Below are 56,507 nucleotides of genomic sequence, written 5' to 3'. Positions count from 1 at the left end.
GCGATGGCGGTCGGGCTGGCCTACGTCGAGTCGCAGCAGTTCGGGCAGACCACCTCACCCGAGCTGCAGGCGCAGTTCGAACAGGTCGACGCCGCGGTCCTGTCGACCATGCGCGCACTGCTCGGTCTCGACAGGGTCGAGTGGGCGGCCAGCGCGGCCGCGCCGATGCCGATCGAGGTGGCGAAGTTCTTCGCCGGCCTGGGGCTGAAGATCTACGACGTCTACGGCATGACCGAGACGACCGGGGCGGCCACCGGCAACGGACCGGAGGCCTTCCGGCTCGGCACCGTCGGCCGCGCCCAGCCCGGCATCGAGCTGCGCATCGCCGATGACGGCGAGATCCTGTTCCGGGGTCCGATCACGACCCCGGGCTACGTGGGTCGACCCGACGCCACCGCCGCACTCTTCGACTCCGAGGGCTGGCTGCACACCGGCGACATCGGCTCGCTCGACGAGGACGGCTTCCTCACCGTGGTCGACCGCAAGAAGGAGATGATCATCAACTCCGCGGGCAAGAACATCGCCCCCTCCAACATCGAGAATCTCCTCAAGGAGAGCCCGCTCGTCGGCCACGCGATGGTGGTCGGCGACGGCCGTTCGTACGTCGTCGCCGTCCTCACCCTCGACGGCGAGATCGCTCCCGTGGTCGCTCAGAAGCTCGGCGTCGAGGCCGGCTCGCTCGCCGAGCTGGCCCAGCACCCGGTCATCCGGGGCGCCGTCGCCCAGGCCGTCGACGCGGCCAACGCCCGCCTCTCCCGCCCCGAGCAGGTCAAGGCCTTCGAGCTGCTCGGCGAGGAGTGGACCGCCGAGTCCGAAGAGCTCACCCCGACCCTGAAGCTCAAGCGGCGGGTGGTGAGCAAGAAGTACGCCGACGTCATCGACGGCCTCTACACCCAGGACTGAGCCGGGCGGCCTACGCGGCGACGGCGTCCAAGCGGCTCACCTCCTCGTCGGTGAGCCGCAGGGCGCCGGCGGCGATGTTCTCCTCGAGGTGGGCGAGGTCGGCGGTGCCGGGGATGGCGAGCACGTGCGGACCCTGGTGGAGCGTCCAGGCGAGGCGTACCTGGGAGGGGGTGGCGGAGTGCGCCGCGGCGATGGCCTCGACGACCTCGCGACCGGTCTCGTCGGGAGCGGTTCCGGGGACCGCGCCGGCGACAGCGGCGCCGATGGAGTTGAAGGGCACGAACGCGACCCCGTGCTCGCCGCACAGCCGCAGCAGGGCGTCGTCCTCACGGCGGGTGGTGAGTCCGTACTGGTTCTGTACGCAGGCCACCGGCCCGATCGCGAGCGCCTCGGTGAGCTGCTCGGGGCCGATGTTGGAGAGGCCGACGTGCTCGACCAGGCCGGCCTCACGCAGGTCGAGCAGGGCGCCGAAGTGGTCGGCGACCGATCCGGTGCCGCGCTCGCGCCCGACTCCCCAGCGCAGGTTCACCAGGTCGAGGTGGTCGAGGCCGAGCTGGCGGATGTTCTCCTCGACCTGGTCGCGCAGCCGCTCGGGTCGCGGCTCGGACTGCCAGGCGCCGTCCCGGCCGCGCGGGGTGGGGCCGACCTTGGTCGCGATCAGCAGGTCGTCGGCGTACGGCTGGAGGGCGGTGGCGATCAGCTCGTTGGCCAAGCGCGTCGGGGTGAAGTAGATCGCCGCGGTGTCGATGTGGTTCACGCCGAGCTGGACGGCGCGGCGGAGCACGGCGATCGCGTTCTCGCGGTCGGGGACGATCGGGGTGGAGAGGTTGCCGATCAGGCGCATCGCGCCGAAGCCGATCCGGTTGATCCGCTTGTCGCCGAGCTGCCAGGTGCCGGCGGCACCGGCGGTGATGTGGTTCGTGGTCATGCCCTCCAGCGTCACGACCCGGGGCCGCGTACTCACGCCGTTGGCAGGTTGTTGCCGATCGCTCCTCGCGTCTTGGCGGGCGGGGGAGAATCGATGCCGTGACGAACACGGTGGGGACGATCCGGACGGGCGGGACCGTCGCCGTCGTACGCGGCGAGGAGGAGCTCGTGCGGCGCACCTCGCACCTGTTCGCGGCCGCCACCGACATCGCCTGTGCGGCGATCGACCTGCGCACCTGGTCGGCCGCGCGCACCGAGTCCGGCATCAGAGCGGCGCTGTGCGGTCGCGACGGGGCCGAGGTGCGGCTGCGGAAGGTCTACCGGCCCAACGTGCTGCTCGACCCGGTCTCCGCCGCCCACCTGCGCGAGATCCGCGACGTTCGCGGCGCCCAGATCCGGATCACCCCCGACGTGATCAACGAGACGATCCTGATCGACCGCCGGGTCGCGATCCTCGCCGGCGACCCGCGTCTGGGCGAGCGCAGCTTCAGCATCGTCACCCAGCCCGAGGTGGTCCAGGGCGTCACCTCGCTCTTCGACGCGGCCTGGCGCTCGGCGACGACCGTCGACGCCTACGACGCCCGGATCGCCGAGCTGCGCGACATCGCGCCGCAGGTGCTCGACCTGCTCGGCCGGGGCGTGAAGGACGAGGCCGCTGCGCGCACCCTCGGGCTCGGCGTACGCACCTACCGGCGCCGGGTCGCCGAGCTCATGGAGGCGCTCGGCGCCGCGTCCCGGTTCCAGGCGGGCGTACGCGCTCGAGAGCTCGGGCTCGTCTGACCGATCCGGTCAGCGGTGTCCGGATCCTGACGGCGGAGTCACGTTCTCAGGGGCCGCCCGGTAACGTCGAGGACGACTTGTTCGGGCGGGTCAGGAGGTCAGCAGTGCGTTGCTTCATCGTCGTCAAAGAGCGCAGCGATGCCGAGAGATGGGACTGGGTCCTGGCCGGTCCGGGGCTGCAGGCGGCGGGATCGCTGGGCGCCCGCGGGACCGAGGACGCGATCATCGCGGCGGTCGGGGCGGCGTACGACTCGCTGGAGTCGCTCGCGCCGGTCCAGGTCGTGGTGGCGCTGCCGTCCAACGCGCGGTTCTGGATACTGACCGACGAGATCGCCGACGCCTATCCCGGGGTCACCGTGGTGCCGTTCGCCGACGAGGACGCGGACATCCGGGCGGAGGCGGTGGAGGCGCTGGCGATCCATCGGGCCGGCCCGATGCCGCCGCTGGTGGTGGCGACCGACGGCTCGGCGCACCGCGGGTTCATCGGCTGGGGATGGCTCGCCGGCGACGGCCAGCACGGCTTCGGCCGGCAGGTGCCCAACGCCCGGATCCGCGACCCGCAGTCGCTGGTGGTCCTGGCCGAGCTGCAGGCGATCGCGGAGGCGGTGCGGGCGCTGCCCCGCCGCACGCTGACCATCCGGACCGACTCCCGGGTCGCGCTCGCGATGATCGAGGACTGGCTCCGGGGTGAGCTGTCGATGCCGAAGGGCTATGAGAGCGAGCACCGCGCCGAGCTCGCCGGCCTGACCCGGATGCACGACGACCTGTGCCGCGAGTCCGACCGGCTCTCCTTCGAGTGGGTGCGCGGCCACGTCGGCGAGGCGCTCAACGAGGGTGCCGACTCCCTCGCGAAGCTCGCCCGGCGCTTCGCCGAGGGGACCTGGGGGCTGACCGCCGACGAGGTGCCCGGGAGGGCCCGCGCGATCGCGGAGACCTTTGCTGCGCCCGTGGCCGCTGGGTCCGCCACCGCCGGGTAGGTTCGGCCCTCGTGAACGCTCCTACGGTCACCATCGCCCCCGACGAGCCCGCGCAGCTCCGCGCGCGGCTCGATGCGCTGGGCCTGGACGGCATCTTCGACGTACACACCCACTTCCTGCCCGCGCGGATGCTCGACAAGGTGTGGGCCTACTTCGATGCGGTCGGGCCGTTGACCGGTCAGCCGTGGCCGATCGCCTATCGGCACTCCGAGGAGGAGCGGCTCCGGGTGCTGCGGGATCTCGGCGTACGTCACTTCTCGGCGCTCACCTATCCGCACAAGCCCGGGATGGCGGCGTGGCTGAACCAGTGGGGTGCGGAGTTCGCGGCGGACAAGCCGGACTGCCTGCAGTCGGCGACGTTCTACCCGGAGCCGGGTGCGGGTGACTACGTGCGCGAGGCCGTCGAGGCGGGTGCGCGGATCTTCAAGGCGCACGTCCAGGTCGGCGACTACGACCCCAACTCGCCGCTGCTCGACCCGGTCTGGGAGGTGCTCTCGCAGTCGGGTACGCCGCTGGTGATCCACTCGGGACACGGCCCCGCCCCGGGCCGGTTCACCGGACCCGGCGGCATGGAGGCGCTGCTCGGACGCTATCCGGACCTGGTGCTGATCGTCGCTCACATGGGGCTGCCGGACTACTCGCGCTTCCTCGACCTGGTGGAGAAGTACGACGGCGTGCACCTGGACACCACCATGGCCTTCACCGCCTTCACCGAGGCGTCGACGCCCTTCCCGGCCGAGGAGCTGCCGCGCTTGAAGGCGCTGGGCGAGCGGGTGCTGTTCGGGAGCGACTTCCCGAACATCCCCTATCCCTATCTCGAGGCGGTCGACGGGGTCGTGGGGCTCGGGCTCGGTGAGGCGTGGACGCGCGGGGTGCTCTACGAGAACGCCGCGCGGCTCTTCGGGCTGCCGCCGGCCGGCTAGGCCACGGCGGTCTCGTCGTAGCTGTCGGTGAGGATCTGGACGATGTCGGGGACGCCGAGCGCGAGCCGGTTGAACCGTGGCGACTCGGCGGCCACTTCCAGGTGCTTGGCGAGTTCGACCTCGTCGCGGGCCCACGGGATCAGCCCGGCACGGTCCAGGTTGGCCGAGTTGGCGGCGCCGTGGCCGGAGATCGAGCGGTAGGTGATCACCGGCGTGCCCGAGGCCAGGGCCTCGAGCGAGGTGAAGCCGCCGGCGTTCTGGACGACGCAGTCGCTGGTCGCCATCAGGGCGCGTACGTCGGTGCGCCAGCCGAGCGCCACGACACCGGGGATCCGCTCCAGGCGGCGCTTGAGACAGGGATCGGTCGCGCAGAGGACCACCGGGGTCATGTCGCTGTGCTCGAGGATGTCGCGGGCGGTCTGCTCGAGCGCACCGGCGCCCAGCGAGCCGCCGGTGACCAGCGCCCGAGGACCCTCCAGGTCGAGGTCGGCGAGCGGATCGGGGAAGACCTGCCCCGGGACGTACGCCGCCCCCGGCGGGACCAGCGGCTGGACCACCGCCGCGTTGCCGCCGAGCATGCGCGCCTCGCGTGCGGCGACCTCGTGGATGGCGAGGTTGAGGTCCATGCCGGGGTTGATCCACAGCGCCGGGACGGCGGCGTCGGTGAGATAGGTGACCGCCGGCACGGTCAGCTGTCCGCTGGTGCGCAGGTGGCCGATGACCTGGGAGCAGAACGGGTGGGTCGAGATGACCAGATCGGCGCCGCGCATGGCCTCGGTGAGGTTGCGCGTGGAGAGGCGAAGGAACCGGGTGAACGGCTTGTGGAGCGGGCGTCCCGGCATGACCAGACTCATCGTGGTGCCCCACGAGTCGGGGCTGACCTGGAGCTGCATCTTGTAGCCGACCTTCAGTCCGTGCCCGAGCCGCCAGGGCATCAGGTCGACGAAGTCGAAGATCTCGACGTCGCATCCAGCCTCCCCGAGCGCTCGTGAGATCTCCCGGGAGGCCGAGTTGTGGCCGGCGCCGTAGCTCGCGGAGATGATCGCCACGCGGGGAGCCGTGCCGGGCCGGAGGTGAAGGAGGGGCCCGAGCCGCTCCGAGTCGATTGACATGCGCCGGATTCTGTACGCACGGTGTGACGTTGTGGTGAACGGGGGCACCCCGGCGCGTCACTCTTCACCATCGGTTCGTCTCCGCGAACCTGCGGGCGTTCTATGGTTCATCCTGTGATCACGCCCCGGGCACTGCGCACTCGAGCGCGGTCGGCGGTTGCCGAGCTGGGCGGCGGCCCCTCGGCGGTGGCGGCGGTGATGCGCAGTGTCGTGGCGGGGTTCGCGCGGGCACGGGGGATGGTGCTCACCGATGCTGCCCTGGACGCTGCCGGCTTGCTGGCGTGCGCGGACGGTCCGCAGCCGGATCATCTGCTGTCGAACTATCTGTTCCTGGATGGGGCCGTCGATGATCTCGTTCTGGAGGAGATCGGTTACGTCTACGAGGCGCTGCTCGAGGTCTCCTCGCGACGCGACAACGGCGCCCACTACACCCCGCCCGAGCTCGCCGACGAGGTCGTCGCCCACGCGCTGGCGCCGGTCGCCTCCGCCGACGCGGCCGTGGTCGACATCGCCGCCGGGACCGGGGTCTTCCTCCTCGCCTCCGCCCGTCATCTGGCGTCCGTGTGCGAGCGGCCCGTGGCCGAGATCGTCACGCGCTGCCTCTACGGTGCCGACATCGACCCGGTCGCGGTCGACATCGCCAAGCTCTCCCTCTGGCTGCTCTGCGAGGACCCCTCGCTCCCGCTGACCTTCCTCGACGACCGGATCCTGTGCGGCAACTCGCTGGTCGGGCTCGTCGACGCGGACGAGCTGCCGGCCTGCGTCGATGACCCCGAGGCGTACGCCGATGCCATGGTCGCGGTCGCGCTGCCGCTGGGCGGTCGGCCGGGGAGGCGGCTGGAGGAGGCCTACGCGGCACTGGGTCGGTGCCGGCGCCTGCCCGTTCCCGCCGTCCGGCCGATCCACTGGGCGCTGGTCGCACCCGAGGTGATGGCGCGCGGCGGCTTCGACGCGGTGGTCGGCAACCCGCCCTACCTGGGGGTGAAGCGGGTGCGGGACGCGATCGGCCAGGAGCTGCGCGACTACCTCGCGCACACCCTCGCCGGAGGCACGACGAGGCGGGCCGACTACGTCATCTACTTCCTGCTCAGGGCGGCTGCTCTGAGCCGCGGCGAGATCGGGCTGATCACGACCGACTCGATCAGCGAGGGTGACACCGCGCGCTTCGGCCTGGGTGCGCTGCTGGACCGCGGCTGGCAGGTCGCCCGGGCGGAGCGTTCGGCCCCGTGGCCGACGGCGGGCGTGCGGTTCGCGAAGATCTGGCTCACCACGCGGCCGCTCGACAGCGCGTGGCTCGACGGGCGCTCGGTCCCGGCGATCACCGGGACGCTCGAGGACGGCTTCTCCCTCCCGGAGCCGGCGCGGCTGGACCTCGACGTACCGCTGCCTCACGGCTATCAGGGCACGATCGTGCTCGGCCGCACGCTCGTCCTGGCGCCGGCCGATGCGGAGGCTCTGGGACGCGGTCCGCTCGGGCACACCGTGCGCCCCTATCTGAGCGGTGAGGACCTGGTGACGCCCTGCGGTTCGACCGCCTCTCGCTTCGTGCTCGACGTCGGCAAGCTGGGCCTCGAGGAGCTAGCCGAGGACCGCGCGCTCGCGCGGCTGGTGCGGTCGAAGGTGCGTGCCGAGCGCCGCCGCCAGTTCGTGAAGTACCCCCAGCTCAAGGAGCGCTGGTGGGGCTTCCTCAGCCCGGTCGACGAGCTCTACCGCGACGCCGCCGGGCTCTCGCACGTCATCGCGTTCAGCAAGCACAGCAAGCATCTGTGGCCCGTGCTGGTCGGTGCCGACCACGTCTTCTCCAACGGGCTGGTCGTCTACCCCACCCAGGACCCGGCTGCGTACGCCTTCCTCGCCTCCGACCTCCACCGGGTCTGGGCGATGCGCGCCGGCGGCACCATGCTCAACACCGCCTACCGCTACAACCCCTCGCGCCTGCGTGCCACCTACCCGTTCCCCGCTGACCTCGAGCCGCTCCGCCCGGCCGGCATTACGCTCTTGGCGGCCCTCGACCGGGTCGGCGAGGAGCGCCGGATCGGCATCACCGGCGTACTCAACCTCGTCGGCGACCCCGACACCCACGACCCCGCGACCACCGACCTCCGCCAGGCCATCGCCGACGTCAACCACGCGACCGCCCGCCTCCACGGCATCGACGAGTCCCTGGCCACCCCCGACCTCACCCCCTCCGGCTTCGGCCTCACCCCGACCCGTCAGCGAGCCCTCATGGCCGCCCTCGTCGACCAGAACCTCGCCCTAGCCGAGAAGGCACAAGCGCCCGCCGAGACGTCAGGTACGCCGGCCGAGACGTCAGGTACGTCGGCCGAGACGTCACCACGGTGACGCTTCGGCCGACGCAGGCGACGCTTCGGCCGACGGGGGTGACGCCTCGGCTAGACCGGGGTGGCGGGGCCGCCCTCGAGAGGGGCAGTGAAATCGACGGTGCGCTTGGCGTTGGCCAGGGCGGTGACGGTGGCGGTGCCGATGGTGCCCTCGCGGTCGAAGACCTCGGCGGTCCCGACGGAGATGCCCTCGTGGGCGACGTGGTCGATGGTGGCGAGGCCGACCTCCATCCCGGCCGGGCGCCGGGCGAGGGCGAGCGAGATGTCGGTGTTGATCCACTCGACGCCGTTGCTGCCCCAGTTGGTGACCATCGAGGTGGCGTCGGCGATGGAGGCCACCGTCTGGAACGGGGTCATCGGCTCGCCGGCGACGGTCGGTACGGCAACCTGCCAGGTGACGTGGCGCCCGGCGTTCTGGTGCTTGCCGAAGTCGTCGGACCAGGGGTTGTCGGAGACGAAGAAGGGTACGTGCGGGTCGGACGTCGGCGGGGCCACCGAGAGCGGCGGGGGAGTGGCGCGGTCGGTCGACGACCAGACGTCGCCGGCCGGGTTCTCGCCCGCGAGCAGGTAGGTGCACGTCGCCCGCGCCACGACCTGCTCCGAGCCATCGGCCGAGGACTGGACCATCTCGGCGTCGAGCAGTGCGATGCGTGGGCCGTTGCGTACGACCCTCGTACGGATCCGCGTCGGCACCATCCGCGGCGGCCGGAACAGGTCCACGTGATAGCGCGACGGCACCAGTTCCGAGGCACGTCCGAGCTCCTCGATCTGGTCCTCGAGACCGCGAGCGATCAGGCCGCTGGCGGCCACTCCGTGCATGTGGTCCTCGGCCCACATGCTGCGAGCCATCGGCGTAGGCTCGAAACCGTCATCGGTGCGCCGGAAGAATGCGAGATCCATGCGGACATTCTAGAACGTGTCCTAACTTCGGATTCAGTTGCCAAAACCGGTAAAGAGTAACGGTTCCGTCATCAAAAGCGGTCCCAAACCACGTACCATCGCACCAAAGCAGCCCCGATCGAAGAGGATGACGATGAGCACCACGCCTCCGTACCAGGTGACCGACCCCGCAACCGGCGAGGTGATCGAGACCTTCCCGTTCGCCACCGATGCCGAGGTGGAGGAGGCGCTGGAGCGGTCCAAGAAGGCGTACGAAACCTGGCGCTCGACCCCGATCGAGGAGCGTTCCGCGATCGTGAAGCGCGCCGCGGACCTCTTCACCGAGCGGGCCGCGGAGCTCGGGAAGATCATCCGCACCGAGATGGGCAAGAAGGCCTCCTCCGGGGCCGGCGAGGCCGAGTTCTCCGGTGAGATCACCGCCTACTACGCCGACCACGGCCCCGAGCTGCTCGCGGAGACCGACCTGCCCGGCCACGAGGGCAAGGCGGTCATCCAGCGTCTCCCGCTCGGCCCGGTGCTCGGTGTCATGCCGTGGAACTACCCCTACTACCAGGTCGCCCGTTTCGCAGCGCCCAACCTGGTCGCCGGCAACACCGTCATCCTCAAGCACGCCGAGAACTGCCCGCGCTCCTCGGCCGCGATCGCGAAGATCTTCGCGGACGCCGGCCTCCCCGAGGGCGTCTACCAGAACCTCTACGCCACCCATGAGCAGATCGCCACGATGATCGCCGACCCGCGGGTCCGCGCGGTCTCCCTCACCGGCTCCGAGCGCGCCGGCACGGCGGTCGCCGAGGCCGCCGGCCGCCACCTGAAGAAGGTCGTCCTCGAGCTCGGCGGCTCCGACCCGTACATCATCCTCGACTCCGACGACATCGACGAGGCTGCCGAGACCGCCTGGGCGACCCGGATGGAGAACGTCGGCCAGGTCTGCAACGGCAACAAGCGGATGATCGTGAACGAGGGCGTCTACGACGACTTCGTCGCGGCCCTCACCAAGCGCGCCGCCGCGATGAAGCCGCTCGAGGGCGAGGACGGCGACGACACCGTCTACTCCCCGCTGGTGGCCCGCAAGGCCGCCGAGGCACTGCGCGACCAGATCCAGGATGCCGTCGACAAGGGCGCCACGCTCCACGCAGGCGGCGAGATCTCCGACGGCCCCGACGCCTTCTTCGCCCCCGCCGTCCTCACCGGTGTCACGCCGGAGATGCGCGCCTACACCGAGGAGCTCTTCGGCCCGGTCGCCGTCGTCTACAAGGTGAGCACCGACGAGGAGGCCGTCGAGCTGGCCAACGCGGTCGAGTACGGCCTCGGTGGTGCCGTCTTCTCGACCGACGAGGCACGCGCGATCGCCGTCGCCCAGCAGCTCGAGGTCGGCATGGCCAACGTCAACACGCCGGCCGGCGAGGGCGCCGACGTCCCCTTCGGCGGCACCAAGCGCTCCGGCTTCGGGCGCGAGCTCGGCCCGCTCGGGATCGACGAGTTCCTCAACAAGCGCCTCTTCTACGTCGAGCGCTGAGCAGACCCGAGCAGTCGCGCCGGATTCTGAGAGAATCCTGGGCGTGGCTGAGAAGGTGACCTTCAAGAGTACGTCCGGACCCATGCTGGCCGGTCTCATCGACCTGCCCGAGGGTGAGGTGCGTGGCTGGGGCGTGTTCAGTCACGGTTTCACCCTCGGGAAGGACTCTCCGGCAGCCGCACGGATCTGCAAGCAGCTCGCCGCCGAGGGCATCGGGATGCTGCGCTTCGACAATCTCGGGCTCGGCGACTCCGAGGGCGACTGGGGCGACGGCTCCTTCACCCACAAGGTCGCCGACACCGTCGAGGCCACCCGTTTCATGGCTGAGCGTGGCACCCCGGCCGAGCTGCTCGTCGGCCACTCCTTCGGCGGTGCGGCGGTCCTCGCTGCAGCCGCTGACGGGGTCGGCGTCGATGCCGTCGCCACCGTCGCGGCTCCGTTCCAGCCCGCGCACGTCGAGCACAACTACGACGCCGTGCTCTCCCGTGTGCTGGAGGACGGCGAGGCGCCGTGGATGGCGGGTGGCAAGTCGCTGACCCTGCGCAAGGCCTTCGTCCATGACGTACGCCGCGCCGACCTGCGCCACAAGATCATGCAGCTCAAGAAGCCGCTCCTGGTCATGCACAGCCCGACCGACACCACGGTCGGCATCGAGAACGCCTCCGACATCTTCAACACCGCCCGCCATCCGCGGTCCTTCGTGTCGCTGGAGGGCTCCGACCACCTCCTCACCAAGCGCGGCCAGGCCCAGCGCGCCGCCCGGATCATCTCGGCCTGGGCGGATCAGTACCTGATCGACTGAGTCGCAGCGCTGTCGCCGCGTCGACCTCGGATAGGTTCGGGCCATTCAGACGGTGGCACGGTCGCCGAGCGACGCGGAGGGTAGATGATCAAGAAGCCGAAGTTTCCGGTCAAGGAGCTGATCACGGCAGGGTCTGCGGCACCCCAGGTGCTGGTCGGCCACCTGGTCGCGACCCAGGGTCCGGAGATCGCCAGGAAGGTGGCCGCGGACCGGTCCGAGCCCGGCTTCGACACCGAGGCGTACGTCGACGAGCTGATCAGGAAGCACCGCTGGTTCGCTCGTCTGCAGGGTGCCAGCGGCGGCGCGATGATCGCCGTCGCCGAGGTGCCGGCCGTGATCGGCGGTCCGGCTGCGGTCGTGGCCGCGGCCGGGACGGCGATCCTCGGCGACCTGATCGCCCTGGCGTGGATCGAGCAGCGCCTGGTGATGCACATCGCCGCCGCGTACGGACACGATCTGGAGGATCCGGTGCGGGTCAACGAGTTCCTCAAGCTGGCCGGCGTGAACCTGCTCTTCGACGGCGGCGGCAGCGTGGCGGGCGCCGCGGGCAGCCGCTTCGGCGTCCGGGCCGTCTCCCGCTGGGCGGTGAACAAGACCGTCGAGGCCACCAGTTCGATGGCGCACCTCGTCGGTGTCCGGGTCGCCCGGCGTGTCGTCCTGCGCGGCATCCCGGTGCTCAACATCCCGCTCGGTGTGGTGCTCTCGGATGTCGCCACCAACCGTCTCGGAAGGCGCGCACGCGAGTTCTACCGGGCTCATCCGAGGCCTGCCTGAGCCTCGCGTTTGATCAATTGACAGAAAACGCCGAACGAGACTTCCGCTAACCGGTGTGGGTGGGGTTACACTCGCTCCAAGCGCCCGGCTCGTGGACGTTCGTCGTGGGGACCGAACGAGTCACTGGCCCGGTCGATGAGGCGCCGATCGCGCGTATCCGCTGTTTGGCCGCGGTCGTCAGTCGTCTGCCATCGATCTGCGTGAGCCCTGGGAGGGCGACCGGCCGATGAGGGTCGGCATTTGGACATGCCACTCACCCGTGCGTGGCCCCAAGGAGGATTCAGTTGGCTCAGGGAGCCGCTACCCGGCGCAACAACCGGTCCGGCCGTTCACGTAGCAACGGCAACGCCGGCAAGTCCGGGCAGAACGGTCGCCGCAAGGGCGTCCACAAGGACAACGAGGGCATCATTCCGGTGCTCGCGCAGGTCGTCCGCGAGGTGGAGTCGGCCGTTCAGCGCCGCTCGGCCATGCCCGACGTACGGACCAAGTTCCAGGTCGTCGCGCTCCTCGCCCGAGACGAGCGCCACCGCGTGCTCGAGGACGAGACCCTCAACGAGGGTCGCCGCGCCGAGCAGCTCAAGCGTCTGGACGGGATCGCCACGATCCTCGCCAAGACCGCGACCATGGACTCGCGCCTGTTCGAGCTCCTCGCCGAGGACGCCGAGATCTCCGAGGCCGCCGTCGACCTCAAGCACGAGCTGATGGCCCGTGGTGGCGTCGACGTGCCGGAGGACGAGGAGGAGGACGAGGACGAGACGCCTGCCGTCGTGGTCCCCGACAAGCGCGTGGTCCCGACCAGCGTCATCCAGCGCCAGCTCTCCAACCCGTTCCTGGTGCCCGACTTCACCAACGCCCGCCCGCCGGTGCACGCCCGCCGTCTGTCCGGCTGGGAGCTCCTCGGGCCGCTGTTCCGAAGCTTCGAGTACGCCGACTCCGGCCCCTCCTGCATGCCGCTGCCCGAGCCGCCCGCCTACGGCCCCGGTCACATCGACGCGCCGGGCACCCGCGAGCTCATGCACCACCAGGCGCAGCTGGTCGCCTCGGCGGCCGAGGGCCACCGCTCCTACCTGCTGGCCGACGAGCCCGGCCTCGGCAAGACCGCCCAGGCCCTGCTCGCCGCCGAGGCGGCCGACGCCTACCCGCTGCTCGTGGTCGTGCCCAACGTCGTCAAGGCCAACTGGGCCCGCGAGGTCGACCTCTGGACGCCGTCCAAGAAGGCGACCGTCGTCCACGGCAACGGCGAGGACATCGATGGCTTCGCCGACATCATCGTGGTCAACTACGAGATCCTCGACCGCCACGTCGGCTGGCTCGGCGAGTTCGGCTTCAAGGGCATGGTCGTCGACGAGGCCCACTTCATCAAGAACAAGTCCTCCCAGCGCTCCCAGCACGTGCTGGCTCTCTCGGAGAAGATCCGGCAGCGTACGGCCAACCCCTTGCTGATGGCGCTGACCGGCACCCCGCTGATCAACGACATCGAGGACTTCCGGGCGATCTGGCAGTTCCTCGGCTGGATCGACGACGTCAAGCCGCTCAACGGCCTGCTCGAGGGGCTCGAGGAGACCGGCCTGACCCCGCAGGACAACAGCTTCTACGGCGCGGCCCGCCGCGTCGTCGTCAACCAGGGCATCGTGCGCCGCCGCAAGATCGACGTCGCCAGCGACATCCCGGCGCGCCGCGTGGCCGACCTGCCGGTCGAGCTCGACGACGCCGAGGGCCGCTCGATCCGGGCCGCAGAGGCCGAGCTGGCCAAGCGGATGATGCAGCGCTACGACACCGCGATCGAGACCCGGGTGACCGGCGCCAAGCCGGCCGCCGGCGAGCTCGACCTCGAGCTGATCCGCCGCGTCGCCACCTGGGAGCGCGAGGACCAGGACGCCTCCACCGGCGAGAACGTCTTCGGGATGATGCGCCGCATCGGTCGCGCGAAGGCCTCGCTGGCCGCCGACTACGCCGCTCAGCTGGCGCGCAACGTCGGCAAGGTCGTCTTCTTCGCCAAGCACATCGAGGTGATGGACACCGCGCAGAAGCTCTTCGAGGAGCGCGGCATCCGCTACTCCACGATCCGCGGCGACCAGACCTCGAAGGCACGTGAGAAGGCCATCGACGAGTTCATGAACGACCCCGAGGTCAAGATCATCGTCTGCTCGCTCACCGCTGCCGGTGTCGGCGTCAACTTGCAGGCCGCCTCCAACCTGATCCTGGCCGAGCTCTCCTGGACCGACGCCGAGCAGACGCAGGCGATCGACCGTGTCCACCGCATCGGCCAGACCGAGCCGGTCACCGCCTGGCGCATCATCGCCTCGCAGACCATCGACACCCGGATCGCCGAGCTGATCGACTCCAAGGCCGGCCTCGCGGCCCGCGCCCTGGACGGCTCCGACGAAGAGGTCACCGACTCCGCCGACGTACAGCTCGAGGCCTTGGTCTCGCTGCTGACCGACGCTCTGCGCAAGCGCGAGTCCGGCCGCCGCGGCCGGCGCGCCGCCTGACACCGACCCAGGACTCATCCGGGCCCCACCTCAGGGAGAATCCTGAGGTGGGGCCTGGGTGGTCCGGCGTACGCTGGATCACATGTTCTGGATTATCTTGCTGGTCATCGCAGCGGCTGTCGGTGGATACGTGTTCCGGGTTCCGATCGTCGCCAAGCTGACCGGGCAGCCACGCAGCCGCATCGAGCGGCAGATCGGGCCGAAGAGCAAGCGCCTTCCCTGATCCCACGAGGAATCCGCACGGGGAATCCTCAGTGACGCACGTGCGTTGAGACGTACGTGCCCGCCGATCCGGCGCGCACCCACCCCAGACCGGAAGCGAGAGCCCCATGCCCACCGTCGAGCTCGGCGCAGAGAACTTCGAGAGCACCGTCACCGACAACGAGATCGTCCTCGTCGACTTCTGGGCGTCCTGGTGCGGCCCGTGCCGCCAGTTCGGCCCGATCTACGACGCCGCCTCCCAGGAGCACCCCGAGATCGTCTTCGGGAAGGTCGACACCGAGGCGGAGCAGGCGCTCGCCGGTGCCGCCAACATCACCTCGATCCCGACGCTGATGGCCTTCAAGAAGGGCAACCTCGTCTTCTCGCAGCCCGGTGCGCTCCCCGCGCCCGCGCTCAAGCAGGTCATCGACGCCGTCGTCGAGCTCGACATCGACAAGGCGCTCGCAGAGCAGTCCTCGAAGGAGTCCGGCGAGTAAGACTCGTCGGTGCTCCGGGGCTCGCATCAGGTTTGATAGCGCTGTGACCGAAGACGCCCACGACGAGCTCCTGCGCCTGCGCGGCAGCATCGACAACCTCGACGCCGCCCTTGTCCACCTTCTCGCCGAGCGCTTCAAGTGCACCGAGCAGGTTGGCCGGCTGAAGGCGCGCGCGGGCTTCCCGCCGGCCGATCCGAGCCGCGAGGCGGTCCAGATCGAGCGGCTCCGTCGGCTCTCCGACGACGCCGGCCTCGACCCCGAGTTCGCCGAGAAGATCCTCAACGTGATCATCGCCGAGGTGATCCGCAACCACCGCCAGTTCGTCGAGGACTGAGCGTCGGGGTAGTCCGGGAGCGAACTGCCCATTTACTCGCCAGTAATAGGCAGTTCGCTCCCGGACTACCCCAGCCGCGTCAGCCGAGCACCCGCTCCAGCCACCCGTTCCAGAACCGCCGGTCCGGGTCGAAGCGGCGTACGAGGTCCCTGAAGTCGTCCCAGCGCGGGAACGCAGCACCGGGGTCCTTGGTGGCGAACAGCTTGCCCCAGTGCGGCCGGGTGCCCGCCGGAAGCCGCTGCTCCAGGTCGGGCAGGAGCTCGCGTACGCCGACGGGGTCGGCCTTCCAGGTGAAGTGCAGCGCCAGCGTGTCGGTGCCGTAGGCGGGGGAGAGCCACAGCTCGTCGGCGGCGACGGCGCGGATCTCGCTCACCTGCAGGAGCGGCCGGACCCGGTCGGCGAGTGAGCGGACCGCCTCGACCGCCTCCTGCGCGCGATCGAGCGGCACCAGATACTCGCTCTGCAGCTCCGCGCCGACGCTCGGCTGGAAGTCGAGCCGGAAGTGGGGCAGCCGCTCGTGCCACGGTCCGGGGACGCCGAGCTGCTCGGTGCACGGGGCCGGGTCGAGGCCGGGGACGACGTGCCGTGGCCCGGTGGCGAGCACCGTCCCGGGGAGCTCCGGCGTCCCCGAGCGCGACTTCACCCAGACCCGCGCGACCGACCCGTCGGGCTCGTCGGACCAGCGCGTGAAGATCGACACCGAGTAGGCCGCACCGAGGATCTCGGTGAGGTGTTCTCGCAGGTCAGCGTAGGTGAGCCCTTCGTGGACCCTCTGGGCGACCTGGTACGTCGGCGAGGTCAGCAGCTCGAGATGGGTCACGATCCCCAGCGCACCGATGCCGACCACGGCCCCCGCGAAGTCGGGCGAGCCGGCCTCCAGACGCACCAGGTCGCCGCGGCCTTCGACGATCTCCAGGGCGGTCACGGAGGTGGCCAGCGAGCCGTTGCCGACGCCGGAGCCATGAGTGCCGGTCGCGACCGCGCCGGCGACCGAGATATGGGGGAGCGAGGCCAGGTTGGGCAGCGCCCGGCCGTGCTCCTGCAACCAGGCGGCGAGCTCGCCGTAGCGCATCCCGCCAGGCACCCGGACCACGTCCCCGGCCAGGCTCGGCGAAGACTCCAAGCCGTCGAGCGAGACCAGCACCCCCGGTGTGTCCGCGAGATCGGTGAAGGAGTGCCGGGATCCCAGTGCGCGCAGCCGCGGCTCGCGCCGCAAGAGGTCGCGTACGTCATCCACGGAACGTGGTCGCACCAGCTCGCGCGCGGTGTAGTCGTAGCTGCGGGCCCACGTCGATCCGGGAGCTTCGCGGGCAGGGGTCTCGGTGGGCATGGACCGGATCGTAGCCGGGATCCAGCTTCGGCGGCATCTTCGGAAAACGTTATCGACAACGATTGACAAAACTCGCGGCCCTCGCCATCCTGATCCCCGTCTGTGATGCCGATCACACTTAGTGCACCTGGAGGCACCGTGAAACTTCGTCACATCGTCGTGACCGTGGCCGCGGCGGCGACCGTCACCGCGACCGCGTCATCCATGGCCCAGGCCGAGCCACGTGGCTTCCGGCCCCCGTCCGACTCGCTCCGCTCCTACGCGTCCCAGATCGGCCTGCACCTCGGTGTCGCCGCGAACCCCGAGGTGCTCGCGGACGAGGAGCTCGCCGGCATCGCCGCGGACGAGTTCTCCAGCATCACGCCCGAGAACGAGATGAAGTGGGAGACCGTCGAGCCGACTCGCGGCACCTACGACTGGTCTGGCGCCGACGAGGTCGTCGAGTTCGCCCGCGCCCACGGTCAGAAGGTGCGCGGCCACACCCTGCTCTGGCACAACCAGAATCCCGCCTGGCTGACGGAGGGCGTCAACAACGGCACGATCAGCAACGACGAGCTCCGCGGGATCCTCAAGAAGCACATCACAGACGAGGTCGCCCACTTCCGCGGCAAGGTCTACCAGTGGGACGTCGCCAACGAGTTCTTCACCGACACCAACCCGTCGCGGCTCAACCCGAACAACTTCTGGGTCTCCCGGCTCGGACCCGGGGTGGTCGCCGACGCCTTCCGCTGGGCCCATCAGGCCGACCCGAAGGCGCGGCTGTTCTACAACGACTACAACATCGCCGGCGAGGACGGCCACAACGCCAAGGCCGACGCGGTCTACGCCTTCGTCAAGAGCCTGGTCGCCCAGGGCGTACCCATCCACGGTGTCGGCAACCAGGGCCACCTCGACACCCAGTACGGCTTCTCCGGCGAGCGCTTCCGCGCCGACCTGCAGCGCTATGCCGACCTCGGTCTCGAGGTCGCCGTCACCGAGGCCGACGTACGCACCTTCGTCGACTCCGCAGAGACCCAGGTGCCCACGGACAACCTGGCGCTCTTCGCCCACCCCTACGAGTTCTCCCAGATGCTCCAGGCCTGCCTCGCCGTACGCGCCTGCACATCGTTCACGGTCTGGGGCATCGACGACACCCACTCCTGGGTACCTGGCTGGTTCGAAGGGGAGGGCTACGCGCTGCTCTGGGATGTGAATCGGCAGCCCAAGGAGGCATATACGACCCTGAAGCAGGATCTCCGTCTTGCCCTGGGGGCGCCACGCCGGCGCTGAGCTGCGGCGATCCGTGGCGGCACCCGGGTGGCGGTGGTCTACTGGAGGCCCAGTACACGGATCGATCTGAGCGAGGGTAGATGAGCGAGAACGCAGCAGAGGCAGACCTCGAGGAGCAGGCGACCGATGTCGTGAAGGAGGCGGTCGACGACGAGGCGCCTCTGGACGCCGAGGAGACGGTGACCTCGGCGCCGGACGACGTCGACGAGGCCGACTACGCCGAGCAGAAGCTCGACGCAGCCGGCCCCGACGACGACTACGACTACTAGTGGGTCACTAGGAGTTCTGGGGGAACCCCAGGTTGATCCCGCCGTGCGACGGGTCCAGCCAGCGGGTGGTGACCGCCTTCTCCCGGGTGAAGAAGTCCAGCCCCGCGGGGCCGTACGCCTTCGCGTTCCCGAACAGCGACGCCTTCCAGCCACCGAAGGAGTGGTAGGCGACGGGCACCGGGATCGGCACGTTCACGCCGACCATCCCGACCTGCACCTCACGCTGGAATCGGCGGGCGGCGCCGCCGTCGTTGGTGAAGATCGCGGTGCCGTTGCCGAACTGGCCCGAGTTGATCAGCTCGAGGCCCTCCTCGTAGCCGGAGACGCGGATGACCGAGAGCACCGGGCCGAAGATCTCCTCGGTGTAGACGGTCGACGTGGTCGGCACCCGGTCCACCAGCGTCGGCCCGACCCAGAAGCCGTTGGGGTCACCGTCAACCTCGATCCCACGGCCGTCGACGACGACCTTGGCCCCGTCGGCCGCGGCCACGTCGACGTAGCTCGCCACCTTGTCCCGGTGAGCGCCGGTGATCAGCGGCCCCATGTCGGTGTCCCGGGTGCCGTCGCCGGTCTTGAGCGTGGCCATCCGCGAGGTGATCTTCGAGATCAGGCTGTCGGCCACCGAGTCGACCGCGAGCACCACCGAGATCGCCATGCAGCGCTCACCGGCCGACCCGAAGCCCGCGTTGACAGCCGAGTCGGCGACCAGGTCGAGGTCGGCGTCGGGCAGCACCAGCATGTGGTTCTTGGCGCCGCCGAGCGCCTGGACCCGCTTGCCGGCGGCGGTGCCGCGCTCGTAGACGTAGCGGGCGATCGGGGTGGAGCCGACGAAGGAGATCGAGGCGACGTCGGGGTTGTCGAGGAGCGCGTCGACCGCCTCCTTGTCGCCGTGCACGACGTTGTAGACGCCGTCGGGCAGCCCTGCCTCGGCCCACAGCTCGCCGATCCAGCTGGAGGCGGTCGGGTCCTTCTCCGAGGGCTTGATCACGACCGCGTTGCCGGCCGCGATCGCGATCGGGAAGAACCACATCGGCACCATGGCGGGGAAGTTGAACGGGCTGATGATGCCGACCACGCCCAGCGGCTGCTTGAGCGTGGTCACGTCCACGCCGGAAGAGACCTGCTCGGAGACCGTGCCCTTGAGCAGGTGGGAGAGCCCGCAGGCGAACTCGACGACCTCGAGCCCGCGGGCGATCTCGCCGGCGGCGTCGGAGAGCACCTTGCCGTGCTCGGCGGTCAGGATCTCGGCGAGCTCGCCCTTGCGGGCGTTGAGCAGCTCGCGGAACTTGAAGAGCACGGCCGTACGCCGGGTGAGCGAGGTCTCGCTCCACTCTTCGAACGCCTTCTTTGCCGCCGAGACGGCGGTGTCGACGTCGGCGGCCGAGGCGAAGCGTACGCGCTTCTGGACGGTGCCGAGCGCGGGGTTGTAGACGTCGCCGAGACGGGTGCCGGTGCCGGGGTTGGTGGCCCCGCCGATCCAGTGGTCGAGGATGGGGAGATCGGTCATGTCATGCGTCCTTTAGAGAGCTGTTACAGCGAGCCGAGCACGTCGTCGTAGATCGAGATCGCCTCGGCGACCTCGTCGGGGGTGACGATGCACGGGGGTACCACGTGGATGCGGTTTTCCATGGTGAACGGGATCAAGTTGCGGGCGATCAGGTCGGACTTGATCCGGCCCATCGTCGCCGCGGGCAGCGGCTCCCGCGTCTCGCGATCGGCGACGAGCTCGAGGGCCCAGAAGACCCCGGTGCCGCGTACCTCGCCGATCACGTCGTGCTTCTCGGCCAGCGAGGCGAGGCCGGGGGCGATGTGGTCGGTGCCGATCGTCGCGGCGTTGTCGACGATGCCCTCCTCGTTCATCGCCTCGATGGTCGCCACGATCGACGCCATCGCCAGCGGGTGGCCGGAGTAGGTGAGCCCGCCGGGGAAGACCTGGTCGTCGAAGGTCGCCGCGACCGGGTCGGAGATGATCACCCCGCCGGCGGGTACGTAGCCGGAGTTGACCCCCTTGGCGAAGGTGATCAGGTCGGGAACGACGTCGTAGGCGTCCAGGGCGAGCCACTCGCCGGTGCGGCCGAAGCCGGCCATGACCTCATCGAGGATGAGCATGATCCCGAACTCGTCGGCCAGCGCCCTGACCCCGGGGAGGTAGCCCGGCGGCGGGATCATGATCCCGGCGGTGCCGGGGATGGTCTCGAGGAGGATCGCCGCGATCGAGGCGGGTCCCTCGGACTCGATGACCCGGCGCAGGTGGCGCAGCGCGCGCTCGGCCTCCTGCGCCGGCGTGGTCGCCCAGAACTCCGAGCGGTAGAGGTAGGGGCCGAAGAAGTGGACGTGGCCACGGGCGTACTCGTTCGGGATCCGCCGCCAGTCGCCCGTCGCGACGATCGCCGCCCCGGTGTTGCCGTGGTAGGAGCGGTAGGTCGAGAGCACCTTGTCGCGGCCGGTGTGGATGCGGGCCATCCGGATCGCGTTCTCGACCGCGTCGGCGCCGGCGTTGGTGAAGAAGACCTTGTTGAAGCCGACCGGCGCGATGTCGGTGATCCGCTCGGCGGCCTCGCCGCGGGTCAGGTTGGCCGTGGTCGGGGCGATCGTGGTCAGCGTCTCGGCCTGCTTCTTGATCGCCTCCACCACCCGGGGGTGCTGGTGGCCGATGTTGGTGTTGACCAGCTGGGAGGAGAAGTCCAGGTACGTGTGCCCGGAGTCGTCCCACACCCGCGAGCCCTGCCCGCCGGCGATGACGAGCGGTTTCAGCGACCCCTGGGCGGACCAGGAGTGGAAGACGTGGGCTCGGTCGAGGTCGTAGGCACGGGCGTCGCTGGCGCTGGTCAAGGCGGTCCCCTGGGGTGCGTGGATGGACATGGATCTGGCTTGCGCGCTTCGCGCGCTTACTCCCTCGCTCGGCGCGAGCGGACGAGCAAGCTCGCCGCTCGACCTGGCTCAGGTCGTCTCTCACTCTACGCCGGGAGCAGCTGGGTCGCCGCCGATCCGGGATACTGATTACGAAGGTATATCAGGACGACGGCTACGTTTTCGTTACATTCTCACGCCACAATCAACGAAATCGCGCGCTCATGCCTTCGTGGTCACCGGCCGGTTGACCCGGGGGATGACCAGATCGCCGTACGCCGCCAGGGTCTGGTCCATCGCGTCGTGCTGCAGGTAGACGGCGAACTGGTCGACGCCGAGGCTCTTGAGCTGCTCGAGCCTGGCGACCTGTTCCTCGACCGGGCCGAGGAGACAGAACCGGTCGACGATCTCGTCGGGCACGAACTGGGTGTGGGTGTTCCCGGCCCGCCCGTGCTCGTTGTAGTCGTAGCCCTCGCGGTTCTTGATGTAGTCGGTGAGCGCCTGCGGGACGGCACCGCTGCCGTACTTGGAGACGATGTCGGCGACGTGGTTGCCCACCATCCCGCCGAACCACCGGCACTGCTCGCGGGCATGATTTAAGGCCTCGGGCGACCCGTCGGTGACGTACGCAGGAGCGGCCACGCAGAAGGTCAGCGACTCGGGGTCGCGGCCGGCGTCGGTGGCCGCCTTCTTGACCGCCCCGATCATCCACTCGGTGATGTCGGGGTCGGCCAGCTGCAGGATGAACCCGTCGCCGACCTCCCCGGCCGCCTTCAGCGCGAGCGGGCCGTAGGCGGCGATCCACACCTCCAGCTCGGAGCGCTTGGCCCACGGGAACTGCAGCGTGGTGCCGTTGATCTCGACCGGGCGCCGGTTGGCGAGCTCGCGGATCACCCGAGTGGCCTCGCGCATCTCCTTGATCGTCGACGGCTTCCCGTTGAGCACCCGCACCGCCGAGTCGCCGCGTCCCATCCCGCACACGGTGCGGTTGCCGTACATCTCGTTCAGGGTCGCTAAGACCGACGCGGTCACCGTCCAGTCGCGGGTCGCCGGGTTGGTCACGAACGGGCCGACCTTGATGGTGCGGGTCTCGGCGAGGATCTGGCTGTAGATGACGTACGGCTCCATCCACAGCAGGTGGCTGTCGAACGTCCAGACGTAGTCGAAGCCGTACGCCTCGGCCTGCTTCGCCAGGGAGACGACCCGCCAGGCGGGCGGGTTGGTCTGGAGGACGACACCGAAGTCCATGACGTCACACCAGGTACTGGGAGAGGTCGCGCTTGAGGTAGCTGCCGTGGCCCTTGGTGCCCTTGAACTCGCCGTCGGCGACGACCACGGAGCCCCGCGAGAGCACCACGTCGACGTGTCCGTCGATCTCGTAGCCCTCCCAGGCGGAGTGGTCCATGTTCATGTGATGGGTCTTGCCGACCCCGATGGAGGTGTGTCCGTTCGGGTCGTAGACGACGATGTCGGCGTCGGCTCCCGGCGCGATCACGCCCTTGCGGCCGTAGAGCCCGAACATCCGCGCCGGTGTGGTCGCGATCAGCTCCACCCACCGCTCGAGCGTGATCTGCCCGGTCACCACGCCCTGGTAGAGCAGGTCGACGCGGTGCTCGATCGACCCGATCCCGTTGGGGATGGCCCGGAAGTCGTCCTTGCCGAGTTCCTTCTGCTCCTTCATGCAGAAGGGGCAGTGGTCGGTGGAGACCATCTGCAAGTCGTTGGTGCGCAGCGCCTGCCACATCGCGTCCTGGTGGCCCTCCTCACGCGAGCGCAGCGGCGTCGAGCAGACCCACTTGGCGCCCTCGAAGTCGCCCCACTCCTCCGACCTCGCGCCGAGCTGGTCCTCGAGGGAGAGATAGAGATACTGCGGGCAGGTCTCGCCGAACACGTTCTTCCCGTGGTCGCGGGCCGTGGCCAGCTGCGCGACCGCCTGCTTGGCACTGACGTGCACCACATAGAGCGGAGCCCCGGTCACGTCGGCGAGCATGATCGCCCGGTGGGTGGCCTCCTCCTCCATCTGCCAGGCACGTGCGATGCCGTGGTAGTAGGGAGACGTCTTGCCGGACTCGGCCAGCTGCGCGGCGAGCACGTCGATGGCCGGCCCGTTCTCGGCGTGCATCATGGTCAGCAGCCCGTGGTCGGTGGCCTTCTGCATCGCCCGCAGGACCTGCGCGTCGTCGGAGTAGAAGACGCCCGGGTAGGCCATGAACAGCTTGTAGGAGGTGATCCCCTCGTCCACGAGCGAGTCCATCGCCTTGAGCGCATCGTCGTCGACCCCGCCGATGATCTGGTGGAACCCGTAGTCGATCGCGCAGTTGCCGGCGGCCAGCTCGTGCCAGTGCGCCAACCCGTCCTGTACGCGTTCGCCGTAGCGCTGCACCGCGAAGTCGATGATCGTCGTGGTGCCGCCCCAGGCCGCGGCCCGGGTGCCGGTCTCGAAGGTGTCGCTGGCGTTGGTGCCACCGAACGGCAGCTGCATGTGGGTGTGGGCGTCGACGCCGCCAGGGATGACGTACTTCCCGCTCGCGTCGATGGTGACGTCGGCCGTGATCGTCCCCAGCGGAGTGCTCCCGGGGGAGATGAGCGCGACGATCCGCTCGCCGTCGACGAGCACGTCTGCCTGGGTGCGCCCGGTCGCGGAGACGACCGTGCCGCCCGTGATGAGCGTGGTGGTCATGCGGGCCTCCTCAGGGTCGGGGGATGGCGGTGTACGAATCGGGTCGCCGGTCGCGGTAGAACTGCCAGTCGTCGCGCATCTCCTGGACCATGCTCATGTCCAGGTCGCGTACGAGCAGCTCCTCCTTCTCGCCCGAGCCGAGCTCGCCGACGTAGTTGCCGCGGGGGTCGACGATCTGCGACATCCCGTAGAAGTTGACCGCCTCCTCGCCGTACTCGTTGTCCTCCAGGCCGACCCGGTTGGGCGCGAGCACGAAGTAGCCGTTGGCGACCGCGGCGGCGGGCTGCTCGATCTCCCAGAGCCGGTTGGAGAGCCCGGGTTTGGTGGCGTTGGGGTTGAAGACCATGTGGGCACCGTTGAGCCCGAGCTCGCGCCAGCCCTCGGGGAAGTGGCGGTCGTAGCAGATGTACATCCCCACCTTGCCGACCGCGGACTCGAAGACCGGGTAGCCCAGGTTGCCGGGGCGGAAGTAGAACTTCTCCCAGAACTTCTCCACGTGCGGCAGATGGTTCTTCCGGTACTTGCCGAGGATCGTGCCGTCGGCGTCGACCAGCACGGCGGTGTTGTAGTAGATCCCGGTGTCGGCCTCTTCGTAGATCGGCAGCACCATCACTATGCCCAGCTCCTTGGCCAGGCTCGCGAAGCGCTGCACGATCGGCCCGTCGGCAGGCTCGGCGTAGCGGTAGTACTTCTTGTCCTGGGTGATCCCGAAGTAGGGCCCGTAGAAGAGCTCCTGGAAGCACATCACCTGGGCGCCCTGGGCGGCGGCGTCCCGCGCGAAGCCCTCGTGCTTGTCCAGCATGGAGACCTTGTCCCCGGTCCAGGTGGTCTGGCTGATTGCGGCTCTGACGATCGTCATGCAACTACCTCCCGACTCACATACAAGCACGCCGCCGCGACCCATGGGGTCGCGACGGCATTTTTGCTTCAGACGATGAGGTGGTTGAAACCCTGTTGCGCTAGGCGGCGGTCGCCGGATGACGTACGACGACGTGCTCGACCGCCCTGGCGAGCTCCTCGCGGAGCTCGGGCGCGAGCTGAGGGCAGTCGACCGAGAGGAACAGCTCCATCGCGGAGCGGGTCGCGCGGGCCCGCTCGCCGGGCGTGCCCTCGGAGAGGGTCGGCGCGATCTCGGCGAGATGGGCACTGGTCTCGACCACGGTGTTGCAGTCGTGCGGGGTGAGTGGGGCGCGGGCCTCCCGGCCGGCGCGGACGAGGACGCTCAGAACCTCCACCTTGGCGGCGGTGGTCAACGACATAGCGCTCCTCGACGAGTCGAACAGATGCGACCCCACACCGTCCGCGTTGTGCGACGACATGTATCTCCTCGGTGGGACGTGTGCCTCCCCCGAGGCACTCTCGCCCACTCCAACGAGCAGGGGAAGGGATCGGTGACGCCCTTGGGTGCTTTGTAACCCAGCTGTGGGCCGACCCGTGAGTAACCTATAGAAATGCTGGTCCTGGTGTTGCAGATCGCCTCGCGTGGGACGACCCGGCACAATTGAGCCCATGAGTTCTCCTGGGGGCGCCGGCATCGGCGGCCTGATGGTCGAGACCGAGGCCGATGTCGTACGCCGCCAGGCACTGCGCCGCATGCGCATCGTCGCCACCGGGCTCCTGGTCGTGGCCGCCATCGTCTATCTGCTGACCCTTCGGCTGGACGGGTTCTGGGGATTCGTGAACGCGGGCGCCGAGGCGTCCATGGTCGGTGCGATGGCCGACTGGTTCGCGGTGACCGCGCTGTTCCGCCACCCGCTCGGGCTGCCGGTGCCGCACACCGCGCTGATCCCGAAGCGGAAGGACGAGCTCGGCGCCAGCCTGGAGGAGTTCGTCCAGGACAACTTCCTGCAGGAGGAGACGATTCGCGAGCGGCTCGGCGTAGCGATGCCGTCGCTGCGGCTCGCGCTCTGGCTCGCCGAGGAGCCCAACGCCAAGCGGGTCGTCGACGAGGTCTCCACCGTGGTCGCCGACGGGCTCTCCCGGATCAACAACCGGCACATCGTCGAGATCATCCAGGACGGGTTCGTACCTCGCCTGCGCGAGGAGCAGATCGCGCCGCTCCTCGGCGGCACCCTGCAGGCGGCGCTGGACGACGGTGTCCACCACGGTCTGGTCGACCTGGCGCTGGTCGAGTTGCACGGCTGGCTCGAGGAGAACGAGGAGATCGTCACCGAGGTGCTCGGCGAGCGGGCGCCGTGGTGGACGCCCCAGGTGCTGCGCGAGCCCGTGACCGCCCGCATCCACGTCGAGCTGGTCCGCTGGATCGCCGACATCCGCGACGACCCCGAGCACCGCGCCCGCAAGGCGATCGACACGATGCTCGCCGACCTCGCCGACAACCTGCAGCACGACGAGGCGACCATGGAGCGCGCCGAGCGGCTCAAGGAGCGGGTGCTCGACCACCCCGGCGTGATCAACACCGCCATCTCGATCTGGGACGCGCTGCGGCGTGCGCTGACCACGTCCCTGCGCGACCCCGACGGCGTCGTCCGCCGCCGCGCCCTGGACGAGGTCGTCCGCTACGCCCAGAAGGTCGTCCTCGACGAGGCCCTCCAGCGCCGCTACGACGCGCTCGCCTCCGACGTGGCCGTCTACGTCGTCAAGCGCTACGGCCGCGAGGCGACCACCGTCATCACCCACACCATCCAGCGCTGGGACGGCAAGCAGGCCGCCCGCCGCATCGAGCTCTTCGTCGGCCGCGACCTGCAGTTCATCCGCATCAACGGCACCATCGTCGGTGGTCTCGTCGGCGTGATCATCCACACCGTCGCCGTCCTGGTGGAATGACCCGCCGAGACGTCACGTACGTCGGCCGAGACGTCACCGCGTGCCGACTCGGCCGACGTAGCTGACGCCTCGGCCGACGCGGGTGACGCCTCGATCGATTTACCTGACGCCTCGGCGCGGGGGAGGATGAGCGGTGTGAGTGAACCCTTCGACGTACCCATCTCCGACGAGGTCATCCGCCTCGGTCAGTTCCTGAAGCTGGCCAACCTGGTCGAGGCCGGCTCCGAGGCCCGCCCGGCGATCACCGCCGGCGAGGTGAAGGTCAACGGTGAGATCGAGCTCCGCCGCGGTCGCCAGCTCCGCGTCGGCGACGTCGTCGAGTACGCCGGCCAGGCGGCCCGGGTCTCAGACGAGGCCGACTTCGACGTCCCCTGGTAGGCCTGGCGGAAACTGAAGCGAGAAATAGGAGCGAGGCGGTGACCCCTGAGGGTCGCCGCCTCGCTGCGTACGAACTGCTTACTTCTCGACCTTGACCAGGTCGCAGACGAAGATCAGGGTCTCGCCGGGCTTGATCGCGCCGCCGGCGCCGCGGTCGCCGTAGCCCAGGTGGGGCGGGATGACGAGCTGGCGGCGGCCGCCGACCTTCATGCCGAGGATGCCCTGGTCCCAGCCCTGGATGACCTGGCCGATGCCGACGCGGAAGTCGAGCGGCTCGCCGCGGTTGTAGGACGCGTCGAACTCCTCACCGGTGGACAGCGCAACGCCGACGTAGTGGACCGATACGCGGTCGCGCTCGGTGGCCTCCTCGCCGTCACCGATGGTGATGTCCTTGATGACGAGGTCGGTCGGAGGGGTGGGGTCGACGAAGTCGATCTCAGGCTTCTGGCTCATGAAATCAGTCTACGTATCGAGACTCGCTGGGGCACACCACCGTCGCATCGACCGTCCCGGGGTAGATCGTGGTCAGGCCGTCGGCCCGCTCCCGGCCGAGGTTCCACTCCAGCCAGTCGCCCTCGCGATCGCTGGGCCCGAGCACACAGCTGCGCAGGTCCTCGGGGAGCTTCTTCAGGGCGGGCACAGCGTCGTCGCTGAGCTCGGCGAGGAAGTCGGTGTCGATCTTCCCGGTCTCCTCATAGCGCGAGACGTTGTGCTCGGCGATCCACGCGTCCGGGTTGATCGCGGCGATCCCGAGCAGCGCGACAGCGCCGCTGACCAGCGCGAACCGGCCGAGCCAGAGCCCGCCGGCGATCGCGGTGCCGGTCACCGCGGCGACCAGCCCGGCGATCACCAGCACGCCCAGCCAGGCCTCGAAGACATCGACGAGCAGGCGGAGCTGGGTGAAGCCGTACGCCTCCTGGTAGAGGTGCATCCGGTACAGCGCCGACCCGACGACGACCAGAGCCTCCGCGGCTAGGAGCCCGAGCGCGATCCGCAGCCACAGCCGGTCGGCGACGGTCTCCACCGGCGCCTTGCGCGCCGCCGCCCAGATCACCAGCAGGGTCAGTGCGGTCGCGACGGTGAGCTGGCCGAACCCTTGGTGGACGTACTCGGCGTACGTCAGCCCCGTCGTCTCGCGCAGGTAGTCCTCGCCGCCGAAGACAGCGGTCGCCTGCGCGATCAGGAACGCGGCGAAGACGGCGACCACGACACCGACCGGAGCCAGCCACTCGTAGCGGTTGGCGACGGGCTGGGACGTACGCTCGCTGCGGTCGATCCGGGGCGGGTTCACGGCCAGGTACGCAGCGCCCATCACGACCCCGAAGACGAAGACGGTCATGAAGATCCGAGCCGCGAAGGTGTCAGGACGTACGTCCGGCACGAACTGATCGACCCAGCTGCCCAGAACCGCGTCGGCGGTGGTGAACAGGAGCCCGAATATCACCAGACCGAGCAGCGAGAGCACCGTGGTGCGGGCGACCGCCGCCCCGTGACCCCTGCCGGAGACGCTGGTCAGCGTGCGGCCCAGCCACGGGATCCCGCGCAGCCCGGCCAGCGGCCAGGAGATCCCGGTCAGCACGATCCCGAGCAGCGTCTTCGCCTGGGTGGAGGCACACAGGATCACCGCGATCGCCGTGAGCAGGCACAGCACGACGAGCCACTCGGCGTCGCGGAAGACCGCGACCGAGGAGAGCAGCGCGAACAGGACGTAGCAGACGATCGGGAACCAGCTGCGACGCTTATCGCTCGCCATCATCACGACCCCGCCGGCGGCCAGCAGCACGATGACCGTCCCGAGCCCGGCGTTGCGGTCGGGGATCAGCAGGCCGCCGAGCAGGCCGGCGACCACGGCACCGATGAAGAGCCCGAACCTGCCCGCGACACCTGAATCGGGCCAGTAGGTGCCGAAGATGTCGTCGAGGACCGACGGGGTGGCATAGGTGGCCTGAGGGTCCGTGTCGGGGTTGTCGACCGGCTGGGCCGGTTCGGCGGGCTCGGCCGCCGGGGGAGTGGTGGGCATCTGGCTCTCCTCATGAGTGGGGGTGAGATGACTGGGACTGAGCTGATGGGGGCCCGGACGTACGGGTGGGCGCAGCGGAAGGTCGACGCGCACCCGGGCGCCGGCGGCGCCGGGGAGCGGATCGAGGAAGGCGATGGAGCCGCCGTGCAGGTCGGTGACCCAGCGGGCGATGGCGAGCCCGAGCCCGGTCCCGCCGCCCTCGCCGGAGGAGCTGAGCGTGCCGAAGGGCTCGAAGACGCGTCCGCGGTCGGCGACGGGGATGCCGGGACCGGAGTCGAGGACCTCGAGGTGGTAGCGCTCGCCGTCGATCCCGGCGCGCACGGTGACCACGCCGCCGCGGGGACTGTGCCGGGAGGCGTTGTCGAGCAGGTTGACGACGAGCTGGCTGAGGCGATCGGGGTCGGCGTCGACGACCAGGTCGGCCGGTACGTCGATCTCGTACGTGACCGGCCGCCCGTTGGCCCGCGTCTCCGCGACGCAGGCCTCCAGCAGCGGGCCGAGCTCGACCGAGGCGGTGCTCAGCGGCGCCTTGCCGGCGTCGACGCGCGCCAGGTCGAGCAGGTCCTCGACCAGCCGGCTCAGCCGCTCGGCCTGGCCGAGCGCGGTCTGCAGCGCGGCGGGGTCGGATCCGACGCCGTCCACGAGGTTCTCCAGCACGACCGTGAGAGCCGCCAGCGGCGTACGCAGCTCGTGGGAGACGTTGGCGACCAGGTCGCGACGCTGGCGGTCGACGGCGCCGAGATCGCTGGCCATCGTGTTGAACGCACGTCCCAGCTGACCGACCTCGTCGGCGCCGACGGCGGGCACGGAGACCGAGTAGTCGCCCCGGGCCATCCGCCTGGCCGCGACGGTCATCTGCCGCAGCGGGGACGTCATCCCGGCCGCCAGCAGCTGGGTGACCGCGAGCGCGATCCCGATCGTGACCGGGATCGAGATCCACGGGGAGACCCCGGTGATCCGCCCGACGGAGGCGACGACCGCCGCCACCAGCGCGCTCGCGGCGACCAGGAGCCCGAGCTTGACCTTGATCGAGGAGACCCGTTCCAGCGGAGTCATTCGCCGGCCTCCAGGGCGTAGCCGACCCCGTGCACGGTCCGGACCCGCTCGGACCCGATCTTGGCGCGCAGCCCCTTCACGTGGCTGTCGACCGTGCGGGTTCCGGAGGCGTCGTTCCAGCCCCAGACCTCGGCGAGCAGCCGCTCGCGGGTGACCACGGCGCCCGGGTCGGCGGCCAGGCAGACGAGCAGGTCGAACTCGGTCGGCGTCAGCCGGACCTCAGAGCCGTCGACCCACACCCGGCGGGCGGCCGGATCCATCCGGAGCCCCCCGATCTCAGCCGTACGCCGCGGCGACCCGGCCAGCTCGGCGGCCCGCTCCACCCGCCGCAGGAGCGCGTTGACCCGGGCCACCAGCTCGCGGGCCCGGAACGGCTTGGTCAGGTAGTCGTCGGCCCCGACGCCGAGCCCGACCAGCACGTCGGCCTCGTCGGCACGCGCGGTCAGCATCAGCACCGGCACGGGGCGTACGGCCTGGATCCGGCGGCACACCTCGAGGCCGTCGTAGCCGGGCAGCATCACGTCGAGGACGACCAGATCGGGCGAGGTCTCCTCGAAGCAGGAGACCGCCCCGGGGCCGTCCCACGCTCGGACGACGTCGTATCCCTCCGCCTCGAGCCGGTCCGAGACGGCCTGGTTGATGACCGGCTCGTCCTCGACGACGAGGACCCGGCGGGTGACGGTCAGATGTTCTGGCACATGCTCAGGCTAGAAGCCCGAGTCGCCGGAAAGGCTGCAGAAGTTGTGCAGGTCCTGTGAAGGTCGGATCCGGACAGGATCTCAGGTCTGGTGGACGTACGCCTCGAGCTGGTCGCGCTCGAAGGCCAGCTGGTCGATGCGGTGCTTGACCAGGTCGCCGATGCTGACGATGCCGACCAGGCCGCCGTCGGGGGAGACGACCGGCATGTGCCGGATCCGGCGTTTGGTCATGATGCCCAGGATCTCGTCGATGGTGGCCTCGGGGGCACAGGTCTCGACCTCGGTGGTCATGATCGAGGAGACCTCGGCGGCGAGCAGCGCGTCGTTCTCGTGGAGGCGCCGGACCACGTCGCGCTCGGAGACGATCCCGGCGACGGCGGTCCCGTCGCCGCTGACGACACAGGCCCCGATGCCGTGCTCGGAGAGCACCCCGAGCAGGTCACGCACGGTGGCGGTTGATGCGATCGTGACGACTTCTGCGATCGCCTTGCGAGTGAGTACGTCCGCGATCTTCATGCACCAACGGTAGCGGCCGTGACGTGCGTCACGCCAGGGTCTGTTCCGGAACGCGGCTACTCGGATGCCGGGCGGCGGAACGCGGTGACCGATCCCGGCTGCGCGGCCGGCCAGTCGGCGTCGTTGTTGCCGTCGGGCAGGCCGCCGAGGAAGGAGAGCACGGCGTCGTGCAGGTGCCCGTTGGTGGCCAGCGCGTTGCCGCCCCATGGCCCCGGGTCGCCGGCCAGCGAGGTGAACTGGCCGCCTGCCTCGCGCACGATGATGTCCAGCGCGGCCATGTCGTAGAGCTCGAGCTCTGGCTCGACCGCGATGTCGACCGCGCCCTCGGCCACGAGCATGTAGGACCAGAAGTCGGAGTAGGCACGGGTGCGCCAGCAGCTGCGCATCAGCGCCAGGAAGTCCTCGAGCCGATCGCGCTCCTCCCAGCCGTGCAGCGAGGAGTAGGACATCGAGGCGTCCTCCAGGCGGCGTACGTCGGAGACCTGGCAGCGGGTCGACTTCATCAGCGACTTGCCGGTGTGGGCACCCTGGCCCTTCGCCGCCCACCAGCGCCGCCCGAGCTGGGGCGCGGAGACGACCGACATCACGACCTCGTTGTCGACCGCGAGCGCGATCAGGGTCGCCCACACCGGCACGCCGCGCACGAAGTTCTTCGTGCCGTCGATCGGGTCGACGATCCAGCGGCGGCTCGACGACCCGGAGGATCCCGACTCCTCGCCGGTGATCGCGTCCCGCGTACGCGCGCGGGAGAGCGTACGCCGGATCGACTCCTCCACGGCCTTGTCCGCGTCCGAGACGGGGGTCAGGTCGGGCTTGGTCATGACGTGCAGGTCGAGCGCCTTGAACCGCGACGTCGACAGCGAGTCGGCGTCGTCGGCCAGCAGGTGCGCCAGCCGCAGGTCGTCGTTGTAGTCAGGAGTGCTCGCCACGAGGATCCACTCTAGTGGCTCCGCTCCCCGTGCGAACCCTCCCCTGGTAACCGGTTCCCCACGAAAACACCGGTCAGGGCATCGAGGGCTCGACCTGTCAGAGGGCGTACGTCGGCACCGACCGCGCCTCGAGGAGGCGACGGAACGAGACGACCCGTTCCGGATCGAGCCTGCCGTCCTCGACGGCGATGTCCAACCCGCACTCCGGCGCATCGGCGGCGTGCGAGCAGCCGCGCGGGCACTCGGCCGTCGCCTCCTGCAGATCGGGGAAGGAGACGATGAGCCGTTCCGGCTCGACGTGAGCCAGCCCGAAGGTACGGATCCCCGGGGTGTCGATGATCCACCCGGCCCCCGGGAGCCGCAGCATCAACGCCGACGTGGACGTGTGCCGCCCCCGGCCGGTGACCGCGTTGACGTGCCCGACCTCGCGGCCGGCGTCGGGAACGATCGCGTTGACCAGGGTCGACTTGCCCACCCCGCTGTGGCCGAGGAGGACCGACGTACGTCCGTCGAGCCTCTCCCGCAGCGCGCTCATGTCGCCGCCCCGCTGGGTCACCACCCACGGCACCCCCAGCGACCGGTAGATCGAGACCAGCGACTCCGGGTCGGCCAGGTCGGCCTTGGTGATGCACAGCAGCGGGTCGATGCCCGCCTCCAGGGCAGCCACCAGCGCGCGGTCGATGAACCCCGTACGCGGCTCGGGGTCGGCGATCGCGGTGACGATGACCAGCTGGTCGGCGTTGGCGACCACGACCCGCTCGACGGGATCGTCGTCATCGGCCGTACGCCGCAGCACGGTCTCCCGGGGCTCGAGCTCGACGATCCGCGCCAGCGCCCCTTCTGCGCCCGAGGTGTCGCCGACGACCTTGACCCGGTCGCCGACGACCACGCCCTTACGACCGAGCGGGCGGGCCTTGACCGCCCACACCTCGACGTCGGGGGCCTCGTCCATGACCAGCGTGAACCGCCCACGGTCGACCGTGATCACCCGCCCGAGGTCGGCGTCGTCGTAGCTGGGCCGGTCCTTCGTCCGCGGCCGGGTGCGGCGCCGGGGACGGTCGTAGTGCTCGACGTCCTCGGTCCCGTAGCGCCGCTGTGCCTTCGCCATGTCGTCGTCAGAACAGGCCGGCCCAGAAGGGCGCGAAGTCGGTGAAGGTCTTGCTGGTGGTGGTGATGTTCTCGACCAGGACGTCCTCGACGGCTGCCCCGATGATCACGCCGGCGTGGGCCATCCGGTGGTCGGCGTAGGTGTGGAACACCCCGCCGTGCAGAGCCGCCGGCCGGATCGTCAGCCCGTCGGGATGCTCGGTGACGTCGGCCCCGAGCGCACCCAGCTCGCGCGCGAGGGCGGCGAGCCGGTCGGTCTCGTGGCCACGGATGTGGCCGATTCCGGTCAGGTGCGAGGGCGTCGAGGCGAGCGCGCACAGCGCCGCGACGGCGGGGGTGAGCTCGCCGATGTCGTGCATGTCCAGGTCGATCCCGGTGAGCCGCTCCGGCCCGGTGACGGTCAGCCCGTCGTCGGTGACCCGAACCTCGCAGCCCATCAGCGAGAGCACCTCGCGCAGCTGGTCGCCCGGCTGGTCGGTCGACTCCGGCCAGTCGCGCACGGTCACGGTCCCACCCGAGACCGCGGCCAGGGCCAGGAACGGCGCCGCGTTGGACAGATCCGGCTCGATGGTGCGGTCCAGCGCCTTGATCGGCCCTGGTGCCACGGTCCATCGGTTGGCGTCGGAGTCGTCGACCGCGACGCCGTGCTCGCGCAGCATCGCGACCGTCATGTCGATGTGGGGGAGCGACGGCACGGGCTTGCCGTCGTGGCGTACGTCCACACCCTGCTCGTACCGCGCGCCCGCGAGCAGCAGCGCGCTGATGAACTGGCTCGAGGCCGAGGCGTCGACCACCACGGTCCCGCCGGGCACGGCGCCCTGCCCCTGGATGGTGAACGGCAGACCGTCGCCCTCGATGTCCACGCCGAGGTCACGAAGCGCACGCAGCACCTCGCCGACCGGCCGCTTGCGCATGTGCGGGTCGCCGTCGAAGGCGACGGTGCCGGTGGAGAGCGCGGCCACCGGAGGTACGAACCGCATCACCGTCCCCGCCAGCCCGCAGTCGACCTCGGCATCGGCGCCGAACGCCCCGGGCGTCACGACCCAGTCGTCTGCCGAGGTGTCCACGTGCGACCCCAGCGACGTCAGCGCTGCCGCCATCAGCATCGTGTCGCGCGACCGCAGCGCACGACGTACGACACTCGGCCCGTCCGCGATCGCGGCCAGCACCAGCGCCCGGTTGGTGAGCGACTTGCTCCCCGGCAGCGACACCGTCGCCGTCACCGGACCGTGCGCGCGAGGCGCCGGCCAGGGGTCGGCCGGTCCGTTGGCAGGGTCGGCGGCACGGTCGCTCGTCGTAGTCACAGGTCCAACTTTAGAGGTTCCGCGAGCGGAGGCGGCCGTCGGTCACCGGGGATGAAATCACTCGATCCCGAGCGCCTTCAGGAAACCCTCCCAGGTCAGACCGCCGGTCGCGGAGCCGCGCTCGACCTCGGGCTCCTCGTCCGGGTCCGCGCTGTCGCTGGGCTCCTGGGGGCCTTCGGGCAGCGAGGGACTCTCGCTCGGAGTGCCCGGGTCGCTGGGCAGCTCCGAGGACGGAGTCGGCACCTGGGGTACGTCCGGAGTGGTCGGTGGTGTGGGCACCTGCGGGACGTCCGGGGTCGTCGGTGGTGTGGGCACCTGCGGGACGTCCGGAGTCTCGGTGGGAGAGGGCGTCGGGGTCGGCGTGGGCTCCGGCGCGGTGGAACCGGAGACGCTGGCGTGGTTGTTGCTCGCGTCGCCGTCCTCGTAACCCTCCGGGACGATGCGAGCATCGAAGGTCCACGTCTCGCCCGCTCTCGGGATGAAGTCGACGTGTGCCGCTGTGCCGTCACCCGTCAGCTCGCACTCGTACGAGTACGTGCTGCCCGTCGGCGGGGGAGCGAAGGTGCCGCAGGCCTGCCAGCCGAGGTAGGCCGGCTCCATGCCCGTCACCGTGATCACGAGCTTGGTCGACCGACCGGCCGCGGCCTCGGGGAGCCCGGTGACCTCTGCGGTGGCGGCCACGTAGCTCGCCCACCCGGACAGACCGAGGAACGACGCACCGAACCCGCCGCCCTGCTGGGTGGCGCTAACCTCGACTTTTGGGTCGTGCTTCGGAGCTTCCTCGAAGGTCACCTCCGCAGCACCGACGTCCTCGCCGCCGTGGCCGTCCGAGATCCGATAGGTGAAGGTGTCGCCGGCCCCGTCGTAGCCGGCGGTCATCGTGTAGACGACCTTGCCGTCGACGATCTCGGCCGTGCCGTGCGCGGGCTGGTCCACGATCTCGACCAGGTCGAGGGTGTCGCCGTTGTCGTCGGTGTCGTTGGCGAGTACGTCGATGGTCCCCTGCGCCGTCGACGGCTGGTTGCCGTTTCCGTTGCCGTTGTTGCCCTGACCGTTGCCGTTCGACCCGGGAGTCCTGGTCAGGGTCGCGGCGTCGCCGACGGCCTTCGGGTCGGCGTTGGGCGTGGTCACGTCGACGGTGCCGGCGACCTCGCCGCCGTTGCCGTCGGTGAGGACGTACTCGATCGTGTCCGTCCCACGCCAGCCCTTCTCGGCCTCGTAGGTGACGGTCGTGACCGGCTCACCGGCCATCCGCAGGCCACCGAAGATCGCGCCGCTGGGGCCGCGTCCCTTGCCGCCGCCCGACGTCGAGGTGCCGCCCACGGTGACGGCGCCGTGGGCAGGGGCACGGACGTTGGCCTCCTTGACCGAGAGCGAGTCGCCGTTGGCGTCGGTGGCGCCCTGGGTCAGGTCGATGACCGCCTTGCCACCCGGAGCGACCTGCACCTCGGGCAGGGGCGAGGTGATGACCGGCGCCTCCTGGGTCTGGGCCGGGGCGGTGTCGGCCGGCGGGTCGGCCGGCTGGTCGGCGGGTTGGTCGGCGGGAGGTGCGGCCGGCGGGGCTGCGGGCTGATCTGCGGGCGGGGCCGCAGGCGGCGCGGCGGGAGGAGCCGCGGGGGCAGGATCGGCGGCGGCGGGCGCCTCCGCAGTGGGCTCGTCCGCGGCCGGCACCTTCGGGGCCGGGTCCCCGCCGGTGAGCACGAGCCCCGCGGCCACGGCCGCAGCAGCCGCGACACCGGCACCCGCACCGACCGTACGTCCCACGGGATCGCCCAGCACCCAGTCCCTGACCCGCCCGAAGAAGAGCACGACGCCACCCTTGGCGGCGACGCCGCTTCCGACGGCGAGGTAGCCCGCGCCCGCGGAGCCGAGCAGAGCCGGAGCGAGCCAAGCACCCATCCCGGAGTTGACCTCGGTGAGCTCGAGGTAGATCGCGGTGCACGGACGGCAGTCCTGGAGGTGGTCGTCGACCTTCGTCGAGTCACGCTTGGACAGGCCGTTGCGGATGTAGGCACCCAGGTTGGCGCGCGTGGTGGCGCAGGCCTCCTCGCCGGCGTCTTGAGCGTGCATCGAGATGAACGCCTGCTTCAGGCCCTCGCGAGCCCGGTAGGCGAGCGCCGAGACCGAGTTGGCCGACATGCCGAGCATCGGCGCGATCTCGGCCGGCTTCTGGCCCTCCACCTCGGTGTGCCACAGCACCTGCTGCCAGCGCTCCGGAAGCTGCTGGAACGCCTTCGCGGCGGCCTGGTTGTCGAAACCCGACACGGCGGTGTCCTCGAACGGCACGCCCGGGTCGAACGGGGTCAGGTCGTCGGTGGTGGTCAGCTTCGAGGCGGCACGGATCTTGTCCACGTGGAGACGGCGCAGCGACGTCAGCAGATAGGCGCGGAACGCCAGGTCCGGGCCACCGCCCCTCTGCAGCACGTTGAGCACCTTGGCGAACGCCTCGGAGACGAGGTCGTCGGCGTCGCCGGGCGACACCAGCTGACGGGCCAGGCGGCGGGCGGCCTCGACATGGCGCTCGAACAGCGTCCCGTACGCATCCAGGTCACCGCCGCGGACAGCGGTGATCAGCTCGGCGTCGCCAGGGGCGTCGAGGGTAGGGAGAGAGGTGGGGGTCGATTCGCTCACAGCACCAGAGACGTTAGAAGGACGGAGGTATGACGCGGCTTGCGCCAACGGGAGACATGCGTTGTGCTAACGACTGCTGGAGCCCGCACGTCACGCCCCTCCCCGGATCTGACAACAAGTTTCGCGAAACCCAGAAAATGTGGGTCGCTACCGCGTCATGGTTGCCGATTTCGTACGTCAAGTCCATGTGGGCACGCGGTAGTTCAGCGCGCGCACCACTGTATCGATGACCCAGCAACTTCGGACAAGGAACGACACCAACGCCAGGAAACACGAGAAAAGAGGTGAGTTGTGCGGCTGTTCTCCCGAGGTCGGCGTGCGCCTGCATCCACCTCGCCTGAGATCACAGAGCTCTCCGACGAGCAGCGTGCGGCGCTCCCGCCGCGGTTCGAGGCCGTCGCGGAGGCGCTCGTCGAGCGCAGCAACTACGTCGCCGAGGCCTGCTGGGTCGCCGGCCACGACCTCGCCGAATCAGGTGTCTCCCTCGGGGAGTGCCTCGAGGACCTTCGGATGACCACGCAGGCCATGGAGGATCGCGACCCGGCCTTCGTCGAGGTGCACGCGCTGTCCGTCGCCTGGAGCGAGGCGACGCTGGGCTATCTGCACACCATCTCCTGCGCCGACCCGCTCACCGGCCTCGCCACCCTCGCGCACCTGCGAGAACGCATCTCGGACCTCTACCGGGAGGCCACGGCGCGCAGCCACGCGCTGGTCGTCACCGACGCCCACCTCCCTGGCGCCCCCGGCGGGAAGACCGACAGCATCGCCACCGCCCGCCGGATGTCGCTGCTCGGCCAGACCGCCCGCACCGTCTTCGCGACCGCGGCCGCCGTCGGACAGGTCGGCCACAGTCGGATGGTCGTGGTCGCCCCGCGCGATGAGACGCTGGTCAAACGGCTCGGGCTCCTCAAGCGGATGGTCGAGCACAGCGCCGACCGGATCTGGATCGAGGGGCTCCCGGACAACGACAGGTCTGCGGGCATCCTGCTCGACGAGCTCGCCCGCGGAGCCTAGAAATACCTCCGAACACCACCGGCACCCGGCGCTAAGGTGAACGTATGTGCGGTCGTTACGCGTCCAGCCGCCAACCCGACGAGCTGGCCGAGGAGTTCGAGATCGATGAGCTGCGCCTGCAGGAGCCGCTCACCGAGAGCTACAACGTAGCCCCGACCAACGATGTCTATGCCGTCCTCGAGCGCCCGCCGCGTGGCGACGAGGACGCGTCCAGCGAGCGCCAGCTCCGTTCCGTACGTTGGGGCCTGGTCCCGTCCTGGGCCAAGGACGTCAAGATCGGCAACCGGATGATCAACGCCCGGATGGAGACGGTGGGCGAGAAGCCCGCCTATCGCCGGGCGTTCGCCAAGCGCCGCTGCCTGCTGCCGGCCGACGGCTACTTCGAGTGGTACGCCACCGAGGCCAAGGACGCTAAGGGCAAGCCCCGCAAGCAGCCCTACTTCATCACCCCCAAGGACGGGGGAGTGCTGGCGATGGCCGGGCTCTACGAGCTGTGGCCCGACCCCGCCAAGGCCGAGGACGACCCCGGCCGGTGGCTGTGGAGCTGCACGGTGATCACCACCGAGGCGGAGGACTCCCTGGGGCGGATCCACGACCGGATGCCGCTCATGGTCGAACGTGAGCGCTGGGACCAGTGGCTCGACCCGACCCGTCCGGGCGATCTGGAGCTGCTGACCCCGGCGGCGCCCGGCCGGCTGGAGGCCTACCCGGTCTCGACGCTGGTGAGCAACGTACGCAACAACGGCCGCGAGCTCGTCGAGCCGCTGCCGATCGAGGAAGCCTGGGGATGACATGGGTGGAACCACGACGCAGATGATCGACACGCCCTACGGACAGGGGCGGCTCTACACCCGCCGGGCGCGGCGACCACAGGCGACCCTGCTGCTCTCCCACGGCGCCGGCAACGGCATCGACACCCACGACCTGATGGCGCTCAACGACGCGCTGCCGGCCCAGGGCATCACCGTGGTCCGCTTCGAGCAGCCCTGGCGGGTCAAGGGGAAGCCGGTGGCCACCCCGCCCAAGTCCCTCGACGCGGCGCTGACCCTGGCCGCCAACTGGATGCGGGTGCGCACCCCGCTGGTGGTCGGAGGCCGTTCTGCCGGGGCCCGCTCGGCGGTCCGTACGGCGCGCGGCTTCGGCGCCGCGGGGGCGCTCTGCCTGGCCTTCCCGCTGCACCCGATCGCCAAGCCGGGCATCTCGCGTGCCTACGAGCTGCTGGAATCCAGGGTGCCGACGCTGGTGCTGCAAGGCACCCGGGACAGGTTCGGCAAGCCGGAGGAGTTCCCGGAGGGGATCGAGGTCACCCCGATCCCGGGTGCCGACCATTCCCTCGTCGTCGGCAAGCGTGGCCCCATCACGCAGGCCGACGCCGACGCGATCCTGGTCGAGTCCACGCTGGAGTGGCTGGTCCGCGAGGTCATCGCCTAGACAGATCCATGGCGGGCCGTGCGTGGTGCCGCTAGGGTTTACAACGTGGTAAACACCCCTCGCCTGCGCAGCCGAGACTGGTTCGACAACCCGGACAATCCCGCGATGACGGCGCTCTACATCGAGCGCTACATGAACTGGGGCGTGACGCGCGAGGAGCTCCAGTCGGGCAAGCCGGTGATCGGCATCGCGCAGACCGGCTCGGACCTGTCGCCCTGCAACCGGCACCACCTCGGGCTCGCGCAGCGCGTACGCGACGGGATCCGGGAGATGGGTGGGATCGCGTTCGAGTTCCCGGTGCATCCGATCCACGAGATGGGGAAGCGACCGACGGCGGCGCTGGACCGCAACCTCGCCTACCTCGGTCTGGTGGAGGTCCTCTACGGGTATCCCCTCGACGGGGTGGTGCTGACCACAGGGTGCGACAAGACCACGCCGGCGTGCGTGATGGCGGCGGCCACGGTGAACATCCCGGCGATCGTGCTCTCGGGCGGGCCGATGCTCAACGGCTGGCTCAAGGGCGAGCGCATCGGCTCGGGCACGATCATCTGGAAGGCGCGCGAGATGCTCGCGGCGGGGGAGATCGACGAGGCGGAGTTCACCGAGCTGATCGCTTCCTCTGCGCCCTCGCCCGGCCACTGCAACACCATGGGCACCGCCGCGACGATGAACAGCCTCGCCGAGACCCTCGGGATGAGCCTGCCCGGCTCGGCCGCGATCCCAGCTCCGCACCGTGACCGCGGTCGGGTGGCCTACCTGACGGGCAGGCGCATCGTCGAGATGGTGCACGAGGACCTGAAGCCCTCCGACGTCCTGACGAGGGATGCGTTCGAGAACGCGATCGTCGTGAACTCGGCGATCGGAGGCTCCACCAACGCTCCGATCCACATCAACGCGATCGCCAGGCACATCGGGGTCGACCTCGGCATCGAGGAGTGGGAGACGATCGGGCATCGGATTCCGCTCCTGGTCGACATGCAGCCCGCCGGCAGGTTCCTGGGCGAGGAGTTCCACCGCGCGGGCGGGGTGCCGGCCGTCGTCCACGAGCTGATGCGTCACGGGCTGATCCACGAGGATGCGCTCACGGTCAACGGACGGACCATCGGCGAGAACTGCCGCGACACGGCGAGCGAGGACGCCGAGGTGATCCGCGGCTTCGACGACCCGCTCGTGGAGCAGGCCGGCTTCATCGTGATGACGGGGAACCTGTTCGACAGCGCGATCATGAAGACCAGCGTGATCTCGGACGAGTTCCGGGAGCGCTACCTCTCGGACCCCGAGCACCCGAACGTGTTCGAGGGTCGCGCGATCGTCTTCGAAGGGCCCGAGGACTACCACGCCCGCATCGACGACCCCTCGCTCCAGATCGACGAGGGGTGCATCCTGTTCATCCGAGGTGTCGGCCCGATCGGCTATCCCGGCTCGGCCGAGGTCGTCAACATGCAGCCTCCCGCCGCACTCATCGAGCGGGGTGTGCACTCGCTCCCGTGCGTGGGCGACGGTCGCCAGTCCGGCACGTCGGGGTCGCCCTCGATCCTCAACGCCTCGCCCGAGGCCGCAGCCGGAGGAGGCCTGGCGCTGCTGCGTACCGGCGATCGTGTCCGGATCGACCTCAACGCAGGACGGGCGGACATGCTGGTCTCGGACGAGGAGCTGGCCGAGCGGCGCGAGGCGGTCGGCCAGTTTCCGGTGCCGGAGTCGCAGACCCCGTGGCAGGAGATCCAGCGGTCCATGGTCGGCCAGCTCGCCGACGGCATGGTCCTGGAGCCTGCGGTGAAGTATCAGCGCGTGGCGCAGACCAAGGGCACCCCACGTGACAACCACTGAGGAGCAGCCGATGCACCTTGTCCGATACGACAGCGGAAACGGCCCGCAGGTCGGCGTACGCAGGGACGACTCGATCACCCCGGTGAGCGGTGTCGGATCCATGGCGGATCTCCTCGCGATGCCGCACGACGAGCTGCTGGCCACCGTGGAGTCCGCCTCCGCGGCGCCGGTCCCGGTCGCGTCCGTACGTCTGCTCGCTCCGCTGGACGGGAGGGCCGAGCTGTGGTGCGCGGGCGTCACCTATGCCCGCTCGCGCAGTGCCCGGATGGAGGAGAGCGCCGAGCAGTCGGTCTACGACAAGGTCTACTCCGCGCAGCGGCCCGAGCTGTTCCCGAAGGCGCCGGCCTGGCGTCTGGTCACCGACGGCGAACCGGTCGGCATCCGGGCCGACTCCGGCCACGACGTACCCGAGCCGGAGCTGGCCGTCGTGATCAACGCCCACGGCGAGATCATCGGCTACACGGTCTGCAACGACATGAGCTCCCGCTCGATCGAGGGCGAGAACCCGCTCTACCTGCCCCAGGCCAAGGTGTACGCAGGCGCGGCAGCGCTCGCGGCCGGCATCAGGCCCGTGTGGGAGGTCCCTGACGCCACCGCCCTCGCCATCACCTTGGTGGTCCGCCGGGGCGAGCACGAGGTCGTCGCGGCGGAGACGTCGTCCAGCCGGCTCGTGCGTCCGATCCAGCAGCTCGTCGACCACCTGTTCGCCGCCAACGACTTTCCCGACGGTGCGGCGCTGGCCACGGGCACCGGGATCGTCCCCGACATGGGCTTCAGCCTTCAGCCCGGCGACATGGTGGAGATCGAGGTCGCTGAGGTCGGCAGGCTCACCAACCGGGTGGAGGTCGGGAAGGAGCCCTTCGCGTGGCTCAACCGTTGAGTCTCTGAGGGGTCGCGCCGGACTGCCTCGACGTGGCCTTGGCGGGCCCCGAGGCGGTCCCGCCGGACGACTCCCGCACGATGACGTCGAAGGCAGCCTTGTGCAGCCGAGCCGGCCGCGATGACCCTGCACCCCACTCGATGCGCTCGACGAGCATGCTGACCGCCGTCTCCGCGATCTCCGCACGGCCGGGGTCGATGCTGGAGAGCGAGGGGACGGTGAGGTGGCTGATGGTGATGTTGTCGAAGCCGATCACGGCCACATCGTCGGGCACGACGCGCCCCGCTTCACCGAGAGCTCGGAGCGCACCCAGCCCGAGCGAGTCGGTCAGGGTGAAGATGGCGTCGAACTCCAGCCCTGACTCGATGAGCTGCCGCGCCGCGTCGGCGCCGTCCTCCGGATGCCAGGGCGCGACGACCCGCTCGAGTCGGGGATCGTGCTCGATCCCGGCAGCCGCCAGAGCCTCCCGGTAGCCCTGGATACGCAGGTTCGAGGGCCCCATCACCCGGGTTTCGTCCTCGGGATGGGCGCCGATGACGGCGATCCGCCGGCGCCCCAGAGAGATCAGGTGCTCGACGGCTGCGCGGGCCGCGCTGATGTTGTGCATCGTCACGTGGTCGGTGGGTCCGCCGAAGATCCACTCTCCCAGCATGACCAGCGGGAAGTCGACGTACGCCAACAGGTCGCGGTCCTCGGTGCCGAGTCGCTCGGGGCTGAAGAGCAGGCCGTCGGTCTGGGGGAGCCCATGGGTGAGGAGCTCGATCTCGTGCTCGCGGTCGCCTCCGAGCTGCCCGACGATGACGCTCAGTCCGCGCTTGGCCGCAGCCGCGATGACCGCATCGGCCAGCTCGGCGAAGTAGGCCTGCCTCAGCTCCGGGACCGCCAGCCCGATGACGCCGGTGCGGCCGGAGCGCAGGCCGCGCGCGGAATGGTTCGGCCGGTAGCCCAGCTCGGCGATCGCCTTCTGCACGCGGGCACGCGTGTCCGGGTGCACGTTGGGATGGTCGTTCACCACGTTGGACACGGTCTTGGGCGAGACACGGGCAATGGCCGCGACTTCGCGCATCGTCACAGCCATCGTCGCCTCGTGTTCCCTCGTGCCCCCAGGTCAGGGGGCAGCCTACATCGCCATTTCGCGTCGGCCCCCGGCTGCCCTTTCGCACACTCCGTGTGGCGAATGTCACGTTCGGATCTTGACAGGGTCTGAGCGCAGGACAAGGATATGCGCTGATTACCACGTAGTAAATCCGCTGGTGAGAGGCGTGCATCGTCGTAAACCGGTGGTGGTTCGATGCCCCACGCGCGTTGGATACCTCAGCGAAGAGGAGTCTTCAGATGGTCGTTCTCCGGCGGCTGCTGTACTCGCAGAGGGCGGCGCCCTACCTCTTCATCGCGCCGTTCGTGATCACGCTGCTCGCCTTCTGGATGATCCCGCTCGTTCGTACCTTCCTGCTGAGCACTCAGGAGGTGGTGTTCGGGCAGTCCGCCTTCATCGGTCTGGACAACTACCAGCGGCTCTGGGAGGACCGGCTCTTCTGGAAGGCGATGTTCAACAGTGCCCGCTACATGGTGCTGACCATCGCGCTCCTGATCCCGATCCCGCTGGTGCTGGCCGCGCTCATCAACTCCAAGATCGGCAGCCCGCGCGTCAAGGCGTTCTTCAAAGCCTCGATGTTCGTGCCGGCGCTGACCTCCGTCGTCGTCGCCGGGATCATCTTCCGGCTGATGTTCGCCGAGACCGGCACCGGACTGATGAACCAGATCGTCGGGGTGTTCGGCCTCGAGCCGGTCCGGTGGCTTCGCATCGACACCGGCGGACTGATCGCCCTGCTGGCGCTGGCGATGTGGCGCTGGACCGGCGTCAACATCCTCTACTTCCTCGCCGGCATGCAGGCCATCCCGGAGGAGTACTACGAGGCCGCGACCATCGACGGGGCCAGCAGGCTGCAGCAGTTCTTCCACATCACCCTGCCCAACTTGAAGCCGACCATCGTCTACGTCACGACCATCAGCGTGTACGGCGGTCTGGCGATGTTCCTGGAGAGCTTCATGCTCTACCGCGGCAACTCCTCGCCCAACGACCAGGGGCTGACGGTGATCGGCTACCTCTACCGGCGCGGGATCGAGCAGAACGACCTGGGCTTCGCCTCCGCGGTCGGTGTCGTCCTGCTCGTGGTCATCATGACCATCAACCTCACGTTCCTCACGCTCAGCGGAACCTTCAAGAAAGAGAGCGCCCGATGAGCGCCGAGCCGACCGCACGGACCAGGGTCCAGCTGCCGTACTGGCTCCACGGTTCGATCCAGACCACGCTCCTGTTGGTGCTGACCCTTGTCGTGCTCGCTCCGCTGCTGATCATGTTCGTGGCGACGTTCCAGGACGGCAACGACGTCATCCGGCGGGGGCTCTCCTTCGACATCGACCTCGGCTCGCTGTCGCTGGACAACTACGTGATGCTCTTCACCGACTCCGGGCCGTACTTCCGCTGGTTCGCCAACTCGATCCTGCTCACCGTCGCGCAGGTGGCCGGGACGCTGTTGGTCAGCTCGTTCGTGGCGTACGGCTTCGCGGTCTACGACTTCAAGGGCAAGACCGCGCTGTTCATCGCCGTGCTGCTGCTCATGGCCGTGCCGTTCGAGATCATGATGCTCCCGCTGTACGTGCTGGTGAACGACGTCGGCCTGGCCGACTCCTACTCGGTGATCGTGCTGCCGTTCCTGGCCGCTTCGGTGACGATCTTCTACTTCCGGCAGTACTTCCTCGGCATCCCGAAGGATCTGCTCGAGGCGGGCCGCATGGACGGTGCCACGGAGTTCGGCATCTTCTTCAAGATCGTGGTGCCGGTGGCGAAACCGGCGTTCGCGGCGATGGCCATCCTCAACGGGATGATCATCTGGAACAACTTCCTCTGGCCGCTGCTGGTGCTGCGCTCGGAGTCGAAGTTCACCCTCCCGATCGGGCTCAACACCCTGCTGACCCCGCATGAGAACAACTACGAGCTTCTCATCATCGGGTCCATGTTCTCGCTCCTTCCCATCCTGGTGCTGTTCCTGCTCTTCCAGCGGTTCTTCGTCGCAGGGATGACGGCCGGGGCGCTCAAGGGGTGACCCCTTGCACAACCTCACAGATGGAGAGAAACCATGACGACAACGCGGAGAATCACCTCGTTCCTCGCCGCAGGGCTCGCCGCGACGCTCGCGCTGAGCGCCTGCGGCGGCGGCTCCGAGGACGAAGGCGGCCCTGACGCTCAGGGCCGCACCAGCATCGACATGTGGGTGTTCGCCGAGCTGCACGGCACCTACTACGAGGCGATGGCCGAGCAGTGGAACGAGAAGAACCCCGACAAGGAGATCAAGCTCGACGTCACGGTCTTCCCGTACGACGAGATGCACAACAAGCTCCAGCTGGCGGTGAACTCCGGCAAGGGGCTCCCGGACGTCGTGGACATCGAGGTGAACAAGTTCTCCAACTTCGTCACCGAGGACGGGCGTACGCCGCTGGCGGAGCTGTCCGACGCCGCCGAGCCGTACCAGGACGACATCGTGCAGGCCCGGATGGACCTCTACAACCGGGAGGGGAAGCAGCTCGGCTATCCGACCCACGTCGGAGCTCAGGTGGCCTTCTACAACGTCCCGCTGCTGGAGAAGGCCGGGGTCGACTACAAGACCATCGAGACCTGGGACGACTTCAAGGCGGCCGGCGCCAAGTACAACAAGGCGACCGGCAAGGCGTTCGGCATCGCCAGCACCGACACCAACATCATGCAGCCGCTGGTCATGGCGCAGCTCGGCGGCAACCTGTTCGACGAGGACGGCAACGTCACCGTGAACAGCCCGGAGGTCGTCGAGGCGGTCGAGATGCTGCAGGAGATGCAGAAGGCCGGCGCGCTCTCGACCATCCCGGGCGGTAGCCCGGACATCGAGGAGGCCTACGGCCCCATCAACAACGGCGAGTACGCGGCCGTCGTCTACCCGGCCTGGTACACCTCCCGGTTCGTCGACTACATGCCCGACCTTGCCGGCGACGTCGCGATCGCGCCGGCGCCGGTCATCGAGGGCGGTGAGGTCGCCACGATCGGTGGCGGCGGCACCGGCACCGCGGTGATCGACAGCTCCCCGAACAAGGAGTTCGCCATGGAGTGGCTCGCCTTCGCGAAGCTGTCGCCGGAGGCCAACGTCGCCGTCTGGGAGGAGCTCGGCTTCGACCCGGTGAACATGTCGGTGTGGGAGGACAAGGAGGTCACCCACAACCCGGAGAACAAGTACAACAAGTACTTCCGGACCAACCTCTTCGACGTGCTCAACGAGGTCAAGGGCGACATCGGCCACTTCGAGTCCTTCGCGGACCCGAACCTGCCCAAGGTCGATGAGGTGTTCACGACCAGCACGTACAACCAGATCTTCGGGGACGGTGTTCCGGCCAAGCAGGCGCTGGACCAGGCGCAGGCCGATCTGGAGAACCAGCTCAAGTAGACGCTGCCAGGACCAGAGAGGAACCCATGGAGAACGGCAAGCTGACGATCGATCCGGCGTTCACCGTCGCCCCCGTCAACCGGAGGATCTTCGGGTCGTTCGTGGAGCACATGGGGCGCTGCGTCTACGGAGGCATCTTCGAGCCGGGGCACCCGACGGCGGATGGCGACGGCCTGCGAGGTGACGTACTGGACCTCGTACGCGAGCTCGGGGTGACCGCTGTTCGCTACCCCGGCGGCAACTTCGTCTCCGGCTACAAGTGGGAGGACGGAGTGGGGCCGCGCGACCAGCGGCCCACCCGCCTGGACCCGGCGTGGCGGAGCGTCGAGACCAATGCGTTCGGTCTCGACGAGTTCATGACCTGGGCGAGGAAGGCCGCCATCGAGCCCATCATGGCGGTGAACCTGGGGACGCGCGGCCTGCCGGAGGCACTCGAGCTGCTCGAGTACGCCAACCACCCCAGCGGAACCGAGCTGTCCGAGCGTCGCATCGCGCACGGCGCCATCGAGCCGTACGGCATCCGGATGTGGTGTCTGGGCAACGAGATGGACGGCCCCTGGCAGCTGGGCCACAAGACGGCCGAGGAGTACGGCCGCCTGGCCAAGGAGGTGGCCAGCGGCATGCGGCAGTACGACGCCGACCTCGAGCTGGTCGCCTGCGGCAGCTCAGGTCGGTCGATGCCGACCTTCGGCGCGTGGGAGGCGACGGTGCTCGAGCACACCTACGACGTGGTCGACTTCGTCTCGGCACACGCCTACTACGAGCTCGAAGGCGACGACGTCGCGAGCTTCCTCGCCTCGTCGGTCGACATGGACCTCTTCATCCGAGAGGTCGTCGCGACCGCCGACCACATCGGGGCGAAGCTCTCCTCGCCGAAGCGGATCAACATCTCTTTCGACGAGTGGAACGTCTGGTACCTGAAGAAGTTCCAGCAGGAGGGCATGCCGGAGGAGTGGACCTTCGCGCCCCGGCTCAGCGAGGACGCGTACACGGCGCTCGACGCCGTGGTCGTCGGCTCTCTGCTCATCACGCTGCTCAAGCACAGCGACCGGGTGACCGCCGCCTGCCAGGCCCAGCTGGTCAACACCATCGGCTCGATCAGGTGCGAGCCCGGCGGGCCGGCGTGGCGGCAGTCGATCTTCCACCCGTTCGCGCTGACTGCCCGGTTCGCGCAGGGTGAGGTCCTCGAGCCGCGGGTGGTCGCGCCGACGATGGCGACCGCCAAGCACGGCGACGTCTCCGCCCTCGACGCCGTGGCGACCCACGATCCGGAGAACGGCAGTGTGGCGGTGTTCGTCGTCAACCGGCACCCGTCGGAGGCCATGGCCTTCTCCACCGACGTGCGCCACTTCGGCCACGTGGAGCTGGTCGAGGCGGCGGTCCTGGGCGGCGAGGACCTGTTCGCGGTGAACAGCATGGAGGATCCCGACCGGGTGGTGCCGAAGGCGTACGACTCGGCGAAGGTCGTGGGTGGTGCGCTCGAGGCCGAGCTGCCGCCGGCCTCATGGAGCATGTTCGTCCTGCAGACGTCCTGACGCAGCGGTCGGGACGGGTCCGCGGACAGCAGGGAATGTTTGGCGGCCGTCGCGGCGTTCACGCAACATGACCATTCTGCTCGAACGCCCGGTGGCAGATATGTCGCCGATGAGCGCCCCGATGGTCGCACGCGTACCCTGGGACGTGATGAGCGACAACATTGAGACGGATGAGGTCGTCGACCTGGCCACCGAGACCCCCGAGGAGCGCGCGCTGCGCTTCGAGCGGGACGCGCTGCCCTTCCTCGACCAGCTCTACTCGGCGGCGATGCGGATGACCCGCAACCCGTCCGATGCGGAAGACCTGGTGCAGGAGACGTTCGCCAAGGCCTACTCCTCCTTCCATCAGTTCAAGCCCGGCACCAACCTGAAGGCCTGGCTCTACCGCATCCTCACGAACACCTTCATCAACACCTACCGCAAGAAGCAGCGCCAGCCGCAGCAGTCGATGTCCGAGGACGTCGAGGACTGGCAGCTGGCGCGGGCCGAGTCGCACAGCTCGACCGGCCTGAAGTCCGCGGAGATGGAGGCGCTCGAGCACCTGCCCGACTCTCAGGTGAAGGACGCGCTGCAGCGCCTCCCGGAGGAGTTCCGGCTCGCTGTCTACCTCGCCGATGTCGAGGGATTCGCCTACAAGGAGATCGCCGAGATCATGGAAACCCCGATCGGCACCGTGATGTCGCGGCTTCACCGCGGCCGGCGCCAGCTGCGCGATCTTCTCTCGGACTACGTCCGCACCAACGACCTCACCGGCGCTCGTGGAGGTGCGTCATGAGTGCCCACAAACATGACGCGTCACCGACCGACTGCGCGGACTTCCTCGAGCAGATCGTCTTCCTGATCGACAACGAGCTGACCGCGGCGGACGCCGACCAGGTCAAGCACCACCTGCAGACCTGCAACCCCTGCCTGGAGACGTACGACCAGCAGCGCATCGTCAAGGCGGTCGTGGCGCGCTCGTGCACCGAGGTCGCCCCGGGTGACCTGCGCGCGAAGATCATGGTCCAGATCCAGGAGCTCCGCACCAGGTCCTGACGGCCCGCATCATCGGGCCACAGACGCGACGAGAGCCCCAGCCGGATCGGCTGGGGCTCTCACGTCATTTACAGCTGTGGTCAGCTGTTGGGGCGCTTGCCGTGGTTCGCGCCCTTCTTGCGGCGCGCGCGGCGCTTGCGGCCAGTCTTGCCCATGATGATCTCCTCCATTGGGGTACGTAGACCCCGAGGGGCCTCGGCACAGTCTCTCAAACCCAGGTGCGGGAGGGCGAATCTCGACCCGCAGTCAGGTCAGGTAGGTGGCGTTCGACTTCTTCAGGGCAGCGACGACGACCAGCAGCAGGTCGCCGCGGATCTGCGGGATGTCGTTGCTGAGCGCGAGCTGGATGTAGAGGGCCCGCAGGAACGCCTCGGCGTTGCCGGTGAGCAGGAACGGGTCGCGGTCGGGCGTCTCCGGGGTGGCGGTGGCGACGGTGACGATCCGGTTGATCCACGGCTCCATGATGTTGAGCGGGACCAGATTGCGGCGCAGCACGGACATCGTGGCCGCCGCCAGCCGGTCGGGCTCGCCGTGAGCGTAGATGGTGTCCCCCCGGGCGAGCACCCGGTCGGCGACCACGTCGAGGATCACCGTCAGCTCGGGCTTGCCGAGGTGCTCGGAGGCGGCCAGGGTGCCGAGCGCGTCGGCGCCGCGGGCCACCGCGTGCGCCCAGCCACGCTCGGGAACGAAGGCACGCAGGTCGCGCTCGCGCAGCAGCCAGGTGGCGATCCGGTCGCCCCACTCCAGCACCTTCTCCGCGCGCACCAGCGAGCGGGCGTTGTCGCGGGCGATGCACTGGGCCAGGGCCTCGACCGAGGAGGCCCGGCGGAAGACGCCGTTGTTGCCGGAGTCGCCGAGGCCGACCACGAGGCCGGCCGCCATCCCGTCGCCCAGGCCCCCGAGCAGGTCGTCGTAGACACCGCGCTGGATCCAGGTCGACAGGGCCGGCACGGCCAGCCCGCTGCGTACGTCCGGATCCGGGTCGCCGAGCATCCGGGTGAGCTCGATGGTGAGGTCACCCAGCGGCCGGTCGGTGGGTACGGCGAGACCAGTTGAATGGACCTCCCGCCAGTACGCCTCCGACATGGGGAACATCCTGCCAAACCCGGCCACGCGCCGACCACCGACCCGCGCAATGCCCTACCAAGGTCTACATCTACGCTGTCCGCGTGCCCACCCTGAGTGAGCTCGCCCAGAGCCACACCGAACTCGACAGCGATGATGTCGAGTGGCTTCAGCTGCTCATGGCCGACTGGCAGATCCTGGCCGACCTCTCCTTCGCCGACCTGGTGCTGTGGCTTCCGGACAAGTCCGGGAACGGCTTCTGGGCGGCCGGTCAGATGCGTCCCACGACCGGTCCCACGGCCTACGTGGACGACATCGTGGGCATGTTCGTGCCGAAGGGGCGCCACGCCACCCTGGACGACGCCGTCGACGCCGGCAGGCTCGTCCGAGAGGGTGACCCGGAGTGGCGCGACGACCTCCCGGTGCGGGTCGAGACCATCCCCGTACGCCGCGCCGGCCGGATCATCGCGGTGCTGAGCCGCAACACCAACCTCCTCGGCGTACGCACGCCCTCGAAGCTCGAGCTCTCCTACCTGCAGACCGCCGCCGACCTGACCCAGATGGTGGCCAACGGCTACTTCCCGGCGGTGGGTCAGCGCAGCGACCACACCGACACCCCTCGGGTCGGGGACGGGTTCGTGCGGGTGGACGCCGACGGCGTCGTCGACTACGCCAGCCCCAACGCGCTCTCGGTCTTCCGGCGGCTGGGGCTCTCCGGCGACCTCGCCGGCCAGTCCCTGGCCGGGATGACCCGCGCCCTGGTGCCGCCGCGCAAGCGCCCCGACGAGGAGACGCTGAGCGCCGTCCTCGGCGGCCGGGCGCACCGCGACACCGAGATCGACACCGGGGTGATGGCGATCATCATGCGCTCGATCCCGCTGCGGCCACGTGGCGAGGCGATCGGTGCGCTGGTGCTGCTGCGCGACGTCACCGACCTGCGCCGACGTGATCGTGAGCTCGTCACCAAGGACGCGACGATCCGCGAGATCCACCATCGAGTGAAGAACAACCTACAAACCGTGGCCGCGCTGCTCCGGATGCAGTCGCGCCGGGTCGACTCCGGTGTCGCACAAGATGCGCTGAACGAGGCCGTACGGCGTGTCGGATCCATCGCACTGGTCCACGAGATCCTCTCGCAGCAGGCCGTCGAGGAGACCGTCGAGTTCGACGAGATCGCCGACCGGCTCGCCTCCATGGTCGGAGAGGTCACCTCGGTCGGCGTCGCGGTGCGGGTGCGCCGGGAGGGATCCTTCGGGTCGCTGCCCTCGGAGGTGGCCACGCCGATGGCGATGGTCGTCACCGAGCTGCTGCAGAACGCAGTCGAGCACGGCTACCGCGGCAACGGTCCGGGCGATCCCGAGACCGGCAAGATCGTGATGTCCGTACGACAGCAACCCGCCGGGCATCTCCAGGTGACCATCGAGGATGACGGTCATGGACTACCCGACGGGTTCAGTCTCGACACATCGACAAACTTGGGGTTGTCGATCGTGAAGACTCTCGTCGAAGGCGAGCTCGGGGGCCGGCTCTCGTTGGGGCCCCGGCCTGATGGCCATGGGGCGAGAGCTGCGGTCGAGCTGCCGTTGGAGCTCTAGGTGGAACGCTAGGGGTTGATGGCCTCTAGGGCTTGGTCAGACGGCGGTGCGGACACGGGAGCGAGCGTTGCGGCGCTTCAGCGCACGACGCTCGTCCTCGCTCAGTCCACCCCACACGCCGTGGTCCTGACCGGCCTCAAGAGCCCACTGAAGACACTGCTCCCGGACGTCGCAACGCCGGCAGACCTGCTTGGCTTCCTCGATCTGGAGGATGGCCGGACCGGTGTTTCCGATGGGGAAGAACAGTTCCGGGTCTTCATCGAGACAAGCCGAACGGTGGCGCCAATCCATGGCTGGGTAGACCCTCTTTCTGACGTAGGATGGGCAAGGCCCTGGTGGTTCGAGACCCTGCGAGTCGGCACGTGGCGGGGATGTGTGAATGTCTTCACGTGCGTGCTGGTCTCTAGAGTTCCAAGAAATGGACGCCGAAACAACCCCTAACCAGTGTCTGGTTCGTCACCGGACCGTAACACTCAGTCTTCCTGGGGCTAGACAATTCGGTAACGCGGTGAGTTACCCGCAAATCCCGTGGTGTATGCTACTGCGGATTTTCTGAGGCTTGGCGAGGGTTCTAGGCTGCTGAGGTGACCGCGCCGCATCGCCCCTGGACCCTCCTGCTGACCGTGATCGCCGCAGGCGTCGAGACCGCGGCGATGCTGGTGTGGGGAGCGCTGGAGTTCGTACGCATCCCCGATGCCGCCTCGCTCACGACCGCGATCGCGGGCGGACTGTTCTTCCTGCTCTGCGCCGCCGGCATCGGCTGGTGTGCCGCCATGTTCTGGCGACTGGAGTCGTGGGCGCGGGCGCCGCTGGTGCTCGTCCAGCTGATCGTGCTCGGTCTGGCCTGGAACCTCCGCGACGATCTCGCGATCGCGGGCGGGCTGGCGCTGGTCGCGGTCGTCGCCCTCGTCGGTATCTTCGCGCCGCCGAGCATCGCCGCGCTCGAGGAGCGCTAAGAGCGCGACAGGACCGCACGCAACCAGAGGATCAGCGGGACGAGGGTCACCCCGGTTAGCACGGCGAACAAGGCGACGCCACCCTGGGTCGCCACGTCTGAGGTGGGGTCGGCGCGGTGACCGAACCACTGGTCGACCGCGACCCCGATCGCCTCGATCTCCCAGAAGAAGAGTCCGGCTCCACCGAGGAAGAGGCCGGCGGGCCGTCGCTGCCAGAGCAGCACGGCCACGATCGCCAGGGCGGGCAGCCAGACCGCGAGGTCCTGGACATAGATCGGGTTGGTGGTCAGGCCGGTCCCGGCCAGGAAGTCCGGCGGATCCTCTCCCAGATCGGGTACGACGAACCGCAGCCAGGCCAGTGCGTTGAGTGCGACCACGGTCAGGATGAACGCGGCGATGCCACGCGCTGGCAGCCTGCTCCCCGGCGAAAGGACCGGCAGAGGGTCGAGCAACGCGCTGACCAGTGACCACAGCGACAGCCCGAGAAGCGCGACGTAGGCCAGGAACAGCTCGTTGAACGGGGTGGCGTACGCCAGGAGGGTGGCGTTGTAGGTGAGGTAGCCGAGCGCGCCGATGAGCGCGGCCCGCCCCCAGACCGAGCCGGAGATCGAGGTGACCACGCCGACCGCGAGCACCGGGAGCGCCAGGGCGAACATGGTGAGCGCCGTGCCGCGCGCGGAGCCGTTCATCACGGGCGGGCCGTTGAGAACTCCGTCCACGAAGAACGTGGGAACGGCCGCGACCACCACCAATGCAGCAACGGCGACGCAGAGGCGTCGGGTCCTGGGGCTCACCACGGCGGACCGTCCGAGGTCCTCACTCCGTGGCGTTCGCATCGCCATCACGCACCTGTCGCCGGGCCGTCGACGAGGAGGTGGGCTCCTCGACCTCTGCGGAAGCCTCTTCCGTCTGCTGTGCCGGCGTCCACGTCACGACCAGCGCACCAGTCGCGAAGTAGAGCAGCTGCAGGAGATGGAAGTGACGGATCGACGCGATCTCGCCGACGATCCAGAAGCCCATGATCGTTCCAGCAACGATGCTGGCGAGCTGCCAGCCGTCACTGCGTTTCAGCAGGGCAGCGGCGGCGATCAGAGAGCTGCCGCCGACGAGAGCCATCAGGATCACGCCAGGGAAGTAGTTGCTGGGGAAGTCGGTGCCCCGGACCCAGGACGCCTGCTCGGGAATCCAGTCCGTCATGAGGGCGAGGCCCCCAGCCGTCGCGCTCAAGCCGTTGAACAGCAACAGTCCGAGCAGGACCTTGTTGGGGCGCGTCATCGCGCCTTGACCTCTGCTGCGTCTCCACGTCCACGAGGTGTGGTGACCTCACGTTCGGCCGTCTGGGAACGGGGACGCCGGTGTCGGCGCAGCATGGTCCACGCGTCGGTGCGGAACTCCTGGGTGAGGAGGAAGCCGATACCTGCGGCGAGAATGATGTTCGGCACCTCCTCCAGTCCCAGCGGGGCGATCCCGATCAGGAAGAGGATCGCGCCGAGCAGGCCCCAGGTGACGGCTCGACCCCGGCTCAGGATGAGAGCAGCGATGACGGTCTCGAAGCCGAGCATGAAGATGCCGAAGGCCAGCGGGTTCGGCTCGGTCAATGCCGTTCCGACCTCCCGATAGATCGCCCATGGTGCTGCGCCGGCGAAGTCGACATAGCTCTCTGGGTTCGTGAGGATGAGCGCTCCGTGGATACCCAGGGCCATCGCGCCGAAGAAGAGGCCGACGAAGATCCGCGCTGCCTGCGGTTTCCAGACACAGAACGCTGCGACCCCGACGGTGAACGCTCCCCAGATGAAAAATCCCTGCATGGCGACCTCCTACGATCTCTGATCACGCTAGGCAGCGCTTGAGATCTCCACACAGTGCCGAAGGTCGCCGTCGAACAACGCCAAAGTCCTCAGCCGCGCGTCCGACAGGTCGGTACACAGGCCGGCGACCCGCCGGAACCACCCGAGCTCGTTCGGGTACGTCGCTAGTCCTCCTCCAGCGCCTTGCGGAGCTGGGTGAGCGATCGGTTGAGCAGCCGGGAGACCTGCATCTGGGAGACCCCGAGCTCGGCGGCGATCTCGGTCTGGGTCTTGTTGCGGAAGAACTTCAGCATCAGCACCTGCTTCTCATGCGCGGAGAGGCTGTCGAGCACCGGCTTGATCGACTCCCGCACCTCGACGTCGTCCAGGCGCAGGTCGTGGGCGGTCAGCGAGTCGAGCATCGGCGCGGTCTCGTCGCTCTCGGAGTCGAGGGACAGCGCTGCGTACGCGTTGCTGGACTCCAGGCCCTCGACGACGGTCTCCAGGCTGACCCCGAGCCGGGTGGCGAGGTCGCGGGCCGTGGGGGAGCGGCCGAGCTCCTGGGAGAGCTCCGCGGTGGCGTCGCGGAGGTTCTGCTGCAGGTCCCGAAGACGGCGCGGCACGCTGACGGCCCACCGGCTGTCGCGGAAGTAGCGCTTGATCTCGCCGAGGATCGTGGGCACCGCGTACGTCGAGAACTCCACGTCACGGGAGAGGTCGTAGCGGTCCACGGCGTTGAGGAGGCCCACGACGCCGACCTGGACGAGGTCCTCGTGCGGCTCGCCGCGGCCGTAGAACTGGGAGGCGCAGTATTCGACCAGCGCCATGTTGAGGTGGACCAGCTCGTCGCGAGCGGCGGTCCGTTCCGCGTCGGGCAGGTCCGGCCCGGCGAGGGCCCTGAAGAGCTCGCGGGAGCGGGCGCGGGCGTCATCCACCTCGCTGGTGCTCCTGGACCTCGACGACCGAATCGTCTCCTGCGCCATGTCAGCGCGCGGCTCCAAGCGGGGTCGCTCCCGCGACCAGGGAAATCCTGAGCTGATCACCGTCGGGGGTGGCGGTGACCTCCCTGGCCAGCGTGGTGAGTACCTGCCAGGCGAAGCTCTCCTCGTCGATCTCCGCCTCGGCGTCGCAGGTCGTGGTCACGGTGACTCCGATGGTGTCCTCGCCCAGGTCGAAGACGACGTCCAGGTCAGCGGCGTCCGCGGCGCACTCCAGGCAGATCGCCGCCGCCTCGCTGACCGCCATCCGCAGGTCCTCGATGTCCTCGAGCGTGAAGTCGAGGCGCGCGGCGAGCGCGGCGGTGGTCGTACGCAGCACGGAGACGTAAGCGCCTTCTGCGGGAAGGCGCAGCTCGACCTGGGGCATCTGGGTTTATCAGTCCTTCTGTGGGAGTCCCGACGATTATGCAACGAGACCGGCCTCGCCGCGCCGTTAACGCACCACAGCCGCCCCGTGAACGGAGCGGCTGTGGCGTAAGGGCTGAATCGAGAGAGGCTCAGGCCTTCTTCGTCGCCCAGAAGATCTCGGCGATCTCGTCGATCTTGGCCAGGAGCTTGTCGGCGACCTCGAGGTCGAGGGTGCCCTTGGTGCCGGAGGCGCCGGCGAG

56 protein-coding genes (1 of these 56 running past the window's edge) are annotated in these 56,507 nt (G+C 69.3%); 29 read left to right on the top strand and 27 right to left on the bottom strand.

The genetic code is table 11. The features are described from left to right. Nucleotides 1-903, top strand: partial view of an AMP-dependent synthetase/ligase gene (locus ABT304_RS18100; protein ID WP_350717222.1) — the 3' end only. It extends 948 nt beyond the left edge of the window; only the last 903 of its 1,851 coding nucleotides appear in the window; its start codon lies beyond the left edge, outside the window; it ends in the stop codon at nt 901-903. 10 nt (nt 904-913) lie between these two features. Here ABT304_RS18100 and ABT304_RS18095 read toward each other — a convergent pair whose 3' ends face one another. Continuing rightward, complete coding sequence (locus tag ABT304_RS18095) at nt 914-1,831, bottom strand: aldo/keto reductase (RefSeq protein ID WP_350717220.1); 918 nt, start codon at nt 1,829-1,831, stop codon at nt 914-916. 98 nt (nt 1,832-1,929) lie between these two features. On the opposite strand from ABT304_RS18095, the gene ABT304_RS18090 reads away from it, so the two are divergent. From ABT304_RS18090 to ABT304_RS18080, 3 genes are all read left to right on the top strand, one after another. Beyond that, nucleotides 1,930-2,610: a DNA-binding response regulator gene (locus ABT304_RS18090; RefSeq protein ID WP_350717218.1), complete on the top strand. Its 681-nt coding sequence runs from the start codon at nt 1,930-1,932 to the stop codon at nt 2,608-2,610. 104 nt (nt 2,611-2,714) lie between these two features. Beyond that, nucleotides 2,715-3,587 carry an RNase H family protein gene (locus ABT304_RS18085; protein WP_350717216.1) on the top strand — a complete coding sequence of 291 codons (873 nt, stop codon included), beginning with the start codon at nt 2,715-2,717 and terminating at the stop codon, nt 3,585-3,587. Between the two features lie 11 nt (nt 3,588-3,598). Further along, complete coding sequence (locus tag ABT304_RS18080; protein ID WP_350717214.1) at nt 3,599-4,510, top strand: amidohydrolase family protein; 912 nt, start codon at nt 3,599-3,601, stop codon at nt 4,508-4,510. On the opposite strand, the gene ABT304_RS18075 is transcribed toward ABT304_RS18080, so the two are convergent. Beyond that, nucleotides 4,507-5,622: an MGDG synthase family glycosyltransferase gene (locus ABT304_RS18075; protein WP_350717212.1), complete on the bottom strand. Its 1,116-nt coding sequence runs from the start codon at nt 5,620-5,622 to the stop codon at nt 4,507-4,509. The genes ABT304_RS18080 and ABT304_RS18075 overlap by 4 nt on opposite strands. A gap of 114 nt (nt 5,623-5,736) precedes the next feature. On the opposite strand from ABT304_RS18075, the gene ABT304_RS18070 reads away from it, so the two are divergent. Beyond that, nucleotides 5,737-7,965 carry an Eco57I restriction-modification methylase domain-containing protein gene (locus ABT304_RS18070; RefSeq protein ID WP_350717210.1) on the top strand — a complete coding sequence of 743 codons (2,229 nt, stop codon included), beginning with the start codon at nt 5,737-5,739 and terminating at the stop codon, nt 7,963-7,965. 50 nt (nt 7,966-8,015) lie between these two features. On the opposite strand, the gene ABT304_RS18065 is transcribed toward ABT304_RS18070, so the two are convergent. Continuing rightward, the gene (locus tag ABT304_RS18065; protein ID WP_350717208.1) at nt 8,016-8,864 is read right to left on the bottom strand and encodes an acyl-CoA thioesterase domain-containing protein; all 849 of its coding nucleotides are present in this window, start codon (nt 8,862-8,864) and stop codon (nt 8,016-8,018) included. Nucleotides 8,865-8,997: 133 nt separating this feature from the next. Between ABT304_RS18065 and ABT304_RS18060 the strand changes: the two genes are divergently transcribed. The 7 genes from ABT304_RS18060 to ABT304_RS18030 all read left to right on the top strand — a co-directional run bounded on the left by ABT304_RS18060 (nt 8,998) and on the right by ABT304_RS18030 (nt 15,480). After that, entirely contained in the window at nt 8,998-10,380 is a 1,383-nt protein-coding gene (locus ABT304_RS18060) for an NAD-dependent succinate-semialdehyde dehydrogenase (protein ID WP_350717206.1), read from the top strand. A 43-nt stretch (nt 10,381-10,423) separates the two neighbouring features. After that, the gene (locus tag ABT304_RS18055) at nt 10,424-11,182 is read left to right on the top strand and encodes an alpha/beta hydrolase family protein (RefSeq protein ID WP_160027604.1); all 759 of its coding nucleotides are present in this window, start codon (nt 10,424-10,426) and stop codon (nt 11,180-11,182) included. Nucleotides 11,183-11,266: 84 nt separating this feature from the next. Then, a complete protein-coding gene (locus ABT304_RS18050; RefSeq protein ID WP_160027605.1) occupies nt 11,267-11,956 on the top strand; it encodes a hypothetical protein in 690 nt (229 codons plus the stop codon). Nucleotides 11,957-12,240: 284 nt separating this feature from the next. Then, nucleotides 12,241-14,448, top strand: a complete 2,208-nt coding sequence (locus tag ABT304_RS18045) for a DEAD/DEAH box helicase (RefSeq protein WP_350717203.1) — start codon at nt 12,241-12,243, stop codon at nt 14,446-14,448. Nucleotides 14,449-14,530: 82 nt separating this feature from the next. Then, nucleotides 14,531-14,671, top strand: a complete 141-nt coding sequence (locus ABT304_RS18040; RefSeq protein WP_183543801.1) for a hypothetical protein — start codon at nt 14,531-14,533, stop codon at nt 14,669-14,671. Nucleotides 14,672-14,777: 106 nt separating this feature from the next. Continuing rightward, nucleotides 14,778-15,146 (top strand): thioredoxin, encoded by a 369-nt coding sequence (trxA, locus tag ABT304_RS18035; RefSeq protein WP_160027609.1) that lies wholly within the window; start codon nt 14,778-14,780, stop codon nt 15,144-15,146. 43 nt (nt 15,147-15,189) lie between these two features. Continuing rightward, nucleotides 15,190-15,480, top strand: coding sequence for a chorismate mutase (locus ABT304_RS18030; protein ID WP_201451241.1), 291 nt, complete (start codon nt 15,190-15,192; stop codon nt 15,478-15,480). Nucleotides 15,481-15,559: 79 nt separating this feature from the next. On the opposite strand, the gene ABT304_RS18025 is transcribed toward ABT304_RS18030, so the two are convergent. Then, nucleotides 15,560-16,810: an FAD-binding protein gene (locus ABT304_RS18025; protein WP_350717201.1), complete on the bottom strand. Its 1,251-nt coding sequence runs from the start codon at nt 16,808-16,810 to the stop codon at nt 15,560-15,562. A gap of 138 nt (nt 16,811-16,948) precedes the next feature. On the opposite strand from ABT304_RS18025, the gene ABT304_RS18020 reads away from it, so the two are divergent. Both ABT304_RS18020 and ABT304_RS18015 read left to right on the top strand, forming a co-directional pair. Continuing rightward, on the top strand, nt 16,949-18,079 hold the full coding sequence (locus ABT304_RS18020) for an endo-1,4-beta-xylanase (RefSeq protein ID WP_350717199.1): 1,131 nt from the start codon (nt 16,949-16,951) through the stop codon (nt 18,077-18,079). An 80-nt stretch (nt 18,080-18,159) separates the two neighbouring features. Next, entirely contained in the window at nt 18,160-18,348 is a 189-nt protein-coding gene (locus ABT304_RS18015; protein ID WP_350717198.1) for a hypothetical protein, read from the top strand. Nucleotides 18,349-18,355: 7 nt separating this feature from the next. Here ABT304_RS18015 and ABT304_RS18010 read toward each other — a convergent pair whose 3' ends face one another. From ABT304_RS18010 to ABT304_RS17985, 6 genes are all read right to left on the bottom strand, one after another. After that, entirely contained in the window at nt 18,356-19,855 is a 1,500-nt protein-coding gene (locus ABT304_RS18010) for a CoA-acylating methylmalonate-semialdehyde dehydrogenase (RefSeq protein WP_350717196.1), read from the bottom strand. Nucleotides 19,856-19,878: 23 nt separating this feature from the next. Continuing rightward, nucleotides 19,879-21,180, bottom strand: a complete 1,302-nt coding sequence (locus ABT304_RS18005; protein WP_350717194.1) for an aspartate aminotransferase family protein — start codon at nt 21,178-21,180, stop codon at nt 19,879-19,881. 240 nt (nt 21,181-21,420) lie between these two features. Further along, entirely contained in the window at nt 21,421-22,446 is a 1,026-nt protein-coding gene (locus ABT304_RS18000) for a TIGR03842 family LLM class F420-dependent oxidoreductase (RefSeq protein WP_350717192.1), read from the bottom strand. 4 nt (nt 22,447-22,450) lie between these two features. Beyond that, nucleotides 22,451-23,878, bottom strand: coding sequence for a dihydropyrimidinase (gene hydA / locus ABT304_RS17995; RefSeq protein WP_350717190.1), 1,428 nt, complete (start codon nt 23,876-23,878; stop codon nt 22,451-22,453). A 10-nt stretch (nt 23,879-23,888) separates the two neighbouring features. Further along, complete coding sequence (locus ABT304_RS17990) at nt 23,889-24,737, bottom strand: nitrilase-related carbon-nitrogen hydrolase (protein ID WP_350717188.1); 849 nt, start codon at nt 24,735-24,737, stop codon at nt 23,889-23,891. A gap of 100 nt (nt 24,738-24,837) precedes the next feature. Next, nucleotides 24,838-25,137, bottom strand: coding sequence for a hypothetical protein (locus ABT304_RS17985; protein ID WP_141803049.1), 300 nt, complete (start codon nt 25,135-25,137; stop codon nt 24,838-24,840). A gap of 250 nt (nt 25,138-25,387) precedes the next feature. Between ABT304_RS17985 and ABT304_RS17980 the strand changes: the two genes are divergently transcribed. Then, nucleotides 25,388-26,665, top strand: coding sequence for a DUF445 domain-containing protein (locus tag ABT304_RS17980; RefSeq protein WP_350717186.1), 1,278 nt, complete (start codon nt 25,388-25,390; stop codon nt 26,663-26,665). Nucleotides 26,666-26,800: 135 nt separating this feature from the next. Further along, nucleotides 26,801-27,043, top strand: a complete 243-nt coding sequence (locus ABT304_RS17975; RefSeq protein ID WP_350717184.1) for an RNA-binding S4 domain-containing protein — start codon at nt 26,801-26,803, stop codon at nt 27,041-27,043. A 78-nt stretch (nt 27,044-27,121) separates the two neighbouring features. On the opposite strand, the gene ABT304_RS17970 is transcribed toward ABT304_RS17975, so the two are convergent. From ABT304_RS17970 to ABT304_RS17935, 8 genes are all read right to left on the bottom strand, one after another. Continuing rightward, nucleotides 27,122-27,496, bottom strand: coding sequence for an FKBP-type peptidyl-prolyl cis-trans isomerase (locus tag ABT304_RS17970; RefSeq protein WP_141795436.1), 375 nt, complete (start codon nt 27,494-27,496; stop codon nt 27,122-27,124). Between the two features lie 4 nt (nt 27,497-27,500). Beyond that, nucleotides 27,501-30,119, bottom strand: coding sequence for a DUF4153 domain-containing protein (locus ABT304_RS17965; protein WP_350717182.1), 2,619 nt, complete (start codon nt 30,117-30,119; stop codon nt 27,501-27,503). Further along, complete coding sequence (locus ABT304_RS17960) at nt 30,116-30,817, bottom strand: response regulator (RefSeq protein ID WP_350717180.1); 702 nt, start codon at nt 30,815-30,817, stop codon at nt 30,116-30,118. The genes ABT304_RS17965 and ABT304_RS17960 overlap by 4 nt, the downstream gene beginning before the upstream one ends. 81 nt (nt 30,818-30,898) lie before the next feature. Then, the gene (locus ABT304_RS17955; RefSeq protein ID WP_350717178.1) at nt 30,899-31,333 is read right to left on the bottom strand and encodes a CBS domain-containing protein; all 435 of its coding nucleotides are present in this window, start codon (nt 31,331-31,333) and stop codon (nt 30,899-30,901) included. A gap of 56 nt (nt 31,334-31,389) precedes the next feature. Beyond that, nucleotides 31,390-32,262, bottom strand: coding sequence for an inositol monophosphatase family protein (locus ABT304_RS17950; RefSeq protein WP_160027635.1), 873 nt, complete (start codon nt 32,260-32,262; stop codon nt 31,390-31,392). Nucleotides 32,263-32,359: 97 nt separating this feature from the next. After that, nucleotides 32,360-33,370, bottom strand: a complete 1,011-nt coding sequence (gene rsgA, locus ABT304_RS17945; RefSeq protein WP_350717176.1) for a ribosome small subunit-dependent GTPase A — start codon at nt 33,368-33,370, stop codon at nt 32,360-32,362. A 7-nt stretch (nt 33,371-33,377) separates the two neighbouring features. After that, the gene (aroA, locus tag ABT304_RS17940; protein ID WP_350717174.1) at nt 33,378-34,673 is read right to left on the bottom strand and encodes a 3-phosphoshikimate 1-carboxyvinyltransferase; all 1,296 of its coding nucleotides are present in this window, start codon (nt 34,671-34,673) and stop codon (nt 33,378-33,380) included. Between the two features lie 57 nt (nt 34,674-34,730). Further along, the gene (locus ABT304_RS17935) at nt 34,731-37,304 is read right to left on the bottom strand and encodes a sigma-70 family RNA polymerase sigma factor (protein ID WP_350717172.1); all 2,574 of its coding nucleotides are present in this window, start codon (nt 37,302-37,304) and stop codon (nt 34,731-34,733) included. 291 nt (nt 37,305-37,595) lie between these two features. Here ABT304_RS17935 and ABT304_RS17930 point away from each other — a divergent pair, with 291 nt between their 5' ends. The 5 genes from ABT304_RS17930 to ABT304_RS17910 are packed head-to-tail and all read left to right on the top strand — an operon-like array spanning nt 37,596 to nt 42,456. Beyond that, nucleotides 37,596-38,318: a hypothetical protein gene (locus ABT304_RS17930; RefSeq protein WP_350717171.1), complete on the top strand. Its 723-nt coding sequence runs from the start codon at nt 37,596-37,598 to the stop codon at nt 38,316-38,318. Nucleotides 38,319-38,362: 44 nt separating this feature from the next. Further along, nucleotides 38,363-39,109, top strand: a complete 747-nt coding sequence (locus tag ABT304_RS17925; protein WP_350717169.1) for an SOS response-associated peptidase — start codon at nt 38,363-38,365, stop codon at nt 39,107-39,109. 1 nt (nt 39,110) lies between these two features. Next, on the top strand, nt 39,111-39,749 hold the full coding sequence (locus tag ABT304_RS17920) for an alpha/beta hydrolase family protein (protein ID WP_350717167.1): 639 nt from the start codon (nt 39,111-39,113) through the stop codon (nt 39,747-39,749). Between the two features lie 45 nt (nt 39,750-39,794). Next, nucleotides 39,795-41,576: an IlvD/Edd family dehydratase gene (locus ABT304_RS17915; RefSeq protein ID WP_350717165.1), complete on the top strand. Its 1,782-nt coding sequence runs from the start codon at nt 39,795-39,797 to the stop codon at nt 41,574-41,576. 10 nt (nt 41,577-41,586) lie between these two features. Further along, complete coding sequence (locus tag ABT304_RS17910; RefSeq protein ID WP_350717163.1) at nt 41,587-42,456, top strand: fumarylacetoacetate hydrolase family protein; 870 nt, start codon at nt 41,587-41,589, stop codon at nt 42,454-42,456. Here ABT304_RS17910 and ABT304_RS17905 read toward each other — a convergent pair. Next, nucleotides 42,446-43,534 (bottom strand): LacI family DNA-binding transcriptional regulator, encoded by a 1,089-nt coding sequence (locus ABT304_RS17905; protein WP_350717161.1) that lies wholly within the window; start codon nt 43,532-43,534, stop codon nt 42,446-42,448. The two genes, ABT304_RS17910 and ABT304_RS17905, sit on opposite strands and share 11 nt — an antisense overlap. A gap of 257 nt (nt 43,535-43,791) precedes the next feature. Between ABT304_RS17905 and ABT304_RS17900 the strand changes: the two genes are divergently transcribed. From ABT304_RS17900 to rsrA, 6 genes are all read left to right on the top strand, one after another. Next, nucleotides 43,792-44,700, top strand: coding sequence for a carbohydrate ABC transporter permease (locus ABT304_RS17900; protein ID WP_350717159.1), 909 nt, complete (start codon nt 43,792-43,794; stop codon nt 44,698-44,700). Beyond that, on the top strand, nt 44,697-45,563 hold the full coding sequence (locus ABT304_RS17895; RefSeq protein WP_350717157.1) for a carbohydrate ABC transporter permease: 867 nt from the start codon (nt 44,697-44,699) through the stop codon (nt 45,561-45,563). The genes ABT304_RS17900 and ABT304_RS17895 overlap by 4 nt, the downstream gene beginning before the upstream one ends. A 33-nt stretch (nt 45,564-45,596) precedes the next feature. Further along, nucleotides 45,597-46,928, top strand: a complete 1,332-nt coding sequence (locus ABT304_RS17890; RefSeq protein ID WP_350717155.1) for an ABC transporter substrate-binding protein — start codon at nt 45,597-45,599, stop codon at nt 46,926-46,928. A 26-nt stretch (nt 46,929-46,954) separates the two neighbouring features. After that, entirely contained in the window at nt 46,955-48,463 is a 1,509-nt protein-coding gene (gene arfA / locus ABT304_RS17885) for an arabinosylfuranosidase ArfA (RefSeq protein ID WP_350717153.1), read from the top strand. 121 nt (nt 48,464-48,584) lie between these two features. Further along, nucleotides 48,585-49,238, top strand: a complete 654-nt coding sequence (locus ABT304_RS17880; RefSeq protein WP_378841023.1) for a sigma-70 family RNA polymerase sigma factor — start codon at nt 48,585-48,587, stop codon at nt 49,236-49,238. Next, nucleotides 49,235-49,498, top strand: coding sequence for a mycothiol system anti-sigma-R factor (gene rsrA / locus ABT304_RS17875; RefSeq protein ID WP_160027661.1), 264 nt, complete (start codon nt 49,235-49,237; stop codon nt 49,496-49,498). Before ABT304_RS17880 ends, rsrA begins: the two co-directional genes overlap by 4 nt. Nucleotides 49,499-49,578: 80 nt before the next feature. Here the strand turns inward: rsrA and ABT304_RS30855 are convergent, their stop codons facing one another. Together ABT304_RS30855 and ABT304_RS17870 are read right to left on the bottom strand one after the other, a co-directional pair. Then, entirely contained in the window at nt 49,579-49,653 is a 75-nt protein-coding gene (locus ABT304_RS30855; RefSeq protein WP_370249596.1) for a 50S ribosomal protein bL37, read from the bottom strand. Nucleotides 49,654-49,744: 91 nt separating this feature from the next. Next, nucleotides 49,745-50,584 (bottom strand): DUF2785 domain-containing protein, encoded by an 840-nt coding sequence (locus ABT304_RS17870; RefSeq protein ID WP_160027663.1) that lies wholly within the window; start codon nt 50,582-50,584, stop codon nt 49,745-49,747. Between the two features lie 83 nt (nt 50,585-50,667). On the opposite strand from ABT304_RS17870, the gene ABT304_RS17865 reads away from it, so the two are divergent. Continuing rightward, on the top strand, nt 50,668-52,158 hold the full coding sequence (locus ABT304_RS17865) for a sensor histidine kinase (RefSeq protein WP_160027665.1): 1,491 nt from the start codon (nt 50,668-50,670) through the stop codon (nt 52,156-52,158). A 36-nt stretch (nt 52,159-52,194) separates the two neighbouring features. Here the strand turns inward: ABT304_RS17865 and ABT304_RS17860 are convergent, their stop codons facing one another. Further along, nucleotides 52,195-52,449 carry a WhiB family transcriptional regulator gene (locus ABT304_RS17860; protein WP_008362075.1) on the bottom strand — a complete coding sequence of 85 codons (255 nt, stop codon included), beginning with the start codon at nt 52,447-52,449 and terminating at the stop codon, nt 52,195-52,197. Nucleotides 52,450-52,742: 293 nt separating this feature from the next. Between ABT304_RS17860 and ABT304_RS17855 the strand changes: the two genes are divergently transcribed. Further along, a complete protein-coding gene (locus ABT304_RS17855; protein ID WP_350717149.1) occupies nt 52,743-53,114 on the top strand; it encodes a hypothetical protein in 372 nt (123 codons plus the stop codon). On the opposite strand, the gene ABT304_RS17850 is transcribed toward ABT304_RS17855, so the two are convergent. From ABT304_RS17850 to ABT304_RS17830, 5 genes are all read right to left on the bottom strand, one after another. Continuing rightward, nucleotides 53,111-53,908, bottom strand: a complete 798-nt coding sequence (locus tag ABT304_RS17850) for a hypothetical protein (protein ID WP_350717147.1) — start codon at nt 53,906-53,908, stop codon at nt 53,111-53,113. The two genes, ABT304_RS17855 and ABT304_RS17850, sit on opposite strands and share 4 nt — an antisense overlap. Before the next feature lie 22 nt (nt 53,909-53,930). After that, nucleotides 53,931-54,389: a hypothetical protein gene (locus ABT304_RS17845; protein ID WP_350717145.1), complete on the bottom strand. Its 459-nt coding sequence runs from the start codon at nt 54,387-54,389 to the stop codon at nt 53,931-53,933. Beyond that, nucleotides 54,386-54,922 carry a hypothetical protein gene (locus ABT304_RS17840; RefSeq protein ID WP_350717143.1) on the bottom strand — a complete coding sequence of 179 codons (537 nt, stop codon included), beginning with the start codon at nt 54,920-54,922 and terminating at the stop codon, nt 54,386-54,388. Before ABT304_RS17840 ends, ABT304_RS17845 begins: the two co-directional genes overlap by 4 nt. Before the next feature lie 164 nt (nt 54,923-55,086). After that, complete coding sequence (locus tag ABT304_RS17835; protein WP_350717141.1) at nt 55,087-55,836, bottom strand: SigB/SigF/SigG family RNA polymerase sigma factor; 750 nt, start codon at nt 55,834-55,836, stop codon at nt 55,087-55,089. Nucleotides 55,837-55,885: 49 nt separating this feature from the next. Further along, nucleotides 55,886-56,266, bottom strand: a complete 381-nt coding sequence (locus tag ABT304_RS17830; protein ID WP_160027671.1) for an ATP-binding protein — start codon at nt 56,264-56,266, stop codon at nt 55,886-55,888. Between the last annotated feature and the right edge of the window lie 241 nt (nt 56,267-56,507).

Origin of the sequence: Nocardioides sp. NPDC000445 (assembly GCF_040300245.1) — a bacterium.
Classification (GTDB): Bacteria; Actinomycetota; Actinomycetes; order Propionibacteriales; family Nocardioidaceae; genus Nocardioides.
The sequence above is the reverse complement of the archived record's forward strand: the minus strand, read 5'-3'. Positions and strand labels throughout refer to the sequence as shown.

What these genes read in the sequence shown, in the direction of transcription:
- ABT304_RS18095 (WP_350717220.1), bottom strand. Translation starts at nt 1,831, where the DNA reads ATGACCACGAACCACATCACCGCCGGTGCCGCCGGCACCTGGCAGCTC.
- ABT304_RS18075 (WP_350717212.1), bottom strand. Translation starts at nt 5,622, where the DNA reads ATGTCAATCGACTCGGAGCGGCTCGGGCCCCTCCTTCACCTCCGGCCC.
- ABT304_RS18065 (WP_350717208.1), bottom strand. Translation starts at nt 8,864, where the DNA reads ATGGATCTCGCATTCTTCCGGCGCACCGATGACGGTTTCGAGCCTACG.
- ABT304_RS18060 (WP_350717206.1), top strand. Translation starts at nt 8,998, where the DNA reads ATGAGCACCACGCCTCCGTACCAGGTGACCGACCCCGCAACCGGCGAG.
- ABT304_RS18050 (WP_160027605.1), top strand. Translation starts at nt 11,267, where the DNA reads ATGATCAAGAAGCCGAAGTTTCCGGTCAAGGAGCTGATCACGGCAGGG.
- ABT304_RS18040 (WP_183543801.1), top strand. Translation starts at nt 14,531, where the DNA reads ATGTTCTGGATTATCTTGCTGGTCATCGCAGCGGCTGTCGGTGGATAC.
- trxA (WP_160027609.1), top strand. Translation starts at nt 14,778, where the DNA reads ATGCCCACCGTCGAGCTCGGCGCAGAGAACTTCGAGAGCACCGTCACC.
- ABT304_RS18025 (WP_350717201.1), bottom strand. Translation starts at nt 16,810, where the DNA reads ATGCCCACCGAGACCCCTGCCCGCGAAGCTCCCGGATCGACGTGGGCC.
- ABT304_RS18015 (WP_350717198.1), top strand. Translation starts at nt 18,160, where the DNA reads ATGAGCGAGAACGCAGCAGAGGCAGACCTCGAGGAGCAGGCGACCGAT.
- ABT304_RS18010 (WP_350717196.1), bottom strand. Translation starts at nt 19,855, where the DNA reads ATGACCGATCTCCCCATCCTCGACCACTGGATCGGCGGGGCCACCAAC.
- ABT304_RS18000 (WP_350717192.1), bottom strand. Translation starts at nt 22,446, where the DNA reads ATGGACTTCGGTGTCGTCCTCCAGACCAACCCGCCCGCCTGGCGGGTC.
- hydA (WP_350717190.1), bottom strand. Translation starts at nt 23,878, where the DNA reads ATGACCACCACGCTCATCACGGGCGGCACGGTCGTCTCCGCGACCGGG.
- ABT304_RS17990 (WP_350717188.1), bottom strand. Translation starts at nt 24,737, where the DNA reads ATGACGATCGTCAGAGCCGCAATCAGCCAGACCACCTGGACCGGGGAC.
- ABT304_RS17985 (WP_141803049.1), bottom strand. Translation starts at nt 25,137, where the DNA reads ATGTCGTTGACCACCGCCGCCAAGGTGGAGGTTCTGAGCGTCCTCGTC.
- ABT304_RS17980 (WP_350717186.1), top strand. Translation starts at nt 25,388, where the DNA reads ATGAGTTCTCCTGGGGGCGCCGGCATCGGCGGCCTGATGGTCGAGACC.
- ABT304_RS17970 (WP_141795436.1), bottom strand. Translation starts at nt 27,496, where the DNA reads ATGAGCCAGAAGCCTGAGATCGACTTCGTCGACCCCACCCCTCCGACC.
- ABT304_RS17965 (WP_350717182.1), bottom strand. Translation starts at nt 30,119, where the DNA reads ATGACTCCGCTGGAACGGGTCTCCTCGATCAAGGTCAAGCTCGGGCTC.
- ABT304_RS17955 (WP_350717178.1), bottom strand. Translation starts at nt 31,333, where the DNA reads ATGAAGATCGCGGACGTACTCACTCGCAAGGCGATCGCAGAAGTCGTC.
- rsgA (WP_350717176.1), bottom strand. Translation starts at nt 33,370, where the DNA reads ATGGCGAAGGCACAGCGGCGCTACGGGACCGAGGACGTCGAGCACTAC.
- ABT304_RS17925 (WP_350717169.1), top strand. Translation starts at nt 38,363, where the DNA reads ATGTGCGGTCGTTACGCGTCCAGCCGCCAACCCGACGAGCTGGCCGAG.
- ABT304_RS17920 (WP_350717167.1), top strand. Translation starts at nt 39,111, where the DNA reads ATGGGTGGAACCACGACGCAGATGATCGACACGCCCTACGGACAGGGG.
- ABT304_RS17910 (WP_350717163.1), top strand. Translation starts at nt 41,587, where the DNA reads ATGCACCTTGTCCGATACGACAGCGGAAACGGCCCGCAGGTCGGCGTA.
- ABT304_RS17905 (WP_350717161.1), bottom strand. Translation starts at nt 43,534, where the DNA reads ATGGCTGTGACGATGCGCGAAGTCGCGGCCATTGCCCGTGTCTCGCCC.
- ABT304_RS17900 (WP_350717159.1), top strand. Translation starts at nt 43,792, where the DNA reads ATGGTCGTTCTCCGGCGGCTGCTGTACTCGCAGAGGGCGGCGCCCTAC.
- ABT304_RS17895 (WP_350717157.1), top strand. Translation starts at nt 44,697, where the DNA reads ATGAGCGCCGAGCCGACCGCACGGACCAGGGTCCAGCTGCCGTACTGG.
- ABT304_RS17890 (WP_350717155.1), top strand. Translation starts at nt 45,597, where the DNA reads ATGACGACAACGCGGAGAATCACCTCGTTCCTCGCCGCAGGGCTCGCC.
- arfA (WP_350717153.1), top strand. Translation starts at nt 46,955, where the DNA reads ATGGAGAACGGCAAGCTGACGATCGATCCGGCGTTCACCGTCGCCCCC.
- ABT304_RS17880 (WP_378841023.1), top strand. Translation starts at nt 48,585, where the DNA reads ATGGTCGCACGCGTACCCTGGGACGTGATGAGCGACAACATTGAGACG.
- rsrA (WP_160027661.1), top strand. Translation starts at nt 49,235, where the DNA reads ATGAGTGCCCACAAACATGACGCGTCACCGACCGACTGCGCGGACTTC.
- ABT304_RS17870 (WP_160027663.1), bottom strand. Translation starts at nt 50,584, where the DNA reads ATGTCGGAGGCGTACTGGCGGGAGGTCCATTCAACTGGTCTCGCCGTA.
- ABT304_RS17860 (WP_008362075.1), bottom strand. Translation starts at nt 52,449, where the DNA reads ATGGATTGGCGCCACCGTTCGGCTTGTCTCGATGAAGACCCGGAACTG.
- ABT304_RS17845 (WP_350717145.1), bottom strand. Translation starts at nt 54,389, where the DNA reads ATGACGCGCCCCAACAAGGTCCTGCTCGGACTGTTGCTGTTCAACGGC.
- ABT304_RS17840 (WP_350717143.1), bottom strand. Translation starts at nt 54,922, where the DNA reads ATGCAGGGATTTTTCATCTGGGGAGCGTTCACCGTCGGGGTCGCAGCG.
- ABT304_RS17830 (WP_160027671.1), bottom strand. Translation starts at nt 56,266, where the DNA reads ATGCCCCAGGTCGAGCTGCGCCTTCCCGCAGAAGGCGCTTACGTCTCC.